The organism is Algibacter agarivorans (assembly GCF_039543245.1).
In the GTDB taxonomy this organism is placed as follows: domain Bacteria; phylum Bacteroidota; class Bacteroidia; order Flavobacteriales; family Flavobacteriaceae; genus Algibacter_G; species Algibacter_G agarivorans.
Map to the genome: position 1 here is coordinate 1 of NZ_BAABJJ010000030.1, position 57,671 is coordinate 57,671.

Consider the following 57,671-nt stretch of genomic DNA (forward strand, 5'->3'; position numbering starts at 1 on the left):
AAAAGCAATGAAATAAATCAGTAAAATGGTTAGATTTAGTGTGTCCAAAATTTATTTAGGACAGGATTGGTTATTAATTGTAATTGCTTTTATAGCTGTAACTACAGTTTTGGGTCACTTACAGATAGATCGTAGTTATTATAAAGGGAGAGAAGTAAGTTTTAATTTTAGTGAGTATAGTTACTCTGTTTCGGCAAAGTGGAAAATAAATCCTGAAAGTGCAGACAAAGATGTTTATGTTTTGGGAGATATAAAAACAGGTTCTTTATACTTTAATTATGTAAAATATGTTGCTGTATTGCTTGTTATGTTTTTATCATTTAAAGAGTTTCAAAAAATAATGACTTCAGTAAAGGAAGTTAAAACCTTTGAGCAAGACACCATTAGGTCTTTTAGGAGCATTGGGAAATATATTTTCATTTATTTTTTATTAACTAGTTATCATTCTATGACTTTTAAGTTAGGTGGTTATAGTGGCACTTCTATTTCTCTTTCACCTCTAATTTTTGTTTTATTAGCATTTATAATGGCAGAAATTTTTAAAGAAGGAAGACTGTTGAAGGAAGAAAACGATTTAACGATATAGCCTATGCCAATTGTTGTAAATCTGGATATCATGCTTGCCAAACGCAATATGAAAAGCAAAGAGTTGGCTGAAATTATTGGTATAACAACAGCTAATCTTTCCATTTTAAAGTCTGGAAAAGCTAAGGCAGTTCGGTTTTCAACGTTAGAGGCTATCTGTAAAGCATTGGATTGTCAGCCTGCGGATATTTTAGAGTATATTGAAGATTAAAATTGTATTTTTGATGCACATTTTAATCTTACAATATTTGCTATGAAAACATGTTTTTTTCTTTTAGTATTCCTAATATCTTCAATAATTTTTTCTCAAAATAATCATATTGTAACTACTGAAGATGGGAGGCGCGTTTTGTTAAAAGCCGATTTTACATGGGAGTATATTGATGTTGATAGCACTTCAACAACTAGTATTACAAATCCAAGTAAAAGTACAAGCTGTAATTTAGCTAAAGATTTTGAGGAGCCTAAATTGGATAATAAAATACAAGCACAATTAAAAAGAGGAAGAGCAACCATAAGTCATGTAAAAAAGAAAGTGGCTAAAGATTATAATTGTAGTGTAGATGATGTTTTGTTGTTATCTGTTTCAGAAACCAAAAAAAATGGCAATTACAATTTTTGTGCTAATGGGACTAAGGTAGCCTATAAACGTATTGGTAATTCTATTGTGAAAAAAGTGAAGTTGTTTTAATACTAGATGTATTTAACATTCTTTTTGTTGACCTTTCAGTATCTTTACTTTTATGTACGCCTTAGTAGATTGTAATAATTTTTATGCGTCTTGCGAACGCGCTTTTAACCCAAACTTACGCCATAAATCCATTGCTGTTTTAAGTAATAATGATGGCTGTGTGATTTCGCGAAGTGATGAGGCCAAAGCGTTAAACCTTCCTATGGGCGCGCCCATTTTTAAATGGGAATCCTTTTGTATAGCAAATAATATTCTGGTGTTTTCATCTAACTATCCGCTTTATGGAGATATGAGTAGTCGGGTAATGACTATTTTAAAACAGTTTACACCAGATATTGAGATTTATAGTATTGACGAATCATTTTTGGAATTTAAAGGTTTTGAAAATTATGATTTTGAAGATTATGGAAACCAAATCCGGATGCGTATTTTAAAGTGGACAGGCATTCCAACTTGTGTGGGTATTGCGCCAACAAAAGCATTGAGTAAAGTAGCTAACAAAATAGCTCGTAAATTTCCAGAGGAAACAAATGGCGTTTATGTGATTGATTCTGAAGATAAAAGAATTAAAGCCTTAAAATGGATAAAGTTAGAAGATGTTTGGGGCATTGGTAGAAGCATTCAAAAACGGTTAAAAGCGAAAGGGTGTAAAACAGCTTTCGATTTCACAGAACTTCCAAATGATTGGGTACGTAGAAATTTTTCAATTACTGAATGGAAACTAAAAAAAGACTTGGAAGGTGTTTCTAAAATAAAGTTAGACGAAATAAAAACAAAGCGTGCCATAGCGACTACAAGAAGTTTTGAGTATACCTATTCAGATATCGATAATATAAAAGAGCGCATTTCAACCTTTGCTACAAGCTGCGCCGAAAAACTACGAAAACAAGGCTCTAGTTGCCATATGATTTATGTGGTTTTAAGTAGCGATAGGCATAAAAAAGATTTAGAACAGCATAGAGCAAGTAGAGTTGTAAGTTTGTCTTATCCAACAGATTCTAGCTTGATTATTAGCAAAGAAGCAGTTCGTGCTGTTGTCCAGATTTTCAAAAAAGGCATAAAATACAAACGTGCGGGTGTTATTGTTATGGGGTTGGTGCCAACAAATAATCATCAATTACAGATGTTTGAACACGAAAACCCTAAGCACAAACCTTTAATGCATACTATTGATAGGTTAAATGAGAAATATGCCAATTACAAAGTGAAATTAGGTAACCAAGATTTAAAGCGCACCTGGAAAATGCGTCAAGAACGATTGTCGCCACGATACACCACAAACATTAATGATATTATAGTCGTTAAATAAAACAAGAATCTCATAAATTTTAAATGAGAGACGATATTACCACCAAACCAAAAACATTTTTTTTAGTACACCGTTATTAAACTTTATCCAGCATAAAGGAGAGAATTTCTGTTCAAAATAATCTTTTGTAATCGTTTTATATATATGGAAATCCAACCAATTCACATGCGTATGCGGAAGTATCAACCAGTCTTTTTTATTTGGAATATAAAACTTACAGTCGTTAAATTGGTCTAGCTCATTTTGGTTGAGGTAAAACCCAATCACACAATCTGTATTTAAGGTTTTTAGTTTAATGTTTTGGTTGGAAAAAGGTAAAAACAGTTGTGCTTTAAAATACACTTGTTGAGACATGTCTTCAACTTTTAAATCAAGTTCCTCTAAATAGGGTTTACAAGCATTAGAGTAGAGAAGTGGTAATTGTTTTTCTTTTAATTTGGTAAGCTTTTCTTTTAATGAATCTTTTCTGTTTGGGCCAATAAAATGGTCGATTTCAGAATTGCCAACAGAGGCATCATACAGATAAAACTTATAAATAATTTCAAGATGGATGGGTTTCCCGTTTCTAAGTAATAAACAGTCCAATTCACCTAAAGTAATGCTACCATCTTGAATTTGGATATTTTCACTTAAAACAGAAATATTGTTTTGTTGTCCTAATTCAAAAGAGACGAAACGTTCAACATACTTTCCAAGACGTAAATTTTCATCTAAAGCAATCTCTATTTTATTAGATTTGGAGTTAATTTCAAATGAAGGAAGATTAAAAATAGCTCCATTTATCCATAAACATGGTGTTTGTAAAAAGCCTTCGTATCTTTTTTGGAGCATAAAATTTTATTCTTAAATTATAGTTAACTATTGCTGTTTTAGGGGAAAACTGTAAAAAGTATCATAATTGTAAAAAATAGGTTTACCATTTCTCATTGCAGGCGTGACAACTGTTCCTAATAATTTTAGTATTCTACTTAATTCTTGATCAATGTCTTTTGGGTTCTTGTATCCAACAGGGTTATTCATGTAGGTCTTAAATTTAAACGCTTCTTCATTTATATTATAAATTTTTCCATTTGTATCTATTGAAAAGCTGATAAAAAGCTTAAGTGATTTCATCTTTTTTCGTTTTGTTTCACTGAAAATTGACATAGAAAAATTCTTGATAATATGATTTTTTAACTCCTTGTAAAAACAACTGGTTAAATTATTATAAAATTTTATTGAAGTACAGTTTTTAAAAATGGGAGGAGTATCGCATATAGCAATTCTACTAGCGTTTATGATAGTTCTATTCTTTTCTCTCGAAAATAGTTGAACTGAGTATATGCCAAGTTTATTTGAGTCATTTAAACCTAATTTTTCAACAGGATAATTTTTTAAAACCTCCATTATATTTTTGTTTAATTCTCTGTTTCCAGCATATATTGTCATGTTAGTAGGTCTGTTTTTGTCAGAGATTTTAAATCTTAATCTAATTGTTTTTTCATTTGATTTTTGCTTATCAGAAAACTTTATTCTACTTAAGTACTTCGTGCCAAGATTTGTAATAAGATACTGTGATAAATGACTGTTTGGACTAGGTTTTGAAATAGATTGAAAAGATTCTAGCTCTGTTGCGAAATCTGCATCAAATTGTGAAAAGCTATTTAAGCTGATAAGTATAGTAAATAAAATAAATATTCGTTGTCTCATTATCCCGTTATTAATTAGTCCTGTAATTCTCCAATTTCCTAGGGCCTTCAAGTAACACCCTACAATTTGTAATGTTTCATCTTGACGAGTAGCAATTTGCTATTTTATCAATGAAATTTTGCTGTTTTCAATTTCCGTACCCGTAATGCTTCTAGGGTGTACACAGCTTCCATCATTAAAAAAGGCAATATCTCTAAGTTCTGGAAAATGCGGTCGGTACGTATGTCCAATAATAGTCATTAAATTGTTGTTTTTGGAAATCCATTTTTTTTGTTCTGCGTTCAACCTTTATCAGTTCTTTATAGTTTTTTGCAGGACTGGTTGGGTCTGCAATTCCCATAACGTTTAAGGGTTTCCAAAGCACACGCACCATAAACCGGCTCCATTTCCAAAAAAGATAATTCCACCAATCGGCTTGATGTCCGTGGGTTAAGAATATTTCTTGCTCCGTCATACAGTGTTTTAAAATTATGCCTTCATGATATTCAATATTTATAAAATAACTCCACATCTTTACCAACTTCAGGGTCAAAATATGTTGATAAATGTTTTTTTACATAATCTGGGTTTGTGTAAACCATATCATGTCTTGTCTGTTATCCACATGGAACAACTTCATATATACATTTTTATGAGCATTCCAGATAGAATCAAACGATAGGTTTTTCCAAAGTTCATCGCCATCACCAATTTCGCAATACTGAAAGTTTTTAGCATAATAATGCTTTAATGCATGAAAGTAGATGTTTCGGTTATTGGCAAAATCATCAGCGAAACTGTTGTCTCCACGATGGCAGTCGCTAAATAGTATAAACTTGCTGTCATCGTCAAAATCGATAACTTTCGCTTTTTTATAGGCTTTATCTAATCTTTTTTTGGAGGAAAACATTCGGTGTTACTTTAAGCGAATATAAAAATAATTACTCATTAGTAAACCCTATTTTTTCTAAAGCAGCGGGTAGCATTCTGCTAACAAATTGAGTATAAGCCAACGTAGATGGATGTAAACCATCAGATGCCACCAAATCAGGTTGGTCTAAACCCTGTCGTGTGATATCGGTAATATATATGTAAGTAATGCTGTTTTGATTGCAATAATTCTCAATGAAACTGTTGTATTTATCAATGTCTTTGGAAATTAAATCGTTTCCATTTCCAAAAGGGGTAAAGGCATAATCTGGAATGGAAACCACAATCACATTTTTAAGGTTGCCTTTAGCAAAAGCTATAGCTTTGCTTACCAATTCAGGAAACTCTTTTTCAAACACATCAAAAGAAACACTTTGGTATTGGTTGTTTACACCAATGAGTAAGGTGACTAAATTGTAGTCTTCCGAAATAGGTTGTTTATCAATGGCATCTTTAAGAACACCCGTAGTCCATCCGGTTCGGGCAACTACTTTTAACTCCACATCTGGGTTGCCAATTTTTTCTATGATGCTATCCTTTAATTGCTCTGGAAATCTACAGGTTTCACATACACTTTCGCCAATGGTGTAACTATCACCAAGAGAAAGGATTTTTAAGAAGCTCCCGTTTGGAGTTGTGGAATCATCGCCATCGGTGTTACCTTTGATTTCCATGTCTTCTGCATCATTATCCATTTGGGAATTGGATGAGCATCCAAAACATAAAAAAAAGCCTAAACTAAGATATAGCAAAGTGAATTTCAATTTCATTTTTTATTTTAAAGATACGGTTTTATTGATAAATCCAACAATGGTTTCTTTAAACGTATTTTCAATCTCAATATACTATGCGGTGCTTGCCTCAAATATATGAGTATGTCTTATAATTAGAATTAAGTAACCTTATTGGGTTATTTAAACATAGGCGTTATAGTAAAAGTATATTTCATAGGTTCAGGGAATATAAGATAAGGCTGGTAGGGTAACATGCTCCAACTTGTATCTCCTCCAACACCCATTTGGCGATAGTCTATATTTAAATTAACATGCTCTTTTGGCTTCAAATCAGTAGTATGTCGGTTATTTTCACTCAATTCAAAGTCCTCATTATTAAAATGATTTACATTGAAATTGAGAAAGCTTTCACTTGAAAATTTTAAACCTACATTATCATTATTAGTGACTGTAAGCCACCTGACTTCTGTTCGGTAGCCATTTTCTTGAGGCCTGATATATGGGACGTAAAAATCTTTAGCTTTCGCATTGTAAACACCTACAAAAGCAGATTGATTTCTATCTGAATAATTTTCATGCGGTCCTCTTCCGTAATAACTTATGTTATCCATGCTCTTTAATACCTTCATATTCATGCCCATTCTGGGAATAAGCCCTACATCAGAATTGAGTCGTTCAAAAACATATTGTACTTTAACGTTACCTGATATATCTATGGTATAGTTCACGAAAAAGTTAGCCATTTCCTTGTTCTGTTTATGGATTTGAACCATTACTTTATTGTTTTCAAGCGTTGTCCATGCTATGGATTCGGTTTTTAGGCTGGATTCGATATGCTTCCACATTGCAGACTTTTTATGGATAGATGCTCCCTTATCATTATCTGTAGTCGCTCTCCATGTATTTAAAACCAAAGGAGAAACAAGCCAATTGGTTTTGTCTACTTTGTAAGCTGTTATTGCCCCTTTATCTTTATCAAAAGTTACCTCTATTCGCTTGCCGCAAAAAACAGTAATCTCATTACCTGACTCATTGACTTTAGGTTTTTCTGAAGAAATTACAGGATTTGTAACCAATCTTGATTCGGGTAGCTTCAACTGCTCTTTCGCTACTTCATGATTTACTGGCAATAAGGCGCTAGCCGTTTTTCTTTTGAAATAGAAATTGATGTGATATTCATTTCCATATTTGATTTCAGGGAAATTTTCTTTTAAACTGATTGTTGTTCTTGTGAGTGGATTTCCACTTATTTGGGTGGTGCCTGCTTCAATTTTAATTCCGTTTTCTAGCACTTCCCATTCTAAAAGAAATTCAGATAAATCTGTAAAGCAGTATTCATTAAATACTTCAAAAGTTAAATTTTCCCAATCCAGCGGTTTTACATGTATGCTTTGGTATTGCTTTTTGACTTCCCATAGTGCAGGTTGTATTGTCCGGTCAGGAAAAACAATGCCGTTCAAACAAAAGGCTCCAGAGTGTTGGGTGTTTTCTGGTTCAAAATCACCACCATAACCCCAATATTTTTCTCCATCTTCATTAGTTTTGGTTATCCCCTGATCTACCCAATCCCAAATAAAACCTCCTTGAACTCTAGGTTCGCTTCTAACAAAATCCCACAATTCTTTTAGGTTTCCTGTGCTATTACCCATAGAATGGGCATATTCTACCCAGATAAACGGACGGTTAGGATTGTTTCTTAAGTGTTCTTCCTTAATATCTTGTATGGGGGCATACATATACCCTATAATATCTGTATGCCTAATGTGGTCATAATCTGGGTCAACTTCAGCTCTATCATAGGAAACTAGACGAGTATTATCTTTTTCCTTCAACCATTTGTAGCCATCAATAAAAGGAAGTCCGGTTCCTGTTTCGTTGCCCATGGACCAGATGATTACCGATGGATGATTCTTGTCTCTGTCAAACAGGCGTTTAATCCGATCAACAATAGCATTATAGTAATGAGGGTCTCTCGCAACTTCGTTAACTATCCAACCATAACCATGCGCTTCCACATTGGCTTCATCAATAACGTAGAGCCCATATTGGTTACAAAGCTTGTACCAATAAGGATCGTTAGGATAGTGTGACGTTCTTACGGCATTTATATTAAAGGCCTTCATCAATTCTATATCCTTTAACATCATTTCTTTAGACATTACATGACCGGTGATGGGATCGTGCTCATGCCTATTTACACCTTTAAATAAAATTGCTTTTCCATTAACTAAAAGCTGACCGTTTTTAAGTTCAATGGTTCTGAATCCAACATCATGAGCGGTGCATTCCAATAGGTTATTTTGCTCATCTTTTAGGCTAATAAGAAGTTTGTACAAATTGGGATGTTCTGCAGACCATGGTTTTATATTGGGTATTTTGGTTGAAAATTGTAATGATTCTGTGTTAATTCCAGCAATCTCACCTACTTGGTTTTCTTCGAACACTACATTACCGCCATCCAAAAGTTTAACCGTAACTTTAAATTTTCTTTTCTCTGTTTGATTTTTTAAATCTACTTTTAGATGCAAAAGCCCGTTACTAAATGTGGTGTCCAAGGTTGTTTTTGCGAAAAAATCCTGCAACATCAGTTTTGGTCGTGCATGTAGAAAAACATCTCTTTCGATACCGCCCAAGCGCCAAAAATCAATGTCTTCAATATAACTTGCATCGGTAAATTGATACACTTCTAGAGCAACTTCATTTTCGCCTGATTTTAAATATTTAGTTATATTGAATTCAGAAGGCAACTTACTTCCTTGGCTGTAGCCTACCTTAGTGCCATTTATCCATAAATAGAAGGCACTCCTTACTGCTCCAAAATGAATATAAATTTCTTGATCTTTCCATGACGAATCAATATTAAAAGTTCTTTTATATTGTCCTATAGGGTTATAGTCGTGTGGAACGTATGGCTTATTCTTAGGAAAGGGATAGGTAATGTTTGCATAATGTGGGTACCCATATCCATGCATCTGCCAATTAGAAGGCACGGGGATTGTATCTGCTAATTTCTTATCTAATAGGAAAAAATCTAAATCTCTGGATTCTGGGTTTTTACTCCAGTTGAATTGCCAATCCCCATTGAGGTATTTGAAATTAGGAGAATTCAAATTATCATCTAAAGCATTGGTTTCAGATGTATATGAAATAAAATAGGTATGAGCTTTTTCTTTGTTAATACCAATGATTTCTGGATTTTCCCAGTCAGGATTTTGAGCATTGATACTAGTTGAACAGATAATGAAAGAAAGAATGGAAAATAATCCTTGCTTGGTTGTTTTTATCATTTTAAAGAGGTTAACAATTAAAATCGAAATTTATTAAAAAAGAAATATACCATTAAATACTTTCGAAACATGAACTTAATTCGAGATTAATTTTTCAAGCCTTTTTACCTTTAATAAATACGATTTGCCATGATGTAAAAAGTTCGTTCAAAAGGAGATTATAATTTACTTATATATTTGTCAAATTGTGAGTAGTAATTCCTGAATTTTAACTACGGATTAGTGGACCATAAAGCAGCACTTTTAAGCAATGCTCTTCTTGGAAGTTTTAAACCTGCAACTATTAATTCTGCAAAATCTTCTGGTTGAAGAACGCTTTCTTGAGAACCTTTAGTGGCTATTCCAGCATTAATTGACATGTCCGATTCAAATGTGCTAGGGGTATAGGTAGAAACTCTAATATTGTCTTTACGAACTTCTTTCATTAGTGATTCTGACATTCCCATGACAGCAAATTTTGAAGCTGAATAAGCTGAAGTGCTGGCGTTTCCATTCAAGCCCGCCGTAGAAGAAATGTTTATGATATCACCTTCATCTAGCTTCAATAAATGTGGTAAAACTTCTTTAGTCACATAATACATGCCCATTAAATTAGTTTGAATGATATTAGTCCATACAGAAATGGCCATGTCTTTAAATAATCCAAATCCGCCGATTCCTGCATTATTCACCAAAATATCTATACCTCCTAAGGTGTCTATAATACTTTTAATACTGCTTTTTACTTCTTCATAATTCCCCACATCAAAAACCGAATAGATAGCCTTAACTCCAAAGGCTTCTAATTCAGAAACAGTTTCTTTTAAAATGCTTTCAGTTCTTCCTGTAATAGCTACATCGATGCCTTCTTTAGCAAATGCAATTGCAGTAGCTTTTCCTAATCCTCTACCACCTCCAGTTATGATTGCTTTTTTGTTTTTTAAATGTTCCATTTTTTATATTTTAAATTACATTTTATTTAAATTCTAGGAAGCTCTAAAAATTAGCCTCAATCAAAACACCTGGAATAACCGCATTATCAATTTTACCAGAACCGCCGGGGCGGATATCATATTGAACTGCAGGTTGTAGCCCAAAATAGTTTGTGATTTGAAAACGATAGCCCAACTCCAATACTATTTCTGGTGATAGTTCATTCCCTTGTAAGATAGCCCACTCATCACTAAAACTACCAATAGTTGCAAAGAATAATATTCTATCATTCGCTCTAGATTTGACTAATCCTTTCCAGTTGAGACCTAAGCTACTTTGAAAAGGCACTTTAGCGACCTCTCCATTGGCCGAATAGGCCATAGTAAGAAATGACCTTAAGCCATCTATCAATTCCACATCAATATGTCCATAGAAACGCATAAAGTGGTTGGTTTCATCGTTAGAATCAAAATTAGCAAAACTGCCGAATGCTTGATGTGTCCCTATATAAACTCTGGCATTTTGATTTGCAATTTTTCCGAACCAATCGTATTGAAAAAATATTGATAAATCATCCGAACTTCTAAAAGCAAAGTCTAACCCGTGCTTTGTGTCGTCAAATATGCCTTTGCCCAATTGATAAACACCCAATTGGAATTGATGCTTGGAACTGGGTTTGTATTTGAGTCTCGCTCCCCATGTTGGAAAAGGGAATGTGCTCATTAAACCGTCTAACAATAGGGTTCTTATAACGCCATTTACAGTATTGTTAAGCGAATAATAATATAGTGTAGAACCAGAAAAATCATCAGCTGCCGTTGTACGCCCCACTTTGAAGGAGACCTGTTTCCCAAAGTCTTTTTCAATACTTAAATCATAAAAAAATGTGTTTTGCCCGCCAACAAAATTCAATGGCTCAAAAACGGAGCCCACCTCATTCGAGAGTCCACGTCCATGACGATTTATCATTGAAATTTTTGCACGGGTACCTTTCCATCCCAGCATTTTTTCAAAATCAAATTTAAATCCTGCATAAAGTTGCCCAGAGTACCTGCTGGTTTGGTCTAACCCTCCCGAAACATTAGAAGCGGCAATAGAGGCATATGAAACAAATGGGTCGATGCCATTTTTTGACCAAATCCCACTCTGGATGCTATCCGTTTCCTGTACTTGTGCCATTAGAGTAAGAGAAGAAAGAACAAAGAAGAATACTATTAATTTCTTCATTTAATATCAAATTGAGTTTATAGGTTTATAGACAATTTCAAGAATCAGTATGAAGCACCGAAAAAAGTTTTAGCACTATTTCTCTGATTCTTGAAGTCTACAAACTAACATCTAAGTAGTTGATGTTATTATGGTTTTAGGTCTAAATACGTAAATACGAACCTTTCATTTTATTCTTTTGTCCAGTAATCTAATACTAAAACGTCAGCAATAATAGGTATGATTTTTTCTACCATGCCTAAGTGTGCTTTGTGAAATAGATAAACTTCTCTAGCGTGTTCATTGTTAAAGGTTAAAGTGAAGCAATGGGTTAAACCTTTGGTATGACCTTCGGTACTATCATTTAGTCCCCATTCAAGGTTTGCAATTTCTGGAATTTCATTTTTAAGATTTACAAAAGCCTCAACAGCATTATTAACCTGCTCTTGTGTGGCGTCTTCTTTATATGTTAAGTTAACAAAGTGTCTTAAAACTTTGCCATCTCTATTGATTTTTGGCCCAAGTTTATAGCTAACTATCTTTCTTAAATCATTCCGAAAAGAACCTGCAATCAGGAAGTTGTCTTCGCCTATTTTATGAGACCTTAAACCGTAATAAATAGAGTATCCTGTTTCTAAGTAGTTTATCGGACTAAGTATACCTTCTTTATTTAATTTAAGTAGTTGAATACTTTCGTCGTCTCTTGTGCCTACTGCCAATACGGCTTCGTTATTATCAGTTGAAACAACTTCAATTCTTGTTTGCCCTTGTAGTTTTGTGTTTTCATCATCCTTTAAAACGGAATGAGGAATTAAAGCTCCTTTTTTATTTACTTTAAAAACACTTACACCGTCACCATGATATACAAAATCAGGTCTTTTTATAAAACCTCCTCTTTTGTAATATTTATGATGTCTGTGACCAACGATTACATAATTATTATCACCTAAAGTTACACCAGTTACTGGATATGCGCCAGTTAAATATCTGTCTGTGGTATTGTCGCTTATGTTATTGATGTTTTTGAATGTACCATTTTCATAAACCCTAAAACTACTAACGCCATTATCTTGAAATCCGCCTGTGTATAAAAAGGTTTTTCCTTTAATTTTATGGACAAACATCCCTATGATACCATCGGTATGAATGGTTTCGTCATCTTTCATAGACTGCACATGGGTTAGTTTTCCATCGTTTTCAATTTTAAAAGAACTTAGTCCTGGTGTTTCTTCTAAACCTCCAACAAAAAGATAGGACGATGTTTTCATGTGAACAACTTGCAGTGTAATGGCAGTTCCGAGGTGCGTTTTGTCTGTATCTTCAACCAAAGCAACGCGTTCTAGGGAACCATTGTCTAAAATTTTAAAGGTTTCAATAACATTGCCATGTTTGTTTGCTATAAATAGAAAGTCTGTGCCGTTAATATTATCGGCAACCATGCCTCTTGAAGGGCCTTTTTTCATATGAAGTTCATGATTGCTTATTGGGGTAAGGATACCTTGTTTATCTAAACTATAAACATTAACATTCCCAATACCACCAGCAAATACATAATGAGAACCGTCTTTTTCATAACTCGTTATAGAAACGGTGTTGGTTCCAGATATGTTTTTGAAATCTTGCCTGTAAAGCATTAAGTCATCGGAAACTTGAGCTAAACAAATTTGCGATATAAGTAATGTTATTGCGAGAATTCCTTTTTTTATAGTATTCATAATTTTAGTCTTTTTCAAGTTTAATTAATCTATAATTGCTTTTGCACCAGCAGTAGCTATAGCTCTATCTTGATCTATGGTTCCGCCACTTACGCCTATAGCACCAATAATTTTGCCATCTTTGTTTTTTATTGGCAATCCGCCAGGGAAAGATACAAGACCACCATTGGTCAATTCAATATTATAAATAATGCCTCCGGGTTGGGTTAATTCTCCCAATTTTCCTGTGTCAATATTAAAATAGCGTGCTGTTTTTGCTTTTTTAATGGCGACATCAATACTACCAAGGAAAGATTCGTCCATGCGTATAAATGCTTTTAGGTTAGCGCCAGCATCCACTATGGCAATATTTACTAAAACGTCTGATTTTTCAGCGTTCTTTTTTGCTTCCAAAAGAATTTTTAGTGCTTCCTCATGGGTTAAATCATTGGTTATTTGAGCTTCAACGGAATACGTCATTAAAGTTAATAGAAAAACCAGAACTGTTGTAATCTTTAATTTAGATTTCATCATTTTTATTAGAATTTGTAGGCACAAAGGTCTTAAATGAAGAGGGTAGAAAAATTGAACAAGTTCAACAAGCCGAAAATTATTCGGTTTTAGTGTTTTTTCTTTTGATTTTACTCAAAAATTCATGTGTGATTCCTAAATAGCTAGAAATTTGTCTGTCGGTAAGTTTTGATGCTATTTCTGGATAGGTTTGTATAAAATGATGATAGCGTTCTTCTGCCGTAAGACTATGGTTTCTAATCAATCTGCGTTGCCATGCCACAAGTGCTTTTTGACTCATAATGCGGAACAATTTTTCAACTACAGGTAACGAATTATACAATTCCATTTTGTCCACTTTTTTAATTAAAAGGACCTTACTATCTTCTAAAGCTTGAATATTTAAATCGGACGGGTGCTGATTCATAAAGCTATCAATATCGATCAACCACCAATCTTTTGTGGCAAAATAAAGGGTGTTTTCGTTTCCTTTTTTATCTGTTGTAAAAATTCTAAAACAGCCTTCTAAAACAAATCCTTCATATTTATAAATACTTCCTTGGGTTAATAAAAAACTTCTTTTTTCAATAACCTTAGGTTCAAAGTAATTACAAATACGCTCTACTTCTGTATCAGAAAGCTGTACATGTTTTTTTATGTTTTTTATGAGTAAATCGTGTAGCATTTGTATCAAAAAATGGTTTTGCAATTTACTAAATCATCTCATAAAATTTGTTTAATTCATGTTTAATTAATGAAGCGCATATTGCACTCCAAATGTTAAGTTGTAATTCTGTTTTAGTTGAATACCATTTAAATCTTGGTAAAGAGGTGTTGTGATTTCAGTTGCAAATCGTAAGCCTTTTTAACCGTCATGAGTAACTAGATAATTTAGCCCGAATCCAGAATTTGCTGTATCAGCGGTTGTTACCATCATTGGGTTTGATACCGAACTCGCGCCATCAATTGACTTCAAACGCAAAGCCAAGTTCCCTAAAAATCACCAAGAAGAAAGCAAACTCAAAGCATTAATTACCAAAGAGCGCGCTACTAGGTTAGAGGGTGGTTTTTGAAAAGAAAAAGAGCATTATCACCTTAAAAAGATAAAAGCCAAAACTAAAGCTACTGAAAAACTATGGATCTTTTTTGGTATACATACCGCTAATGCTTTGGAAATATGTAGACGAATACAAAACAATCAAAACCAAATAGCAGCACAGATTTAGATGATTAAAAACTTCATGGGATAAGTATGCCATCTTCTTAGTGAAAAATCATTTTTTGACTCAATAACTTAAAAAAGAAAATCCAAAACTTAAAAATGAATTAAATCTTGGATTTTTTTATCGATTATTTTATATCCTCTAAATTGAGGTCTTTTTCAGTGCCCTCTTTTCAGACAGCCTCTTTTTTATTTTCTTTTTATTGTATTTGGAACTGGGAATAGTTTTTTTAATTACAAAAATTTTTAAACAGCCACAATCCCTTTAATATGTGGATGCGGATTATAGTCTACCAAAGTAAAATCTTCAAAGTCAAAATCGAAAATATCTTTGATTTTAGGATTTAGTATCATTTTTGGCAATGGTCTAATATCTCTTGATAATTGTAATTCTAATTGTTCGAAGTGGTTACTATAAATATGAGCATCTCCAAAGGTGTGAATAAATTCCCCAGCTTCATAACCACAAACTTGTGCCATCATCATGGTGAACAAAGCATAGGATGCTATATTAAAAGGAACACCTAAAAAGATGTCAGCACTTCGTTGGTATAATTGACAAGATAATTTGCCATCTGCAACATAAAACTGAAAAAAAGCGTGACAAGGTGGTAAAGCCGCTTTACCGTTAGCTACATTTTCGCTAAATGATTTTGATGTATCTGGTAATACCGAAGGGTTCCATGCAGAAACTAGCATACGGCGGCTATTTGGATTGTTTTTTAATGCGTGAATAACCTCTTTGATTTGGTCAATGTCATCATTATTCCAGTTGCGCCATTGGTGTCCGTAAACAGGTCCTAAATCACCATTTTCATCCGCCCATTCGTTCCAAATACGTACGCCGTTTTCGGTAAGATATTTTGTGTTAGTGTCACCTTTTAAAAACCAAAGTAATTCATAGACAATAGATTTTAAGTGAAGTTTTTTTGTAGTAACCATAGGGAAACCTTCACTTAAATCAAATCGCATTTGGTGTCCGAAAACACTTTTTGTGCCAGTGCCTGTACGGTCTTCTTTTTCGTTCCCGTTTTCTAAAACGTGTTTTACTAGGTCGTGATATTGTTTCATAGCTTTTCCCACGAAAGTGGGAATCTCATTAAGTTAAACTTGATTTTATTGTCGAAATCGAATGTCTAGTAATAGCTGTTTCGAATGCGCTCAACATGATATAAATTTATCAGCGAATAAAAATAAAAAATAAGAGTTGAATTGGTTCAATGTAATTCTAAATAATATCAAAAGTTATTAACTAATAGAGCTAGATTTTTGGTAATGTAGTTTAGAAGAGGTGTTAAGTGCTTCCCGATTATAAGATTCCTGCCTTCGCAGGAATTATTTATCCTATTATCATGCCAGCAATAGTAGCTGAAATTAATGAAGCAATAGTTCCACCAATCAAGGCTTTCATTCCAAATTTAGAAAGTGTTTTACGTTGCCCTGGTGCTAGAGAGCCAATACCACCAATTTGAATACCAATGGAAGCAAAATTTGCAAATCCACATAACATATAAGTGGCCATGATTATAGATTTTTCAAAATTAAGGTGTGTAGCGTTAGCAATATTTTTTAAATCTCTTAACTGGATATAACCTATAAATTCGCTGGCTGCTAATTTGATTCCTAAAAGTTGTCCCATAAGCGCCATGTCTTCTTTAGCAACACCAATAAGCCACATAAGTGGGGCAAAGGCATAACCTAAAATTAACTCAAGAGATAAACTGTTGTACGATGTATTGCCAGCTATCCAGTTATTTAAGCCTGAATAATATCCTATTTTAAATAAACCATAATTAATCATAGCAATAAAAGCGATAAACACCAAAAGCATTGCGCCAACATTAACGGCTAATTTTAAACCTTCGGTAGTTCCGTTAGCAATGGCGTCAAGAATGTTGGATCCTATTTTGTCTTGTGAGACAGAAACATCTGTATTCACGTCTTCAGTTTGTGGATATAATATTTTTGAAATGACTATGGCTCCAGGTGCAGCCATAACCGATGCTGCTAAAAGATGTTTGGCGTAAAATAATCTTAAAACTGGGTCGTCTCCGCCAAGAAACCCAATATAAGCTGCTAATACAGCGCCTGCAACGGTTGCCATGCCACCAATCATAACCAAAAGCATTTCAGATTTATTCATTTTCTCTAAATACGCCTTTATTAAAAGAGGTGCTTCGGTTTGACCTAAAAAGATGTTTCCTGCAACGCTTAAACTTTCTGCTCCAGATATTTTTAATGCTTTTGAAAGTAGCCAAGCCATAGCTTTAACTACTTTTTGAATGATGCCTAAGTAAAATAATACCGATGTTAACGCAGAAAAGAATATTATGGCTGGTAGTACTTGAAAGGCAAAAATAAACCCGAAGGTATCCATATCTACAACCAAACCTTCAAATAAAAACTTGCTTCCAGCTCTGGTAAATTCTAGCACCTGAACAAACATGCCGCCAATAAATTCAAAAATGATTTTTATAAATTCAACTTTTAGAACACCGATAGCTATAAGTAGTTGAAAGGCTAATCCAATACCAACGATTTTCCAATCTATGGCTTTTCTGTTACTACTAAAAAGAAAGGCGACAAAAATTAAAGTTATCATTCCTAGTACCCCACGCCATAAACTGTTTATGGAAAATCCTTGACTTGGAATTATGGATCCCTTTGTTTCGTTTAAATCGGAAATTTCAGAAGCGTTAGAGCTTTCGGTTTCTGAAAAATTAATGGTAGTTGAATCTATTAATATGGTTTCTGTTTGAGAAACATTTTCAATATGCCCAAATGGTTTTGTTTCGTTTAAATCTTGTGCTATGCTAGTTGAAGTGAAAAATAAAAATATAGCAACAAAAGATAAAAACAGCTTGCTCATAAATTTAATAATAGGTGTTATTCCCGCTTTGAGATTTCATCACGTATATGTGCTGCTTTTTCGTAATCTTCGTTAGTAACGGCTTCTTCAAGTAAAGTTTGAAGCTCTTCAATAGTTTTTCCTTTAAAATTTTCGCGAGGTTCGTTTACTTCTAGTTCATTTGCAACTAACTCGTCCATTAAAATACTATCTTGACTTTCTTCGTCTTCATCTTCTTTTTTAGGGTTCACTTTTAAATAAATACCGGCTTTATCAAGAATGTTTTTGTAAGTAAATATTGGTGCTTGGAAACGAAGTGCTAAGGCTATAGCATCACTAGTCCTGGCGTCAATAATTTCTTCGATTTTATCGCGCTCGCAAATTAGGCTTGAATAGAATACGCCATCAACCAGCTTGTGAATAATCACTTGTTTGACAACAATATCAAATCTGTCTGCGAAATTTTTGAATAAATCGTGTGTTAATGGTCTAGGTGGACTAATTTCTTTTTCTAAAGCAATGGCAATAGATTGAGCTTCAAAAGCACCAATAACGATTGGAAGCTTACGGTCGCCGTCTACTTCGTTTAAAATCAAGGCGTATGCGCCATTTTGGGTTTGGCTATACGATATGCCTTTTATATTTAATCTTACTAAACTCATAATTTATAAAAACGCAAAGAACTGCTTAAATTAGAACTTTACCAAACTGCTTTAAACAGATTTGAGAACAAAATGCTAATTTAAGTAGTTCTTAAAGACTGTACAATTTATAAAAAAATATTTATTGTTGTGCTTTAAAAGCTTTTAATTTTTCGATGAGTTCAGGAACTACTTGAAAAGCATCGCCGACCACACCATAATCAGCAGCTTTAAAGAAAGGGGCTTCTGGGTCTGTATTAATAACGACTTTTACTTTTGAAGCGTTTATTCCTGCTAAATGTTGAATGGCGCCAGAAATACCAATGGCAATATATAGATTTGATGCTACAGGTTTGCCTGTTTGTCCAACATGTTCATTATGAGGCCTCCATCCCAAATCCGAGACGGGCTTAGAGCATGCGGTTGCCGCACCTAATACATCAGCTAATGCTTCAATCATGCCCCAATTTTCAGGGCCTTTTAATCCTCGACCAGCAGAAACTACAATTTCAGCATCTGCAATGGTTACTTTATCTGTAGCTTTATCTACGGACTCTACTGTAACTCCTAATTCTGGAATGGAAGGTGAAAAGTCTTCCGCTGATGCGCTACCATTATTTTCAACCAATCCGAAAGAATTATTAGAAACGCCAATAATTTTTACATCGGTATTTATTTGGGTCATTTCAAAAGCCTTATTAGTAAATGCGGTACGTTTTACTGTAAACGGACTTGTGCTTGAAGGCGCTTCAACTACATTAGAAGCATAGCCTGCATTCAAATTAATAGCTAAAAGAGGTGCTAAATATTTACTATCTGCACTTGAACTGACTATAACAACTTTGGCGCTTTCATGTTCTGCAGCTTGTTTAATTACTGTAGCATAAGCATTTGCATTGAATTTGTCTAATTGATCATTTTTTACGCTTAATACTTTATCTACACCATAATTGCTTAAAGTGGATGTGTCATCTATATTTATAGCAATGGCGGTAACCGTTGTTCCTAATTGATTGGCAACTGCTTTGGCATAAGAGGCAACTTCAAAAGCTGTTTTTTTAAAGGTTCCTTGTTCTGATTCTGTATATACTAAAACTGACATAAAAATTTTTTAAATTTTTTCCTGAACTTGTTTCAGGAACTTATTAATGTTTTCTAGTTGTTTGATAATATCCTGAAATAAATTCAGGATGATTTAGCCTAAATCTAAATTACCTTAGCCTCGTTATGAAGCAAGCTTATTAATTCATCTAAATTATCTGGAGATACTAAAGTAACTGCGCCTTTTAGAGCAGGTTTTTCAAATGAAACTGAAGTTGTTTTGGCATCTGTATCAATGGGTTCAACAACCGTTAGTGGTTTTTTACGAGCCATCATAATACCTCTCATATTAGGAATGCGTAAATCGCTTTCTGCAACTAGACCTTTTTGTCCACCAATAACTAATGGTAATGATGTAGAAACAGTTTCTTTACCACCATCAATTTCTCTTACTGCTTTTGCCGAAGTGCCATCAACCTCAAGACCTATACAGTTGTTTATAAAGTTGGCATTGGTTAAGCCAGCAATCATACCTGGAACCATACCACCATTATAGTCAATAGATTCACGACCTGCAATGACCAAATCGTAACCCCCATCTTTAATAACATGAGCAAGTTGTTTTGCTACCGAAAAACCATCCGTAGGAGTTGTGTTTACACGAATAGCAGCGTCTGCGCCAATAGCCAAAGCTTTACGCATTGTAGGTTCAGTTTCTGCGCCACCAACATTTACTACGGTAACATGAGCACCTTGTTTTTCTTTAAACCACATGGCACGTGTTAAGCCAAATTCATCATTTGGGTTTATAACAAACTGCACACCGTTAGTATCAAATTTAGTATTATCATCACTAAAATTAATTTTTGAAGTAGTGTCTGGCACGTGACTTATACACACTAATATTTTCATTTTTTTATGTATTAAAAGGTCTTGTTTTTTTCAGGGTACGAAGTTAATTATTTTATTCTGAATATTTACTATGCATGCATAGTAAATATTCAGAATCTTTGTTTTCAGTTTAATTTATTAGCTATTTAACTATTGTTTTAAGAATTTGAAAACTTTAGTTTGATTTGATGAAGGGTTATAGGTTTTTATAAAATAGATTCCACTTGTAAGGGTGTTAATGGTAATGTTGTTATCCTTTAAAATTTTTTTGGTGTGCAAGGTTTTTCCATTAATAGATGTGATTTCAACATAAAATTCTTTGTTTTGAATATTTTTAACTTGAAGGTAAGGACTGTTTTTTGTTTGGTAGAATTTTAAATCATTTAAAAATACATCTTCTGTGGATAATATCCTTTCTTCAAAAGTAATGAAGTCATGAGAGAATGTTGGGTATGGTCTGCCTAATTTTATTAGATTACTATCCATGTCAATGGAAAAGTCAATACCCCAATCACTATAGCCATAAATGCATAAAATGTTAAAAAAATCATTAAAAAATAATTCAGAATTATCGCAGGATTCATTTTGAGTAACTGTTTCAAGTGTGGTTTTCCAAATTTGAAGTTTATCATTTTCCAAAGCACCTTTAAACTCGATTTCAAAAGAATTTCCACAAGGTGTTAAATTTTTACTTGTCATTTTTAATATGTCATTACTTTGGTCGAATGTGAAAGAAACTATTAAGTTTAAATTAATTTCTATTATTTGTTCTGTAATTGCACAGTCTCGACTGGCTTCAGGGATATCACTACAATACTTTGAATAACGAAATTGTTTTCCATCTAAAAAGTTAATTAAGTCTGAACTTAGTGGGGTGCTAGAATAGCTAAATGATTCAATTATGCTTATTGGAACATTTGTATTTAAATCATTAATTAGATCTTTGTTTTGAAAGGCTATGGTATAATGTTTAAACAATTCTCCATTAGGGTTAGAATTAGGTGAGTATTGATAGAATTCATATATCAAGTAATTTGAAAAAATATCAGTTATATATTGCTCAGTGTGAGTTAAAGTTATGGTGCCGTCTCCATTATCACTAACAATTGGAACATTATTTGGGTTTTCTATTTTTATACTAGCTGTTATTTTAGGACACAAAATAGTCTGTTGAGCAAACCCAAAACAAGAAATCAATAAAAATAAAAGAATAATAAAGTAGTTATGTTTCATGTTTCAATTAAAAAAATAAATGTACGAAAAAATAACAAATATTTATCTGTTTACACATTAAATTTTTATCAAATTTGTGGCAAATAATTACTATTTTTGCAGTTCTAAAAATAAATTTAATGAAGACAATTCAATTTAGAGAAGCTATTTGCGAAGCGATGAGCGAAGAAATGCGCAGAGATGAAAGCGTGTATTTAATGGGCGAGGAAGTAGCAGAGTATAATGGTGCTTATAAAGCATCAAAAGGGATGTTAGATGAATTTGGTGCTAAACGTGTTATAGATACGCCAATTGCAGAACTTGGTTTTGCTGGTATAGCTATTGGTTCTACCATGACGGGAAACAGACCTATTGTTGAGTATATGACCTTTAACTTCTCTCTTGTTGGAATTGACCAAATTATAAACAACGCTGCAAAAATCAGACAAATGTCTGGTGGACAGTTTAAATGCCCGATTGTATTTCGTGGCCCTACGGGTTCTGCAGGTCAATTAGGAGCTACACACTCACAAGCTTTTGAAAATTGGTTTGCCAACACACCTGGTTTAAAGGTAGTGGTGCCTTCAAATCCCTATGATGCAAAAGGTTTGTTAAAAGCGGCAATTCGCGATGATGATCCGGTTATCTTTATGGAAAGCGAGCAAATGTATGGTGATAAAGGCGAAGTGCCAGAAGGCGAGTATATTGTTCCAATAGGCGTAGCTGAAATTAAACGAGAAGGTACAGATGTAACCATCGTATCTTTTGGGAAAATCATTAAAGAAGCTTATAAAGCTGCAGACGAATTAGAGAAAGAAGGTATTTCATGTGAAATTATCGATTTACGTACTGTTCGTCCTTTAGATAGAAAAGCTATTGTAGAATCGGTTAAAAAAACCAATAGATTAGTAGTTTTAGAAGAAGCATGGCCTTTTGGAAATGTAGCTACAGAAATCACTTATTTAGTGCAATCTGAAGCATTTGATTATTTAGATGCGCCAGTTGTAAAAATAAATACAGCTGATACACCTGCACCATATTCGCCAGTTTTATTGGCTGAATGGTTGCCAGATTATACAGAGGTGATTAAAGCTGTAAAAAAAGTGATGTATAAATAAAACAATATTATTTACGTTATATAAACTTCATTAACATGTTTGTTGATGAAGTTTTTTTGTATTATGAGATTAAGACTACTTATTCCCCTATTCTTCCTCGGGATTTTTTCAACTTTAGCGCAAACCAAAGTTAGTGGCTATGTGTTTGATGAGTTTAGCGAACCTGTTTCTTTTGCTACTGTTTTATTCAAAGGGTCTACACAGGGTACAATTACTGATGAAAACGGAAAGTTTTATTTGGAATCTGATGAAACCTGGGGAGATTTAACAGTATCTTTTATTGGTTATGAAACTTTAAGTATTCCGCTAAATAAAAAAGTAAATTATAATTTAAAGTTTACACTTAAAGAAGAGGCTGCCCAATTGGATGCGGTGGTTATCCTATCCGGTAAGCAATCAAAAAAGAATAACCCTGCAATAGATTTACTCAGAAAAATTTGGGCGAATAAACGCAGTAATGGTTTAAAACAATTTAATCAATACGAATACGATAAATACGAAAAAGTAGAGTTTGATATCAATACCATTGATAGTGCACTTATAAAAAGTAAGCTTTTTAGAGGTATGGAATTCGTATTCAATGAAGTGGATACCTCAAGAGTTACAGGGAAAACGTATTTGCCCATGTTTATTAACGAAGCCGTTTCAAAGGTTTATGGCGATAATGTAAACAATAAAAACAAAGAGGTTTTAAAAGGAAATAAAAACTCTGGATTTAGTGATAATCAGGTGGTTATTGATTTTGTAGATGATTTGTACTCCGATTTTAATGTTTACGATAACTACTTAAAATTCTTTGATAAAAGCTTTGTAAGTCCGTTGTCTAAAACAGGAATTAATACTTATAATTACGTGTTGTCCGATAGTGCGTTTATAGACAATAAATGGTGTTTTAATGTTATTTATTACCCAAGACGTAAAAACGAGTTGACCTTTAAGGGCGATTTTTGGGTTGCGGATACAACCTACGCTATTAAAGAAATAAACCTCCAAGCATCTAAAAGTGCCAATATAAACTGGGTAAAGGAAATCTACATAGAGCAAGAGTTCGAAGTTTTAAATGATTCTTTATTTCTTGTGAAACGTGATTATATGATGTCCGATTTCGCGTTAAGCAAAAAAGAAAAATCTAGGGGTGTTTATGGAAAACGAACCACGCTGTATAATAATTATGAATTCGATATAGAAAAAGATAAGAAATTCTATGAAAATGAAGTTTATAATTATGACAAAGATGTCTATGATAGAGGTGATACATTTTGGAGTGATAATCGGTTAGAAGCTTTAAATAAAGACGAGCAAGGCGTTTATAAAATGCTGGACACTTTAAAAACGGTAAAGAAGTTTAAGCGTCTTTATAATTTAGGAAGTATTTTATCATCGGGCTATATTGAGTTTAATACCTTACCATTAGATTATGGTCCTATTTTTTCAACCTTTGGATTTAATGAAGTCGAAGGGTTGCGTTTACGTGCTGGTGGACGTACCTATTTTGGAAGAAATGACTTGTGGCGATTAGAAGGATTTATGGCTTATGGCTTTAAAGACGATAAGTTTAAATATGGCATTTCTGGTAAGTGGTTACTTGATAAAAAGAGTCGCTTAATTGTTTCAGGTGGAAATAGGAGGGATGTAGAACAAATAGGAGCTAGTTTAACCAATTCTTCGGATGTTTTAGGAAGAAGTTTTGCATCTTCTTCTGTCGTAGGGACAAGTACTAACGATAAATTAACCTCTATAAACTTAACCAGTTTAGCTATTGAAGCTGAACCTTTACGAAATGTTATTTTAAGATTAGGCGGAAACTATCGTACTTTAGAATCTGCATCGCCAACCTTTAGTTTGGATTATATAGATACGGATTCGCCAACTGGGTTTTCTTCGGAAATTAAACAGTTTGAAACAACAGCATCCTTGTCGTATTTTCCAAAACGAAAAATGACAGGTTTTGGTGTAGAGCGCAGAACAGCAAATGATGATTTTGCACGCCTTTTTGCGCAAGTTACACGTGGTGATAAAAGTGTGTTTGATAGCGATTTTGATTATACTAAAGTTCAGTTTTCATACGTGCAACCATGGCAAATGGGAGGTTTTGGACGGTTAACGGCTAGTGTTGAGGCTGGTAAAACCTTTGGGGAAGTCCCTTTAGGGTTACTGAGTGTCATTCCGGGAAATCAATCGTACTTTTCAATTTACAACACGTTTTCTCAGTTGGATTTTTACGAGTTTGTGTCTGACACCTACACGTCTTTCCATTTTGAGCATAATTTTAACGGACGCTTATTTTCAAGAATTCCGTTTTTGCGAAAATTAAATCTTCGCGAAATTTTAAGCATAAGAGGTGCTTGGGGTGAAATTTCAGATGAAAACTTGAAACTTAACAATACTAGTTTGCCAAATGCTATTCCATTAGTTGCGCCTTCAAATGAACCTTATTATGAGTATGGTTTTGGTGTTGGTAATATTTTTAAAGTATTTAGAATAGACTTTAATTTTAGGGGGAATTACAAAGATAAAATGGAATATCCTGATGCTAGAAAGTTTGGTGTAACGGGGAGTTTTGGTTTTTATTTTTAGGGTTTTAACTAGGGTTAGTCTCGTATCTTAATGATAATAGTTATTTTCTAATTGCAATCTTCATTTTTAATACAGATGAATTTCGGTTAGATTAGTTCTACTGTTAGATAATTAAACTAGGATGTTCTTAAAAAAAGAGATAATTGCTTTTGCGTTAAGTTGAAAAAAAAGCCTCGTGATGGAATTTACGAGGCTTTTTTTAATTTAATAGGTTTTATTTTATGCCAATACTTATCGTTTTAGATTCAAAACCTTCTGCTTTAGCAGTCACTTTAACGGTGCCTTTATTTTTGGTAGACTGAATGATTGCTAAACTTCTACCTTTAGCGGTGGTAATTGTTTTTGATTGAAAATCTTGAATGTTATCTCTTGCTCCATTATCAACACCCAACCAGGTTATATCGCCTTCAATAGAAAATTCAATTTGAGCATTCTCAGTTTTTACTTCGTAACCATTTTTATCAATTAACTGAACTTCTAAGTGTGCCACATCATAACCATCAGCACTAAGCGTTTCTTTATCAGATGTGAATTGTATTCCCACTGCTTTTGATGTCGTTTTTAGTTCTGCAATAACTTCTTGCCCATCAAATCCAGCTTTTGCTGTTAGTGTACCAGCTTCAAAAGGAATGGTCCAACGGAATAAGCGATCTGGACTTTCAGTCATGCTTCGTCTTCCTAATGATTTTTCGTTTAGTAGAAGTTCAACAATGGTATGGTTTGAGCACACTTCAACAACGACTTGTTCTCCTTTTTCATAATTCCAATGCATATTAGAATCTCTCCAGTTATAAGCGCCTGCGTTTTCTGGTAATTGTTGGCCAGAGACACCTTTGGCTTTAAAACCGGATTCAGCAATAGGTAAAGTACCAATGGAAATATGAGGTTTATTGACCCAAATACTTTTAAAATAGTTCCAACCTTGATATTCAAATCCAGCTAAATCTAATAAATCGCCCCAGCCACTTTTTGAAGGCCAGTCACCATGTCTTTCTCCCATGTAATCAATACCAGTCCACATGAAAATACTAAATACACCAGGATTTTCTATAACTTGTTTCCAATCATCCCAAGTTCCTGGGTTTTCATTGATAGTAATTTGTTTGTCAGGGAAATTTTTAAGCGCCCATGGAATATCTTTATTGCGGTAGCTAAATCCAGCAATATCAACAGCATCAGCATATCCACTAACCATACTAGTTTGCGGCACCACAAAATTAGCTGTTATGGGTCTTGTGGTATCCAAAGCCCTTGTCCATTCGCTTAATTTTTTTGCGGTTTCGGCTAGAATATATTCTCCTTTTTCAATATTGTCGTAGCGGGTTTTCATTTCTTCAGCAGAAAACATAGGAGCGCTTCCCCAATATTTTCCTGAATTTTGAGGCTCATCTGGATTTTCCCAAAACCCTGTAACAAATCTATAATGAAGATAAGTCCATTCAATTTCATTTCCTATACTCCATTGAAATACACTTGGGTGGTTTCTGTCTCTTAGCATGGTGCGTGTTAAATCACTTTTATTCCACGTTCTAAAATGTTCTACATAGCCTTTTGTGATGTAGTCATCATGACGGTCATGATAATTGTTACGTTTATCTTTAGCATAATCAAATTCATCAAAAAACTCATTCTGCACTAAAATACCCATTTCATCGCATAAATCTAAAAACTCCTTAGAATATGGATTGTGTGCTGTACGAATAGCATTAACACCACAGTCTTTAAGTTTTTGAATACGTCTTTTCCATACACCTTTTGGTACTGCAGCTCCTACTAAACCTGCATCATGATGTAAACACACCCCTTTTACATCGGTAACTTTACCGTTTAATTTAAAGCCAAATTCTCTATTAAATTCTAAACTTCTAATTCCAAAAGGCGTTGCGTATTCATCTAATAAGTTTCCGTTTTTTGAAATCGTGGTTACAGCTTTGTAGATGTTCGGGTTTTCAGTATCCCACAGATTTGGCGATGCCACTTCTAAAGACTGAACTACCGTTTTTTCTGTGCCAGCTGACTGAGATACTTCTTCTGAATGCTCTGCTACTTGTTGCCCTTTATTATCAAATATTTTTGTTGAAAGAGTGAACGATTGATCTTCCTCAAACTCATTATTAATTTTAACTTCTAGGTTTACTTTAGCGGCTTCTTTACTAATTTTAGGTGTTGTGAGGTATGTGCCCCAAATAGGGATATGAAGTTTGTTTAAAGTAACTAATTTTACATTTCTGTAAATTCCGCTGCCTGTGTACCATCTGCTATCAGCGTATCTTGAATGATCAACATGAACGGTTAATATATTGTCTTCTGACCCCTCTTTTAGGTGTTCGGTTAAATTAAAATGCACTGGCGAATATCCATAAGGGTTTTCTCCTAGTAATGTGCCATTTAACCAAAATGTGGCATTGTTGTAAACCCCATCAAATAAGACATATATACTCTTGTCTTTTTTATTATTAGGTGTTTTAAAATGTTTTTGGTAAACTCCAACACCTCCAGGTAAATATCCTGTTGCGCCTTCATAGATAGAATCAAAGGACATTTCTACGCTCCAGTCGTGTGGTAATCTAACCTCTCTCCAGTCTGTGTCTTTCATAGGAAGTGAAGAAGGTTTGACGGTGTCTTTTTGTAGAGTAAATCTCCAATCGAAATTAAAATCAATTTGTCTGGAAAAATGTTGTTTTTCTTTTGATTGGCATGCAAGAAGTGTAATTGCTACAATCATAAAAAATAAAATGGATGGCTTAAAATACTTTGGCTTCATGTCAGTTTGTAAAAGTTTTAGCTTAATTTAGAATACTTAGTTGTTTTATAAAGAATGGTCTAGTTAGTTTATCATTTGAATAATGAATAACCTTTTAAAATCTAAAAATAAAATAAAACTATGTTTTGAACAGGAAATAAATGTTTTATTTCTGTAATATATGGTCATGTCAAGTTTGTTTCTAGTTAATAATTTACTTTTTGAAAAGAGACTATAATAAATCTTAGACAAAGCAAAAAAAAGCCTTGTAATTTACTACAAGGCTTTTTGATATTAGTTTATCAGAGTATTATAATCCAAAAGCTTCTTTCACTTTATCAACGTAATCCAATTTCTCCCAAGTGAACAACTCAACATCAAGCGTAACGTTTTCGCCATTAGGCTGAGAAAAAGTTTTAGTAACGGTTTCATTTTTACGTCCCATGTGCCCATAAGCGGCTGTTTCGCTATACATTGGCGAGCGCAATTTTAAACGCTCTTCAATAGCAAAAGGGCGCATATCAAAAATCTCAGTTACTTTTTTAGCAATTTCGCCATCGGTCATATTAAAAGTACATGTGCCGTAAGTATCAACAAAAATCCCCATAGGTTCAACCACGCCAATAGCATAACTTACTTGTACTAAAATCTCATCTGCAACACCCGCGGCAACCAAGTTTTTAGCAATATGGCGCGTTGCATAGGCAGCGCTTCTATCAACTTTACTTGGGTCTTTTCCAGAAAATGCACCTCCACCATGAGCGCCTTTACCGCCGTAAGTATCTACAATGATTTTACGCCCTGTTAATCCGGTATCTCCGTGAGGACCACCAATAACAAACTTTCCAGTTGGATTTATATGATATTTAATATCATCATTAAATAATTTTTGAATAGCTTCAGGAAGATTTGCAACCACTCTTGGTATTAAAATATCTACAATATCTTTTCTGATTTTTGCAAGCATGGTATCATCATCAGCAAAATCGTCGTGTTGTGTTGATACAACAATCGCATCGATACGCTGAGGAATATTATCATCGCTGTATTCAATAGTTACCTGGCTTTTAGAATCTGGTCTTAAGTAATTGATGTCTTTACTTTCACGACGTAATTCAGCAAGTTCTTTTAAAATTCTATGCGATAAGTCTAAAGCCAAAGGCATAAAATTTTCTGTTTCGTTAGTGGCATAACCAAACATCATACCTTGGTCGCCAGCACCTTGTTGTTCTTTGCTTCCTCGGTCCACACCTTGATTGATGTCTTCAGATTGTTCATGGATGGCTGAAAGCACACCACATGAATTCCCATCAAACATATATTCCCCTTTGGTATAGCCAATTTTGTTTATAGTATCTCTTGCAATTTTTTGTACATCTAAATACGTTGTAGATTTAACTTCGCCAGCAAGCATGACTTGGCCAGTAGTTACTAAGGTTTCACAAGCTACTTTAGATTCTTTGTCAAAAGCTAAAAAGTTATCAATTAATGCATCACTAATTTGGTCTGCTACCTTGTCCGGGTGTCCTTCAGAAACACTTTCCGAAGTGAATAAGTATGCCATAGTTTTTATTTTATGGTAAGATTTGACGATAACGTCGAAGGGAGTTTGCACTGCCTTTAGCATTTTTACTTCATGCTGAACTTGTTTCAGTATCTTTTGAAGATAACGAGATTAAGTTTGGCAAGAAAGAGGTTGCAATCAGTCAAATCTTTCCTCTATTATTTGTGTTGGCAAAAGTAAAAAAATAAAAGAATATCTAGGATTATTTTTGATTTTTTAAACAAATAATTGGCTGTTAAAATTTATTCATGAATATTTGCATTATTAATATGAAAAAACAAATTTTAAATAGCATTTCTATTAGTGACATTGTAGTTATTTCACAACGATAAGGAAGGGTATATTGAAACGGAAAATAAATTTTAATAGCCTCCCTTTAACTGAAGGCTTTTTTTGTGCATTATTTTTCAATTTTGAACATCATAAAAATAATGTTTTAAGAGTCTGTTGTATAGTGTTTTAGGTTGATTTTGTTGGTGCTGGATTTAACCGTTAAAAACAGCAAAAAATAGATTTAAAAATGTAATAATTTATTTTCGTAATCTTTTTAGGAGGTTTGTCAATTTTTCAAACAAAATCTTAAATCATAAGAAAATATTTATCAATAGGGAATATAAGCGAAATTTTTTGCAGTAAATATGAAAGAACTTAATAAACATAGTAAAAGGCTAACTCAGGATGAATCCCAACCAGCATCCCAAGCCATGTTGTACGCCGTAGGATTGTCTGATGAAGATATGCAAAAAGCTCAGGTAGGTATTGCAAGTACAGGATATGATGGAAACCCTTGTAATATGCATTTAAATAATTTGGCTGCTGAGGTTAAAATTGAATGTAAAATCGCGAATTTAGTGGGTTTAGGATTTAATACCATTGGTGTTAGTGATGGTATCTCCATGGGGACTTCTGGTATGAATTATTCTTTAGCGTCTCGTGATATTATTGCAGACTCTATCGAAACGGTTATGAACGCCCAGAGTTATGACGCCCTTGTTTCTGTTGTTGGTTGCGATAAAAACATGCCAGGAGCAGTCATTGCTATGTTACGTTTAAATCGCCCGTCAATAATGATGTATGGTGGTACTATAGCATCTGGAAAATACAAAGGAAGAAAGTTAAATATTGTTTCAGCTTTTGAGGCCTTAGGTCAAAAAGTGGCTGGTGAAATTGATGAAGCAGAATATAAGGAGATTATAAAAAGAGCCATTCCAGGAGCTGGGGCTTGTGGAGGTATGTATACCGCAAATACTATGGCTTCGGCTATAGAATGCATGGGTTTTGCATTGCCATATAATTCATCTATACCTGCTGAAAACCCTAATAAATTATCAGAAAGCGAAAGAACAGCTAGAGCGATAAAAAACCTTTTAGAATTAGATTTAAAACCATTAGATATTATTTCTAAAAAATCTATAGAAAATGCTATTGCACTTGTAAATGCTTTAGGAGGGTCTACAAATGCGGTATTGCATTTCTTGGCAATTGCCCATGCTGCGGATATTGAGTTTACATTAGAGGATTTTCAGCGTGTTAGTGATAGAACACCTTTAATAGCTGATTTAAAACCTAGTGGAAAATATTTAATGGAAGATGTTCATGGCATTGGAGGAACGCCAGCAGTGATGAAGTATCTACTAGATAATGACTATTTACATGGCGATTGTTTAACGGTAACAGGAAAAACATTAGCAGAAAATTTAGCAGATGTTGAGCCACTTACTTTTGAAGATGATCAAGATGTTATTTATCCAAAAGATAAAGCTTTAAAATCTTCAGGAAATCTACAAATCCTTTATGGCAATCTCGCAGAAGAAGGCGCGGTAGCAAAAATTTCTGGAAATGAAGGCTTGTTGTTTGAAGGGAAAGCTGTGGTTTATGATGGTGAGCAAGCTGCAAATACTGGGATATCAAATGGTGAAGTAGAAAGAGGTGATGTTGTCGTCATCCGTTATGTAGGTCCAAAAGGAGGCCCAGGAATGCCAGAAATGTTAAAACCAACGTCACTTATTATGGGAGCAGGTTTAGGCAAATCCGTTGCATTAATTACAGATGGTCGTTTTTCTGGAGGAACACACGGCTTTGTTGTAGGGCATATTACCCCAGAAGCTCAAGAAGGTGGTGTCATTGGATTATTAAAAACGGGCGATAAAATTAGAATCAGTGCTGAAGATAATTCAATTAACGTATTACTTTCTGATGAAACAATAGCAGAAAGAAAAGCGCAATGGGTTCAACCTGAATTAAAACATAAAAAAGGCATATTATATAAATATGCAAAATCGGTAGCATCAGCGTCAAAAGGATGTGTGACTGATGCGTAATAAATTGTCATTCCTGCTCAGGCAGGAATCTCATCATAAAATGTTGAGAATATGAAAACACAAACATTAAACACTAAAACACAAGTGGCAGAAAAAACACAACGTATAACTGGTAGCGAAGCTATAGTAAGAAGTTTGATGGCTGAAGGCGTTGATATTCTTTATGGATATCCTGGAGGTGCTATTATGCCTGTTTATGATGAATTATTCAAATTTCAAGATCAAATTCATCACGTATTAACACGTCACGAACAAGGTGCTGCACATGCGGCTCAAGGTTATGCACGTATATCTGGTAAAGTAGGAGTCGCTATGGCAACTTCAGGGCCAGGTGCAACTAATTTAATTACTGGAATTGCAGATGCTCAAATAGATTCTACACCTTTAGTGTGTATTACTGGACAAGTATTTTCTCATTTATTGGGAAGTGATGCATTTCAAGAAACCGACATTGTTGGTATATCTACGCCGGTAACAAAATGGAATTGTCAAGTTACTAAGGCAGAAGATATTCCGGCTGCCATCGCAAAAGCTTTTTATATAGCTAAAAGCGGGCGCCCAGGACCTGTATTAGTTGATATTACTAAAGACGCTCAAGTTTCTGAGTTAGATTTTAAATATGAAAAATGTAAAGGTGTAAGAAGTTATATTCCTGTACCTAAAACAAAACCAGAATCTATTGCTGCTGCTGCAAAATTAATTAATAACGCTAAAAAACCCATGATTGTTTGGGGACAAGGTGTTATTTTGGGTCAGGCAGAAGCAGAACTTAAGGCCGTAATAGAAAAAGCAGGTATTCCTTCTGCATGGACTATTCTTGGGGCTTCGGCATTGCCAACCTCACATCCTTTAAATATTGGTATGGTTGGGATGCATGGTAATTATGCTCCAAATAAATTAACTAACGAATGTGATGTGTTAATTGCGATAGGAATGCGTTTTGATGACCGTGTTACTGGTAGTTTAGATACCTACGCTAAACAAGCAAAAATCATTCATTTTGATATTGACCCTGCGGAAATTGATAAAAATGTAAAAACCGATGTTGCTGTTTTAGGGAATTCTAAAGAAAGCTTAGCTATGCTTTTTGATGCTCTAAATATAAATTCACATGAATCTTGGTTACAGGAATTTAAAGATTTATACGCTATTGAATATGAAAATGTAATTAATGGCGATCTCAATCCAACGAAAGAAGGATTAACCATGGGTGAGGTATTAAAGCAAATTAATATTGAAAGTGAAGGTAATGCAGCAATTGTTTCAGATGTTGGACAACATCAAATGATTGCATGTAGATATGCGGAATTTAATCAAACCAAAAGCAATATTACTTCTGGTGGATTAGGTACTATGGGCTTTGCGCTTCCCGCAGCAATTGGAGCTAAAATGGCTGCGCCAGAACGTGAAGTGGTAGCTATTATTGGTGATGGCGGTTTTCAAATGAATATTCAAGAATTAGGGACTATTTTTCAGCAGAAAACTGCCGTAAAAGTTGTCGTTTTGAACAATGAGTTTTTAGGTATGGTACGCCAATGGCAACAGTTGTTTTTTGATAAGCGTTATGCGTCTACAGAAATGACAAATCCTAATTTTGTAGCTATTGCTGAAGGTTATTACATAAAAGCAAAGAAAGTTACAAAACGTGAAGAATTAGCTGAAGCTGTAAAAGAAATGATTCAATCAAAAGAATCGTATTTCTTAGAAGTTTGTGTAGAAAAAGAAGATAACGTGTTCCCAATGATTCCTTCAGGGGCATCGGTTTCAGATGTAAGATTAAGTTAAGAGTATAGACATGGAAGACATAAAATCATTCACGATATCAATATATACCGAAAATAACATCGGTTTATTAAATCGGATATCCGCTATTTTTCAGCGTAGACATATCAATATTGAAAGTTTAACAACATCACAATCAGAGATTGATGGTGTAAACCGTTTTGTGATTGTAGTAAACATGACCGAAACAAATGCAGGTAAGATTGTTAAGCAGATAGAAAAACAAGTAGAAACAATTAGAGCTTACTATCATACAGAAGAAGAAACTATATTTACGGAGTCTTGTATGTTTAAAATAAAATCTGAACTATTATTTGATGAACCTCAAATTCAAAATATAATAAAAGAGAGTTATGCAAGAATTGTAACTGTAAACAAAGACTTTTTTGTGCTTGAAAAATCAGGTAGAAGAAATGAAATTGAATCTTTGAGGCGAGATTTAAATATTTTTGGTATCATGCAATTTGTGCGTTCAGGTAGAATTGCAGTAACAAAAGATGAAATGAAAATAACCGAATTGCTAACGGCATTCAATAATCAATAATAACAATTACATTAAAATGGGAAATTATTTTAACACACTCTCTTTAAGAGATAAATTAAATCAATTATCGAAGTGTAGATTTATGGACGCTTCTGAGTTTGCGGACGGAGTAAATGCTTTAAAAGGAAAGAAAATAGTTATCGTAGGATGCGGTGCTCAAGGATTAAACCAAGGATTAAACATGAGAGATTCTGGATTAGATATCTCTTATGCGTTACGTGATGCTGCTATTGCTGAAAAACGTCAATCTTTTATAAACGCATCAGAAAACGGATTTACAGTTGGTACTTACCAAGAGTTAATTCCAACAGCAGATTTAGTATTAAATTTAACACCAGATAAGCAACATACAAGTGTGGTGAAAGCGGTAATGCCTTTAATGAAAAAAGGAGCAACCTTGTCATATTCTCATGGTTTTAACATTGTTGAAGAAGGTACGCAAGTACGTGAAGATCTTACTGTAATTATGGTAGCACCAAAGTGTCCAGGAACTGAGGTTCGTGAAGAATATAAGCGTGGTTTTGGTGTGCCAACATTAATTGCTGTGCATGAAGAGAATGATCCAGAAGGAAAAGGTTGGGCACAAGCTAAAGCTTATGCGGTTGCAACTGGTGGAGATAGAGCGGGTGTTTTGGCGTCATCTTTTATCGCCGAGGTAAAATCGGATTTAATGGGAGAGCAAACCATTCTTTGTGGGTTGTTGCAAACAGGTTCTATCCTTTGTTTTGATAAAATGGTTGAAGAAGGAATCGATGCGGGTTATGCTTCAAAATTAATTCAATATGGTTGGGAAACTGTAACAGAAGGTCTTAAATATGGTGGTGTTACCAACATGATGGATAGATTATCTAACCCAGCAAAAATTAAAGCTTTTGAATTATCAGAAGAATTAAAAGATATTATGCGTCCGTTATTTCAAAAGCATATGGATGATATTATTGAAGGTCATTTTTCTGCTGGAATGATGGCAGATTGGGCTAACGACGATAAGAATTTATTAACATGGAGAGCTGCAACTGCTGAAACTAATTTTGAAAAAACACCAGCTGGTGATGTTGAAATTTCAGAACAAGAATACTACGATAATGGTGTTTTAATGGTAGCTATGGTAAGAGCAGGAGTCGAATTAGCTTTTGAAGCTATGACAGATTCTGGAATAATTGATGCTTCTGCATATTACGAATCTTTACATGAAACCCCACTTATTGCAAACACGATTGCAAGACGTAAATTATACGAAATGAATAGTGTGATTTCTGATACAGCTGAGTACGGATGTTATTTATTCGATCATGCTTGTAAGCCTTTATTAGCAGATTTTATGAAAAATATCAAAACAGATGTTATTGGAAAGCCTTTTGCTAAAGATAATGGAGAAGGTGTTGATAATGCTAAATTGATAGAAGTTAATGCAGCATTAAGAAATCATCCCGTTGAAAAAGTAGGTGAATTTTTAAGATCATCTATGACGGCTATGAAGCCAATAGTATAGTAGTAAGAACACAACTAAACTAAACTATATATTCAGAAAACCTGTCAGATGTTATCATTTTGACAGGTTTTTTTTGCCGTAAATTGTAACTTGCATTGAAGTTTAAATGAGTTCATAAATAAATCAAACAGAATGAATAAGGAAAAACAAACATATTTTCCTAGTTTAGAAAACGTAAAAGCGGCGGCTGAAACAATCAAAAAGGTTTCGTTAGTAACACCTTTAAGCCAAAGTTTAAGGTATTCAAAACAATTTGATGCAAATATCCTTTTAAAACGTGAAGATTTACAACAGGTGCGTTCCTATAAAATAAGAGGTGCTTATAATAAAATAAGTTCATTAACTTCTACGCAATCTAAAAATGGTGTGGTCTGTGCCAGTGCTGGAAATCATGCGCAGGGCGTTGCTTTATCTTGTAAATTATTAGAGATTAAAGGTACTATTTATATGCCAGCTCCAACCCCAAACCAAAAGGTGGAGCAGGTTAAAATGTTTGGAGAAGATTTTATAGAAATTAGGCTAGTTGGTGATACGTTTGATGATTCATATCATGCCGCCATGTTGGAATGTAAGTCTTTAGGTAAAACATTCATCCATCCTTTTAATGATGAAAAAGTTATTGAAGGGCAAGCAACTATTGCTTTAGAGATTTTAGAGCAAGCAACAGAACCTATTGATTATGTGTTTATAGCCGTAGGTGGCGGCGGTTTAGCTGCGGGTTTGTCAACGGTCTTTAAAGCATTGTCTCCAAATACAAAAATTATTGGTGTTGAACCAGAAGGCGCACCATCCATGACCGTCTCCATAAAAAACGATAAGAACACAACATTAGATCAAATTGAAAAGTTTGTTGATGGCGCTGCAGTTAAACGTGTTGGCGATTTAACTTTTCCAATATGCAAGCAGAATCTTGATGCGATGATTACTGTTCCAGAAGGGAAAGTTTGTCAAACCATTTTGGATCTGTATAACAGAGATGCTATTGTAGTAGAACCTGCCGGCGCATTGAGTATTTCAGCATTGGATTTTTATGCTGAAGCTATTAAAGGAAAAAACGTAGTTTGTGTGGTTAGCGGAAGTAATAATGATATTACAAGAACATCTGAGATAAAAGAGCGTGCTTTGTTATATGCCAATTTAAAACATTATTTTATTATAAAATTTCCGCAACGTGCTGGAGCTTTAAAAGAATTTGTAGTGGATATTTTGGGTAAGAATGATGATATTACGTACTTTCAATATGCAAAAAAAACAAATCGAGAAAATGGTTCGGCTGTAGTAGGTGTTCAATTGAAATCTGCCTCAGATTTAGAACCCTTAATCACTAAAATGAAAGCTCAAAATTTTTATGGTGATTACCTAAATGATAAACCAGATCTATTTCAGTTTTTGGTGTAAATTTCTTCTTTTTTATTTCTTCAAAAGAGAAAAATTCCGAAATCGTTTGCGTTATGAAACTATTACTTATTTGAATTTCAGTGAGTAATTCCCAGTTATTTTCAGTTAATTTGGTAATGTTAGTTTAATCAAAATAGAATAAAGAAATTTAAGATTTTAGACTTAACATTAACTCAGAACTATGAAACAGCCTTTTACAGAAATTCCAGAAGCTTATAAAATTGAATCTCTTTTACACCAAAAAACATATCTCGTAAATGGCGAGCTTAAAAATTGGGAAGGAGATATTGCTGAAGTGTATTCAACTATTTCATCAACTTCAAACTATAAGCAAACACTTTTAGGGACGATTCCTCAACTTGGCGAAAAGGAAGCTATAGAAGTTCTTGATTCAGCAATTTTAGCTTATGATAAAGGTAAAGGACTATGGTCAACAATGAAAGTTGGCGATAGAATTGCTTGTATGGAAACGTTTGTTGAGCAGATGAAAACGAAGCGTGAGGAAGTTGTAAAACTACTCATGTGGGAAATAGGAAAAAATCTCCTAGATTCTGAGAAAGAATTTGATAGAACCGTCGATTACATTTACGATACCATTGAAGCTTACAAGCAAATAGATAGAGACTCGGCAAAATTCGAAAAAAACGCTGGAGTTTATGCACACATTCGTCGCGGACCTTTAGGAGTGGTTTTATGTTTAGGTCCTTATAATTACCCATTAAATGAAACGTTTACCTTGTTGATTCCAGCGTTAATCATGGGGAATCCAGTGATTTTCAAACCAGCAAAACTTGGCGTTTTATTAATATCTCCTTTGTTGGAAGCCTTTCAAAGCAGTTTTCCAGAAGGTGTAGTAAATATTGTTTACGGTCGTGGGCGTGTTTTAGCAACCCCAATTATGCAATCTGGAAAAATTGACGTGTTGGCTTTAATTGGTAATAGTAAATCTGCTAATGCTTTACAATCTCAACATCCCAAGGGAAATAGACTTAGAATGGTTTTAGGCTTAGAGGCTAAAAATCCAGCTATAGTATTACCAGATGCCGATTTGGATTCGGCGGTTGATGAATGTATTGCAGGAACCTTGTCTTTTAACGGGCAACGTTGTACAGCATTAAAAGTATTGTATGTTCATGAATCTGTAGTTGAAGAATTTAACAGACGATTTGCTTTCAAAGTAGATCAACTTAAATTTGGAAACCCTTGGGAAGAAGGTGCTAAATTAACACCCCTTCCAGAAGAAGATAAGCCAGCATATATTCAAGAATTGATTGATGATGCTAAAGAAAAAGGAGCAAGTATTTTAAATAAAAAGGGAGGTGAAACTTCTGAAAATTTTATATTCCCAGCAGTTTTGTATCCAGTAACTAAGGATATGCGCGTTTTTAGAGAAGAACAATTTGGACCCGTCGTGCCAGTGGTGTCTTTTTCAGATATCGAAGAGCCATTGGATGACATGGCAGAATCGAATTATGGGCAACAGGTAAGTTTGTTTGGTCAAAACATTCACACCTTATCGCCGTTAATAGATACACTGGTTAATTTGGTTTGTCGTGTTAATTTAAATAGTTCTTGCCAACGTGGTCCAGATGTTTATCCATTTACAGGAAGAAAGGATTCTGCATTTGGTACATTAAGCGTTCATGATGCTTTACGTTCTTTTTCAATTAGAACTTTTGTAGCTTCAAAAGATAATACCTATAATAATGCCATATTGGAAGAATTATTAGAAAAGAAAACCTCAAATTTCATCAGTACAGATTATATTTTGTAGTCAATATTGATTATTTTACAAAAAAAAGAGTAGATATGAAGATTCTTAAAATTATAGTAGCAGCCATGTTTTCAATAACGATTTTTAGCTGCGGAGGAAAGGAAGAAAAGAAAAAAGAAGGATTTAGTTATGAAAAGAAATCCGAGGTTTCAGAAAAAGTAGAAAGTAATCCTAATGACGTTGTAATTACAGGTAATGACGCCATGCAATTCAACAAAAAAGAAATTAAAGTTAAAGCTGGAGAGAAAGTAAAAATCACATTGAAACACATTGGTAAAATGGATAAAAATGTGATGGGGCATAATTTCGTTTTACTCAAACAAGGTGTGAGTCTAACTGCTTTTGGAAATAAGGCTGCTACAGCAAGTGCTAACGAGTATATTCCTGAAGGTTCTGAGGATGTTATTGCACATACAAAGCTAATCGGAGGTGGTGAAACTGCTGTTATTGAGTTCGATGCTCCTATAGCTGGAACTTACCAATTTTTGTGTAGCTTCCCAGGGCATTATGCTATAATGAAAGGAAAGTTTATAGTTGAGTAAATTACAGTTCTAGAATTTCGATGTTTTTAAATTCCACGGGGTGACTTTCACTTTGTAATGAAATGAATCCGCTCTTCAATGGAAGGTCTTCTTTAGACTTCCATAAATCTTGATTGTAATCTACTTTACCTCCAAAATGGGGTTTTGTATAACGCAATACTTCTTCTCCATTTATAAAGTGTTTTATAATAGAATCATTTCTAACTTCAATCTCAATATTTACCCATTGTTCTCCATGAAAGGTTTTAGAAGATGAAGTTATACAATGGTCTGTTTTAAGTTCTCCATCCATTTCTACATGTGTTCCTGGGGTGCATAAATTTGCTGTTGCTCGCTCATCGGTACCGTTTCCTCCTAATAATTGCACTTCTATGGAAACTGGAAATTTTTGGTCTAAGCCTATGTTTTTTGGGTCTTCACAATGAATCATAATACCGCTGTTGCGATTAGCCCAACCAGCACCATCCGAAAGTTGCTTACCAGTAAACCTATAGTCCATTCTAAATTTATAATTCGAAAATGAGTTTTTATAATAAATATGACCGAATGAGTTGTTGAAAACGTCATCATATTCATGATAACTTACTTTCATAACGCCATCTTCAACTATAAATGTGTTTTTGTAATTATCTCCAACAGGGTGACCTTTTATTTTTACTATCCAATCATCTAAGTCCTTTCCATTAAATAATTTTACCCATTTTTCTTTTGTGTTATTTTCTGAATTTTCAGATTTATTTTTACAAGAATATAATAAGGTTATCGTAATTGCAATAAGGGCAAGTTTGTTAAAAAATCTCATATAATTATTTTTATAATGACCAAACTCTTCCGTTAGGAAGGTCTTCAATAGGAATACAACCAATTTGAGTACCAGGAACTGGGTCATAGTTTAATACCTCTTCACCAACTTTTTCCGAAGTAAAATATCCAAATAATGTATATCTTTTTACAGATAATAAAAACTGATATAATACATAGTTATCCATTTGTAAAGCTGTAATTTTTTCAATTGGAAGTTTTTGTTCTGCTAAAATAGCTTCTGTAGCATCGTCAGAAATCTTAAAATAAAAGGCAAGTAGTGTTTCAAATTGTTCTTTTTTGCCTTTTATTACTTCAGAATTAAACTGAGATTTAAATTTCTTAGCAAATACTGAAGCGCCTAGTTTAAATATATCTTGATTCATTTTTATTTCTATATCATGATACATTATATCTAAAAATTGAGGGACATTAACATCTAAGGCACCAGGTGTGTCAGAAACAGGTATAATAATATCTGCTAAATGTGTTACGATATATTTTTCATCTGAAGATAAAAATAAAGGAGACCATGTATTGGTTTCCGCAGTACAAGAATACAACATATTAAAAATAGTTGGCGCTGCAACAGTATAGCCCAAACTCATACTTAAATTCTTTAAAGCGCTTCTTCTGTTCATAATCTTAAGCGTTTTTATTCTTTTTAAATTCAGCCGCCGCATGGTTCGCTGCTCTAGCTGTTAAAGCCATATAGGTTAATGACGGATTCTGGCAAGCAGATGAAGTCATGCAAGAACCATCGGTAACATAAACATTAGGCACTGTGTGTATTTGGTTGTGCTTATTTAATACAGATGTTTTAGGGCTATGCCCCATTCTTGCAGCACCCATTTCGTGTATGGCAATACCGGGTGTGCTTTTAGCATTAAAGCCTACAACATTTTTAAACCCAGCTGCTTTAAGCATAGCAATAGCTTGCCTTTCCATGTCTTCTTTCATTTTTAATTCATTTTCTCTAAACGTAACGTTAAAGTCTACAGTTGGTAATCCCCATTCGTCTAATTTGTCATAGTTTAAAGTAATTTTATTATCATGATAAGGTAAGCATTCTCCAAATCCACCCATTCCTATTCTCCAATGTCCAGGTTTCATTAGTTCATCTTTTAGGTCTTTACCATAATTAAGTTCGCCTATATTTCGTTTCCAATTGGTTCTACTTGCACTACCTTGATAGCCATAGCCGCGTAAAAAATCTTTATGCTTCGTTTTTGTGTTTAAATTTCTAAAACGAGGAATATAAAAGCCATTGGGTCGTCTTCCTTTATAATAAAGGTTTTCAAAACCTTCTACTTCTGCAGAAGCGCCAGATTTTGAAGTGTGATCCATGATGTTATGTCCTAATTCGCCACTATCATTTCCTAATCCGTTTGGAAATCGCTCAGATTTAGATTGCATTAAAATACTTGCAGTTCCTATGGTTGAGGCACAACCAAAAATGATAGATGCTTTAAAGAATATTTTTTCTCTGGTTTCCGCATCAATAACATTTACTCCTGAAGCGAGACCTTTTTTCTCGTCATAGACTATTTCGTAAGCAATGGAGTTGTGTCTAAGATGCATATTTCCTGTGCGTTCGGCTGCTGGTAATGTGGATGAATTGCTGCTAAAATACCCGCCAAATGGACAGCCTCTTACACATCTGTTTCTAAATTGGCAATTAGAGCGCCCCTCATGCATGGTGTTTCCTGTTTTATGGGCTGTTCTGCCAATAGTTAATAAACGGTCATCGAAGTTCTCCTTTAATTTCTTTTGCAGCTCCAGTTCTACGCAATTCAAATCCATAGGTTCAGATAATTTTCCATCTGGTAAATGCGGAAGTCCTAAATTTTGACCAGAAACACCTATAAATTCTTCTACTCTATCGTACCAAGGTGCGATATCCTTATAGCGAATTGGCCAATCAATACCATGTCCATCTTTTTTATTGGCTTCAAAATCCATGTCGCTCAATCGATAGGATTGTCTTGCCCACATGAGTGATCGTCCGCCTACATGGTAGCCTCTAATCCAATCAAAAGGTTTTACTTCATTGTAAGGATGCTTTAAATCATTTACAAACCAGTGCTTGCTATATGGGCCTAATATATAGGACTTATTCTGTTTTTTTTGGTTTTCAACATCTTCTGGATTTTTTGTGCCTCTATGCTTCAAATCCCAAGGATCTAAATGCATTGTTGGGTAGTCTTCGATGTGTTTTACTAAGCGCCCTCTGTCAAGAACTAAGGTTTTTAATCCATTTTCACACAGTTCTTTAGCTGCCCATCCACCACTTATCCCAGTGCCTATAACAATAGCATCGTAAACTGTTGGGTACTCGGTAATTTCTTCTTTAATCATGCTTAATATTTAATAAATAGTAAAGTAAAAATGGCGATAAATTTGATTAACCTACAATCTCTATCCTTAAAACAGAGAAATTAATAATTTAATTCTTAATTATTCGAAAATTAACTAATTTGCGTGGTATTCATGTTTAAATTATTTCAGTGAAAATAAACACACAAAAAATTCAACCCTATGAAGCCGACGGTGTTGTGTATCATGCCGATACATGTTTGCCTTTAATTGATGCTTATAAGAGGAAAAAATTAAAATTTAAAGCACTTGCGCGACATACGTATCCTGGGGATAGGTTAGACGAAAATACATTAGGGCTTAATAGTATTGGTTATTGGGACGCTAACGAGCCGCAAGATTGGGGTTTGGATTGGCATAGGAACGAAGGTATAGAATTTCATTTTTTAGAATCAGGCTCTATGCCTTATGCGCAGGAAAATAAAGAGGTCATGTTAATGCCAAACCATTTAACAATTACGCGTCCTTGGGAGGCGCATAAGGTAGGGGATCCGCATATTGGTATGGGGAAATTCTATTGGGTGATTATAGATTTAGGAGTTCGAAGGCCTCATCAGGAATGGGTTTGGCCTGATTGGATTACATTAACACCAAAAGATTTAACAAGGCTTACAACTATTTTAAGACAAAATGAAAAGTCTGTTTGGAAAACCGATCAGCGTGTTAGGGATTGTTTTCTTCGTATTAATAAAGCAATTAATACAGATAAAAAAGGGAGTAATGCTTCAAGAATAAGATTGTTAGTTAATTATTTGCTGATTCTGCTATTGGATTTAATGAATACCGACGATATTATTTTAAATGAGTCATTAACAGATAGTTCAAGAAGTGTGAAATATTTTTTAAATGAATTAGAAAAGAATCTTTCTGAAAACTGGACAATTGAGCTTATGGCTGAATCGGCAGGGGTTGGAATAACTCGATTCACTCATCATTGTAAACGATTAACTAATTTAACGCCAATGCGTTACTTGGCTATGAGGCGCTTAGAGCTGTCAAAAAGTATGCTTCAGAAAAATTTAAATTTAAGCATTACAGAAGTGGCTTATTCATGTGGTTTTGCAACGAGTCAATATTTTTCAACAGTATTTAAAAAACATGAAAAATGTTCGCCAAACGAATTTAGAACGAGATTTCAGATTCGTGAAAATATAAGTGCTTACCCTGAAGTATAATATTTGGTTTGTTTAAATTCTTTCACTGAATAAAAATAAACAACACATATGTTTTATTTATATATTTTCACATATTAACTAATTTACCAATCAACTAGTATGAACCAACAAGATTTTATTTCAATAACAAAAAAATTTGTAACAGTTTTAGTTTTGCTCTCCTTGATTGCTTGTAAGAATGCAGAAAACAAAAAATCATCATTAAATAAAAATGCTGAGGATTCTCCAATGTTTTTTAAAATGTCTTTAGCGCAGTGGTCATTGCATAAGGCTATCTTGGAAGATGGGATGAATCCATTCGATTTTGCCAAAGAAGCAAGTGCATTGGATATTCATGCGATTGAATATGTTAGTCAACTTTATAAAAAAGAAGTGAGCCGGTTAGGGCTGGATGCTGTTATATATAGACTGAATGAGGAAAGTAAGAAGTATGGAGTGAAGAACTTACTCATCATGGTAGATGGTGAGGGAGATTTAGCCAATACTGATGAAAACAAATTGCATGAGGCTATTGAAAACCATAAAAAATGGGTTGATGCAGCGAAGGTTTTAGGTTGTCATTCTATTAGAGTAAATGCTCATGGTCAAGGTACAGATGTGGAGGTTATGGCAAATGCTGTTATAGGTTTGGCAAAGTTATCCGAATATGCAAAAACTAAAGGTATTAATATCTTGGTAGAAAACCATGGAGGATATACTTCTAATGGGGATTGGTTGGCCACCGTTATTCAAAAAGTGAATATGTCAAATTGCGGAACTTTACCTGATTTTGGTAATTTTTGTCTAAAAGGATCTCAGTCAATAAATAGTGAAAATTGTGAAAACGCATATGATATATACAAAGGAGTTAAAGAGTTAATGCCATATGCTAAAGCGGTAAGTGCAAAGTCTTATGATTTTGATGAAAATGGAAATCAGCCTAAAATTGATTACACTAAGATTTTACAAGTAGTAAAAAACGCTGGTTATTCTGGTTATATAGGAATTGAATACGAAGGAAGTAATTTGAGTGAAAAAGATGGAATTATTGCTACTAAAAAATTACTTGAAAAAGCATCTAAAGAGGTCAAATAATAATTGATTAAACCAAACTAAATATTTATTATGGAAAACATAAACAAAAACAGACTCTTTCTTGCTAGTTGTTTAGCGCTTATTACCACAGCAATGACCTTTGCAATTCGTGCGCGTTTGGAAACCGTTTTCGGTCCAGAAGGTGTTGGTTTAACCTTAGAGCAAATTGGTTATGCTTTCACGCCAGCTTTTTTTGGGTTTACATTGGCCATGATTTTTGGAGGGCCCTTAGTGGATTTTCTAGGGATTAAAAAAATTACTTGGATAGCCTTTGTAACGCATGCCATTGGTATTGTATGGACGATAATGGCCGACTCTATGAGTTCCCTTTTTCTTGCAACTTTATTTGTTGGTATAGGAAACGGTATGGTTGAAGCTGCATTGAATCCTATGATTGCATCCATGTACACCAACGAAAAAACAAAAATGCTTAATAGGTTTCATGTTTGGTTTCCTGGAGGTATTGTAATTGGCTCGCTTGTAGGGTGGCTAGTAATGGATGTTTTAGGGTTAAGTTGGCAAATTATGGTAGCCACTTTGTTTATCCCATTAATTATTTATGGCGGTTTATTTTATGGTCAAAATTTTCCAGTAACAGAGCGTGTTCAGATGGGGATTAGTAATAAAAAAATGTTCTCAAGTATTGGTAAACCATTATTTCTATTTATGATGTTCTGTATGTTTTTAACAGCTGCTTCAGAATTAGGAACTACACAACGGATTGAATCACTTTTAAAAGAATCGGTTGCTGTGCCGCTCTTGGTTTTGGCATTTATAAACGGCATAATGGCATTAGGACGACTATTTGCTGGACCTGTAGTTCATAAACTCAAACCAGCAGGCATGTTATTGTATTCGGCAATATTCACTTTTATTGGATTATGGTTGCTCACAGTAACTAGTGGTGGAATGACTTTTGTTGCAGCCGCAGTTTTTGCAATTGGAGTTACATTCTTTTGGCCAACCATGTTAGGTTTTGTTGCGGAATATCTTCCAGAAACGGGTGCTTTAGGCTTGTCTATTATGGGAGGTGCTGGCATGTTCTCGGTATCATTGGTATTACCAATTATGGGTAAATTAATGGATGATGCTAATGCTGCTGAAGCTTTAAGGACTATGTCTGTTCTTCCGGCAATACTCATTGTTGCTTTTATTGGACTTAATATATACATGAAAAAAAGAAATAAAACAGAACAAGCATAATTAAAATATGTCTAGAAAATTAAGAATGGGAATGATTGGTGGAGGAACTGGTTCTTTCATTGGCGATGTACATAGAAAAGCAGCTTCTATTGATGGTATGATAGAATTGGTATGCGGCGCTTTTAGTAGTAGTGCCGAAAAATCAATGACATCAGGAAAAGCATTATATCTTCCAGAAGAAAGATGTTACGGGAGTTTTGAAGACATGATTTCGAAAGAAAAAGAACGTCCTGAAAGTGAACGAATGGATTTTGTGGCAATCGTAACACCTAATCATATGCATTTTTCACCTGCAAAACTAGCGTTAGAAAGTGGATTTCATGTGGTTTGCGATAAACCAATGACACTTACTTTAGATGAAGCTGTTGAATTAGAAAAAATAGTTGCCAAAAGCGGAAAACTTTTTGCTTTAACCCATAATTATACGGGACATCCTTTAGTGAAACAAGCTAAAGCTATGGTAGCTAATGGCGATTTAGGTACCATTAGAAAAATACAAGTTCAATATTTACAAGGTTGGTTATCGACTGCTGTTGAAAAGACAGGGCAGAAACAAGCCTCGTGGAGAGTAGATCCTAAGAGGTCTGGAATTGGAGGGGCTTTAGGTGATATTGGAACACATGCTGAAAATTTAGTAGAGTATATCACGGGTTTAAGAATTAATGAATTAGCTGCTGATTTAGGGCGGTTTGGTGAAGGTAGAATTCTTGATGATGATGGTAATTTATTACTCCGCATGGAAAATGGGGCTAAAGGCACGATGTCTATTTCTCAAATAGCTTTAGGTGAAGAAAATAATTTAGCTATAAAAGTCTATGGAGAAAAAGGAAGTTTGGAATGGCATCAAGAAAATCCAAATCAATTAATTACACATTGGCTTGAACAGCCTGTGAAGGTTTTTACACCAAATGGGAATGATTTATATGATGAAGCCTTAAGCGTTTCACGTATCCCAGCAGGGCATCCAGAAGGGTATTTAGAAGCTTTTGCAACCATTTATAAAAATTTCGCAACGCATGTTATGGCAACTTTAGAAGAAAAAATAATAGAAAAACCAGATTATCCAACTGCCAAAGATGGTGTTCGTGGTATGAAATTTATTTACGCCGCTGTAGAAAGTGATAAGAATAATGCTAGTTGGACCAAAATGAAGGAGTTTTAAAAATAATTGTTGGCGGATAATGCGTTAGGGATTGCAGAGGAAAGCCCACAGCCCGACGCAGGAGGTGTGAGGACTTGTAACGGAAAGCCCGACCCTTGTGGGAACGCCAAAAAAATAATACAGAAATATGAAAACAATAAAAGGACCAGCAGTATTTTTAGCGCAATTTGCGGGAAGTGAAGCACCATTTAATAATTTAGACGGTATGTGTAAATGGGCAGCCGATTTAGGCTATAAAGGCATTCAGATACCAACATGGGAATCTAATTTAATTGATGTTGAAAAAGCTGCAGAGAGTCAAACCTATTGTGATGAGCTAAAAGGAAAAGTAAATTCTTATGGATTAGAAATTACTGAATTGTCAACGCATTTACAAGGGCAATTGGTAGCGGTAAATCCAGCATACGATACCATGTTTGATGGGTTTGCGCCAGAGCAAGTAAGAGGCAATCCAAAAGCAAGAACAGATTGGGCTATAGATTTTGTTAAAAAATCTGGCACAGCTAGTGGTCGATTGGGGTTGAAGTCGCACGCCTCATTTTCAGGAGCATTATTATGGCACACGGTTTATCCTTGGCCACAACGACCAAATGGTTTGGTGGAATTAGGTTTTGAAGAATTAGCAAATCGATGGTTACCTATTTTAAATCATTTTGATGAACATGGTGTTGATATTTGTTATGAATTACATCCAGGTGAAGATTTGCATGATGGTGTTACATTCGAACGTTTTTTAGAAGCTACAAATAATCATACACGTGCTAATATCCTTTATGATCCTAGTCATTTTGTGTTGCAGCAATTAGATTATTTAACTTTTATAGATTACTACCACGAGCGTATTAAGGCGTTCCATGTGAAGGATGCAGAGTTTAATCCAACAGGTAAGCAAGGGGTGTATGGCGGTTATTCTGATTGGAAAGATCGCGCAGGACGCTTCCGTTCTCTAGGTGACGGACAGGTAGATTTTAAAGGTATTTTTTCAAAATTAACTAAATTTGATTGCGATGTTTGGGCAGTGATGGAATGGGAGTGTTGTATAAAATCATCAGAACAAGGAGCACGAGAAGGAGCGCCCTTTATTCAAAAACATATTATAGAAGCTGCAGCTCGTAGATTTGATGATTTTGCAGGTGGAGCGACAGATAAAGCTCAGTTAAATAAAATATTAGGACTATAAAAAGGTTTTTAAATGAATGTATTGAATAAGGTTAAACATATTGGTTTCTTAGCTGTATGTCTTTGTTTTTTAGTAAGTTCTGCTTGCGGCAAAACAAAAAATGAAAAAATGAAAGTGTTAATTATTGATGGGCAAAATAATCATAAGGTTTGGCCTAAGTCAACCATAATGATGAAACAATATTTAGAGGAAACAGGCATATTTCAAGTAGATATTGCTAGAACTCAATTCCTTTACCAAAGTGAACTATTTAAAGATTGGCTAGGGTATGCCAATACTCCTGAAGGTATTGAAGGCAAGCCAAAAACAGATCCAAATTTTAAACCTGATTTTTTCAAATATGACGTTGTTGTATCTAACTTTGGATGGAAAGCTGCTCCCTGGCCTAATGAAACGAAAGTTAATTTTGAGAAATATTTAAAAAGTGGAGGGGGTTTTGTTAGCGTTCATGCAGCAGATAATTGTTTTCCTGAATGGCCAGCCTATAATAAAGCTATTGGTATTGGAGGATGGGATAGAAATGAGAAATCTGGTCCGTATTTATATATTGATGAAAATAATCAAGTTAAAAAGGATTACAGGCCTGGGATAGGAGGTGATCATGCTAAGCGAGAAGAGTTTCTCATTACAACCTATAATCAAGAGCATCCAATAACTAAGGGGATGCCTTTGCACTGGATGCATACAGTAGATGAATGTTATACGTATTTAAGAGGGCCGGCTGAAAATGTTACTATCTTAGCGACGGCAGTTTCTACGTTAAAAGATCCTAGTCTAAAACAAAAAGAGCCTATGGTTATGACAATAGATTATGGTAAAGGCAGAGTTTTTCATACCACACTTGGTCATGATACAACATCATTTGAATGTGTTGGTTTTATTACGCTTTTAAAACGAGGTGTTGAATGGGCCGCAACAGGAGAGGTAAACCAGACAGAAATTTCGGAGGATTTCCCCTCAGCTAATAAGGTTTCTGTGAGAAACTTTAATTACAAGAAATAAAATTTCTTAAGTGCATCCTAAATATAATCATTCTTGATTTGTTAAATACCATAGTTGGTGGTTTTGTATCTTGTTGGGTCAGTAATAGTTGTTAAAAATTGTTTTTAACTTTTTAAAAAACGTATGCAAAACTGATTTTTTTAAAACAAAATGCTGAAAAAATAGAGATATCTGTAATTTTTATAAAAAAGCAAATAGTTTTTATAGTTACTATGAAATAAAACTTTAGTTTTACGCTATGAATACATTAAAAAATAAAATACGTTGTACTATACCCGGTTTTCCCGTGCGCAATCGCCGCCGCCGTTTCTAATCTCAGATTTAGGCAAAAACCAATACGTAATTTTAATTTTTTTTCACATTGTATCATTTTTTATCCATAACATATCAAAATTTAGTAAGTCTTTTAATTAATATTTACGCTATGCGCCGTATTTTTGCTCGTCGCCCGTAAGGGTATGTCGTAATTTATTGAATTAGGTGAGTCCAGTTCAGCATTAAGAAAGAATTATAGAAACAATTTGATATTCAATACAGATTAAAAAATGAAGGTTGTCATAGCCGATACATCACATGTAAAATTCGCTGAAGCCATTTGCGAAACCATTGAGGCGTCTGCTCAAGTTAGAGGCACGGGCATCGCTAAGCGAACTCCTGAGTATATTGCCACTAAAATGGAAAATGGAAATGCTGTTATTGCTTTTGATGGCGATAAATTTGCAGGGTTTTGCTATATAGAAAAGTGGGGTCACGGTAAATATGTTGCCAATTCAGGTTTAATAGTTCATCCGGATTATAGAGGTAAAGGACTTGCTAAAAAAATTAAGCATAAAGTTTTTGAGCATTCTAGAAATAAATTTCCAGATGCCAAAGTGTTTAGTATTACAACAGGTTTTGCGGTTATGAAAATGAATACCGATTTAGGTTATAAACCTGTACCGTTTTCGGAATTAACAGACGATCCTACATTTTGGGATGGTTGTCAGACCTGTAAAAACTATGATGTTTTAACACGTACCAATCGTAAAATGTGCTTATGTACGGGCATGTTGTACGATTCGAAAGTGATAGAGTCAGAAGCTAAAATAAGAATAAAGGAAAAGGTTTTTAAGAGGTTAAAGCATATTAAGGAAACTATGTTTCTAAAAAAATATAAAAACAATAAATAGATTTCCGCCTTTGCGGAAATGAAAAAACAGTTCTCAATGAAAAAATTAGTAATAGCGTATAGTGGTGGTTTAGATACTTCATATTGCGCAGTGAGTTTGTCAAAGGAGTATGATGTACATGCGGTAAGCGTGAATACAGGTGGTTTTACGAAAGAAGAAATTAGCCATATTGAAAGTAACGCCTATAAAATGGGTGTTTCAACCTATAAAAATATTGATGCCGTTGCTACGTTTTACCAAAAAGTAGTGAAGTATTTAATATTTGGAAATGTGTTGAAAAACAATACCTATCCTCTTTCTGTAAGTGCTGAACGAATTATTCAAGCCATTGAAATTGTTGAATACGCAAAAAGTATCGATGCAGAATATATTGCTCATGGTAGTACCGGGGCAGGAAACGACCAAGTGCGTTTCGATATGATTTTTCAAACATTGGCACCAAACATTAAAATTATTACGCCAATTAGAGATGGAAAATTAACAAGACAAGAAGAGATTGATTACCTAAAAGAAAACGGTATTGATATGTCTTGGGAGAAGTCAAAATACTCAATCAACAAAGGGCTATGGGGAACAAGCGTTGGAGGTATAGAAACTTTAGAATCGGAAAAGCCATTACCAGATGAAGCCTACCCATCGCAATTAAAACATGCTGAAGACGAAAAAGTAAAATTAACTTTTTTAAAAGGTGAATTGGTTGCTGTAAATGGTATAGAAAACGACCCTGAAATTAATATTGAGGTTTTAAATAATTTAGCTTCGCCTTATGCTATAGGCAGAGATATTCATGTTGGTGATACCATTGTTGGGATCAAAGGACGTGTTGGTTTTGAAGCGGCAGCAGCATTAATTACCATTAAAGCACATCATTTATTGGAAAAGCATACACTCACAAAATGGCAATTACAGCACAAAGAATATTTGTCTAGTTTCTATGGTATGCATTTGCATGAAGGGCAGTATTTAGATCCTGTAATGCGTAATATCGAGGCCTTTTTACAAAGTAGTCAAGAGATGGTAACAGGAGATGTAACCGTAACTTTAAAGCCATATCATTTTTCATTGGATGGTATTGTTTCAAAACATGATTTAATGAGCGCTAAGTTTGGAAGTTATGGTGAAGAAAATAAAGCATGGACTGCTGATGATGCTAAAGGGTTTATCAAAATTCTAGGAAATCAAAACAAAATATATCAACAGGTAAACTCCAAATAGTTGTATTGCGACCTACGAGGTTATAAAAACCTTGTAGGTCTAAAAAAAGAAGTGTCAAAATGAAAAAAATTAAAGCAGGAATTATAGGAGGTGCTGGTTATACGGCAGGTGAATTAATTAGATTATTAATTAATCATCTGGAAACTGAGATTGATTTTGTGTTTAGTACAAGTAACGCTGGAAACAAGATTAGCAAAGTGCACCAAGATTTAGTAGGAACTTTAGATTTAGAATTTACAGATACCGTTAACCCAAATATTGATGTCTTGTTTTTATGTTTAGGACATGGGAATTCAGTTAAGTTTTTATCTGCTAATACCTTTTCTGAAAACACAAAAATTATCGATTTAGGAAACGATTTTAGATTAGAAGCTGATAAAGTTTTTAATGGAAAAACATTTGTTTATGGTTTGCCAGAATTGCAAAGAGAAGACATAAAGGTAGCAAAGTATATTGCAAATCCAGGGTGTTTTGCAACAGCTATTCAGTTAGGGTTATTGCCTTTAGCAGATAAAGGTTTGTTGAAGAACGATGTGCATATAAATGCGGTTACTGGAGCTACAGGTGCAGGAACATCATTGTCGGCAACGACACATTATACTTGGAGAGATAACAACTTTTCGTACTATAAGCCATTTACGCATCAGCATTTAGGAGAAATAAATCAATCGGTAAATCAATTGCAAAACAATTTTTCGTCAGAAATTGTTTTTATGCCAAATAGAGGGAATTTTTCAAGAGGTATTTTTGCAACCATTTATACTGATTTTGAAGGTTCATTAGAAGAAGCAAAAGCTATTTACAAAACGTTTTATAAGGATGCTGAATTTACTTTTGTGTCAGATGATTTTTTACATATGAAACAGGTTGTGAATACTAATAAATGTTTAGTGCATTTACATAAACATAATGGTAAATTGCTTATTACAAGCATTATAGATAATCTTTTAAAAGGAGCATCAGGTCAAGCGGTTCAAAACATGAATTTAATGTTTGGATTGGAAGAAACAACTGGGGTACAATTAAAAGGAACATATTTTTAATCCACCTAGTCTAAGCCCCGCCTAGCCTCCCCGAAGGGGAGGAATGGATTGCGGAAGTTTATGTCCAGAGACCTGAGAGGTTTCAAAAACCTTGAAGGTCTGAAGCTTAGTTTGAGTATGAGTTCCCCGCCTTTGGAGGGGTTAGGGGAGGATTTAGAGCAAGAGTGGCGCGTTAGGGATTGCAGCGGCATCCTTTTTTTGCTGCCATAAATGGCAAAAAAAGATATAGCGGAAAGCCCGACCCTTGTGGTAACGCCAAAAAAAATAAAATAGATTCCCTCCTTCGAGGGAATGAAAAAAGTACAATTATGAAAATAGCCATTATAGGAACAGGAAATTTAGGAAGTTCAATTGCCAAAGGGCTTATTGGTAACAAGTCGTTTTCGTCATTATATTTGAGTGATAAAAACACGTCGGCCGTAAAAGCTTTTGAAGATGAAGATTATGTAACGATTACTAGCGATAATGTTTTAGCTGTAGAGTCATCGGATATTGTGATTTTTGCTTTGCAACCAAGACATATTGATACGGTTTTGGAAAGTGTTTCTTCACATATTACAAATAATCATGTTGTTATGTCGGTGGCTGCTGGTTTTGAAATTTCTAAGATTGAGAGTATTGTTGGTAGTGATAAGAATGTAATTCGTGTGATGCCGAATACAGCGATTTCAATTGGTAAATCTATGACTTGCTTAGCTGCAAATGATAAAGGACAAGATAAAATAGAATTAGCAAAAAATATTTTTAATCAATTGGGTACTACCATGGTTATCCCTGAAGAGCAAATACAAGCCGCAACGGTAATTTGTGCCAGTGGTATTGCCTTTTGGATGCGTTTGGTTCGAGCTACAACACAAGGTGCTATTCAATTAGGTTTCGAGGCACATGAAGCACATGAATTAGCATTGCAGACCTGTTACGGTGCGGCTAGTTTGTTAAAAGAATCTGGTAGACATCCTGAAGAAGAGATTGATCGCGTAACCACTCCTAGTGGTTGCACTATTGAAGGTTTAAATGAAATGGAACATCAGGGTTTAAGTTCATCGCTCATAAAAGGAATTAATGCTTCGTTCGAAAAAATTAACCAATTAAAAAAGAGTTAAAATGCCATTATTTAATGTTTATCCACTGTACGATGTTACTCCAGTTTCCGGGAAGGGCGTTTATATTTATGATGATAAAGGAACTGAATATTTAGACCTTTATGGTGGGCATGCTGTAATTTCCATTGGGCACGCACATCCAAAATATGTTGAAGCCATTACAAATCAAGTGGCGTCGTTAGGGTTTTATTCGAATGCGATTCAAAATCCATTACAGGTAGAATTAGCAAATAAAATTGAACAGCTTTCTGGTTGTAAAGATTACGAATTGTTTTTATGTAATTCGGGTGCTGAAGCAAATGAAAACGCGTTGAAATTAGCGTCTTTTAAAACAGAAAAAACACGCGTTGTGGCATTTAATAATGGATTTCACGGTAGAACTTCGGCAGCAGTAGCAGCAACGGATAACAAGAATATTATTGCACCAATTAACGCACAACAGAAAGTAACGATTTTAGCTTTAAATGATATTGAAGGCGTTAAAAAAGAGTTAGAAAAAGGCGATGTTTGTGCCGTTATTCTGGAGTTTATTCAAGGTGTTGGTGGTTTAGACCAAGGCTCAGCGGAGTTTTTCGAACAAGTAGATATGCTTTGCAAGGCTAATAACACGATGTTTATTGCCGATGAAGTACAGTCGGGTTATGGGAGATCGGGCAAGTTTTTTGCGTTTCAACATTATAATGTTACTCCAGATATTATTTCTATTGCAAAAGGCATGGGTAATGGTTTTCCGATTGGAGGTATTTTAATTCATCCAGATATTGAAGCGAAGTTTGGTATGTTGGGGACTACTTTTGGTGGAAACCATTTAGCATGTGCCGCTGGATTATCGGTTTTAAATGTGATTGAAGATCAACAGTTGATGGACAACGTTAATGTAATGTCTGAGTACTTTACTAAGATTGCCGAAACCATTCCACAGATAAAAAATATTAAAGGTAAGGGGTTAATGATAGGTTTAGAATTTGATTTTGAAGTTGGTGACCTTAGAAAAAAACTAATTTACGATTATCATATTTTTACGGGTGGCGCATCCAATAAAAAATTATTGAGAATATTACCGCCGTTAACCGTTAGAAAGGAACATTTAGATATGTTTTTTGAAGCCTTAATTGAATCATTGGCCGAAGTTGAAATAAGCGTTGAATAAAAAAGTAGTTTGTTATTTCGACGTCCCGATAGCTGTCGGGAGTAAAAATACATAAGAATTTCAGGAAAGGGAGCTAAACTGAAGACTGAGAAACTGCTAACTGAAGACTAAAATTATGAATACATTATTATCCATAGAAACAAGAAACAATGTTTTACTTAAAATGGCTACGCTTTTAGAACAAGAACGCGAAGCGATTATAAGTATAAATAAAACAGATTTAGAGGCTTATAATGGCGATGATATTTCCATGTACGACCGTTTAAAAGTGGACGATTCTAAAGTGGACGAGATGATTGCATCTGTAACACATTTAGCATCACAAGACGACCCAGTTGGTGTGGAGCGTTTTAGTTTTAAGCACGATAATGGCATGCAGGTTTATAACAAAACAGCATCATTTGGAACAGTGATGATTATTTACGAATCGCGTCCTGATGTAACCGTTGAAGCTGCTGGAATTGCTTTTAAATCGGGAAATAAAATCTTGCTGAAAGGCGGGAAAGAATCCCTAAAATCGAACTTAAAAATTGTTGAATTGTGGCATCAAGCTTTGAAAGAACAAGATGCTTCTACAGATTGGGTAGAATATCTGCAATTTAACAGAACAGAAACGCAAGCATTTTTAGAAAAACCAACACAAAAGGTCGATTTAATTGTTCCAAGAGGCGGCGAACGTTTAATTGCCTTTGTTAAGCAACATGCAACCTGTCCGGTAATTATTAGTGGTCGCGGAAATAACTTTGTATATGTGCACGAAGCTGCCGATTTGGATATTGCAGTAGATGTGATTATGAACGGAAAGTCGAAAATATCAGCATGTAATGCAGTAGACAAGGTTTTAATTGATGAGAATCTTCCAAATAAAGATGAATTTGTTAAAACATTAATTTCAAAACTAAAGACATTAAAAATTGAAGTTCTTGGGGACGACGCTATTTCAAGAAATAATGATGTTGAAGTTCTTAAATCAAATGATATTTGGTATCAAGAGTTTTTAGATTATAAGATTCTTATTGGAGAAATTCCTTCTAATCAAGATACTATTGCTATGATAAATAAGTACTCTGGAGGCCATTCGTCAGTTATTATAACAACTAATGATGATGAAGCTAAGTTGTTCATGGAAAATGTAGATACAGCTGCGGTCTATCATAATGCATCAACTCGTTTTACGGATGGTGGACAATTAGGATTGGGTGGCGAATTAGCCATTAGTACAGATAAATTACACCAACGTGGACCCATAGGATTACAGCATTTAGTAACTAATAAATGGTATGTTCATGGAAATGGACAAATACGATAAGCATGCAAGTCCACCTGCTTGCCGGTAGGCAGGTAATGGGCATTTAAGAAATAAGCCAGTATTCGTCTATAATAACAAAAGACTAATTAGAGCTAGTGAAGTTTTATATAAATGAAGAAAAAACGCATATTATTAAAAATTGGGTCTAACACACTTACTAAAGAAACTGACAATATTTCTAGAGGTAAGATTGAGGATATTGCTAATCAAATAGCAAAACTTCAAGATACCTGTGAGTTTATTATTGTGAGTTCCGGTGCTATTGCTGTGGCAAAACAGTTTGTGAAATTGGAAAGTCAACGTAAAGAACTTTTTGTAAAACAAGCTTTAGCATCAATTGGGCAACCTCACCTCATTAGAATTTATCAAGAGATTTTTCGAGAATATGGATTATTAAGCTCGCAGTGTTTATTGTCTTATTCCGATTTTGAAAAGGAAGAAAGTAGAACCAATATCATGAATACCATTAAGGTGTTGGTAAACAATAATTACATCCCTATTATTAATGAAAATGATACGGTAGCTACCGATGAGATTCAATTTGGTGATAATGATAAATTAGCTGCTTTAACAGCATCTTTATTAGGGGTTGATTTGCTTGTTATAGCAACAAATACCAATGGTATTTATACAAAAGCATCTATTGATGATGATACGCCAAAGACTATTGAGGATGTGTTAAATTTTGATGAGTTAAGATTGCAAGTTGTTAGCTCCAAATCATCTCATGGTAGTGGCGGAATGGCTTCGAAGATTGAAGCGGCATCTTTGGCAAAAAGCGCAAATATAGAAACATGGATTGTAAACGGATTAGAAGATGATTTTATAATCAATGCTATGGAAAAGAAAGTACCGTTTACTAAAATAAAATAACCTGTAAGGTTTTAAAAACCTTGTTGGATTAGTAAAAAAATAATTAAGCATGAAACATTATACATCCATAAACGATATAGATAACATCAATACTTGGATTGAAGAAGCAAAACAATTAAAAGCTAATCCGCTTGAACATATTGTATTAGGGAAAAATAAAACCTTAGGGTTGTTGTTTTTTAATTCAAGTCTACGTACGCGTTTAAGTACACAAAAGGCAGCATTAAATTTGGGAATGAATCCTATTGTAATGAATGTGTCTGGTGATGCTTGGGGTATTGAGTTTGGAGACGGAACGGTTATGAATGGAAATACCGCAGAGCACATTAAAGAAGCTGCAGCAGTGGTATCTCAATATTGTGATATTATTGCGGTTAGAGCATTCCCTTCATTAACTGATAAAGCAAAAGATGAGAGCGAACAGGTTTTAAATTCATTTAAAAAATTCGCTTCTGTGCCTATTGTAAACATGGAGAGCGCTACAGGGCATCCATTACAAGGATTGACTGATGCGATTACTATTTCTGAACACGCTAAGGTTAAAAAACCAAAAGTAGTATTAAGTTGGGCGCCACATATAAAAGCGTTGCCACATGCAGT

Annotated in this window: 47 protein-coding genes and 1 pseudogene (1 of these 48 running past the window's edge); 27 read left to right on the forward strand and 21 right to left on the reverse strand. The window is 34.3% G+C overall.

Annotated features, from left to right (window positions below):
* Positions 1-25 precede the first annotated feature (25 nt).
* The 4 genes from ABD935_RS10155 to ABD935_RS10170 are packed head-to-tail and all read left to right on the forward strand — an operon-like array spanning position 26 to position 2,585.
* A complete protein-coding gene (locus ABD935_RS10155) occupies positions 26-586 on the forward strand; it encodes a DUF2975 domain-containing protein (RefSeq protein WP_345191902.1) in 561 nt (186 codons plus the stop codon).
* Between the two features lie 3 nt (positions 587-589).
* Entirely contained in the window at positions 590-796 is a 207-nt protein-coding gene (locus ABD935_RS10160; RefSeq protein WP_345191903.1) for a helix-turn-helix domain-containing protein, read from the forward strand.
* Between the two features lie 42 nt (positions 797-838).
* The gene (locus ABD935_RS10165) at positions 839-1,276 is read left to right on the forward strand and encodes a DUF3157 family protein (protein ID WP_345191904.1); all 438 of its coding nucleotides are present in this window, start codon (positions 839-841) and stop codon (positions 1,274-1,276) included.
* 52 nt (positions 1,277-1,328) lie between these two features.
* Entirely contained in the window at positions 1,329-2,585 is a 1,257-nt protein-coding gene (locus ABD935_RS10170; protein ID WP_345191906.1) for a Y-family DNA polymerase, read from the forward strand.
* A gap of 36 nt (positions 2,586-2,621) precedes the next feature.
* Here the strand turns inward: ABD935_RS10170 and ABD935_RS10175 are convergent, their stop codons facing one another.
* The 16 genes and pseudogenes from ABD935_RS10175 to ABD935_RS10250 all read right to left on the reverse strand — a co-directional run bounded on the left by ABD935_RS10175 (position 2,622) and on the right by ABD935_RS10250 (position 21,402).
* Positions 2,622-3,416, reverse strand: coding sequence for a DUF1853 family protein (locus ABD935_RS10175; protein WP_345191907.1), 795 nt, complete (start codon positions 3,414-3,416; stop codon positions 2,622-2,624).
* Positions 3,417-3,443: 27 nt separating this feature from the next.
* Positions 3,444-4,274 carry a hypothetical protein gene (locus ABD935_RS10180; protein WP_345191908.1) on the reverse strand — a complete coding sequence of 277 codons (831 nt, stop codon included), beginning with the start codon at positions 4,272-4,274 and terminating at the stop codon, positions 3,444-3,446.
* A 10-nt stretch (positions 4,275-4,284) separates the two neighbouring features.
* A pseudogene (locus tag ABD935_RS10185) lies at positions 4,285-5,163 on the reverse strand (metallophosphoesterase family protein).
* Between the two features lie 31 nt (positions 5,164-5,194).
* Positions 5,195-5,953 (reverse strand): SGNH/GDSL hydrolase family protein, encoded by a 759-nt coding sequence (locus ABD935_RS10190; protein WP_345191909.1) that lies wholly within the window; start codon positions 5,951-5,953, stop codon positions 5,195-5,197.
* Between the two features lie 140 nt (positions 5,954-6,093).
* Complete coding sequence (lacZ, locus tag ABD935_RS10195; protein WP_345191910.1) at positions 6,094-9,204, reverse strand: beta-galactosidase, LacZ type; 3,111 nt, start codon at positions 9,202-9,204, stop codon at positions 6,094-6,096.
* A 212-nt stretch (positions 9,205-9,416) separates the two neighbouring features.
* On the reverse strand, positions 9,417-10,136 hold the full coding sequence (locus tag ABD935_RS10200) for a 3-ketoacyl-ACP reductase (protein ID WP_345191911.1): 720 nt from the start codon (positions 10,134-10,136) through the stop codon (positions 9,417-9,419).
* A gap of 43 nt (positions 10,137-10,179) precedes the next feature.
* Positions 10,180-11,343 carry a carbohydrate porin gene (locus ABD935_RS10205; protein ID WP_345191912.1) on the reverse strand — a complete coding sequence of 388 codons (1,164 nt, stop codon included), beginning with the start codon at positions 11,341-11,343 and terminating at the stop codon, positions 10,180-10,182.
* Positions 11,344-11,513: 170 nt separating this feature from the next.
* On the reverse strand, positions 11,514-13,037 hold the full coding sequence (locus ABD935_RS10210) for a Dabb family protein (RefSeq protein WP_345191913.1): 1,524 nt from the start codon (positions 13,035-13,037) through the stop codon (positions 11,514-11,516).
* Between the two features lie 24 nt (positions 13,038-13,061).
* The gene (locus tag ABD935_RS10215; protein ID WP_425550215.1) at positions 13,062-13,496 is read right to left on the reverse strand and encodes a GlcG/HbpS family heme-binding protein; all 435 of its coding nucleotides are present in this window, start codon (positions 13,494-13,496) and stop codon (positions 13,062-13,064) included.
* Between the two features lie 130 nt (positions 13,497-13,626).
* Positions 13,627-14,211 (reverse strand): Crp/Fnr family transcriptional regulator, encoded by a 585-nt coding sequence (locus tag ABD935_RS10220; protein ID WP_345191915.1) that lies wholly within the window; start codon positions 14,209-14,211, stop codon positions 13,627-13,629.
* Between the two features lie 783 nt (positions 14,212-14,994).
* Positions 14,995-15,819 (reverse strand): thymidylate synthase, encoded by an 825-nt coding sequence (locus ABD935_RS10225; protein ID WP_345191916.1) that lies wholly within the window; start codon positions 15,817-15,819, stop codon positions 14,995-14,997.
* 268 nt (positions 15,820-16,087) lie between these two features.
* Complete coding sequence (locus ABD935_RS10230; protein ID WP_345191918.1) at positions 16,088-17,617, reverse strand: NupC/NupG family nucleoside CNT transporter; 1,530 nt, start codon at positions 17,615-17,617, stop codon at positions 16,088-16,090.
* A 17-nt stretch (positions 17,618-17,634) separates the two neighbouring features.
* Positions 17,635-18,258: a bifunctional nuclease family protein gene (locus tag ABD935_RS10235; protein WP_345191919.1), complete on the reverse strand. Its 624-nt coding sequence runs from the start codon at positions 18,256-18,258 to the stop codon at positions 17,635-17,637.
* 121 nt (positions 18,259-18,379) lie between these two features.
* The gene (locus ABD935_RS10240; RefSeq protein WP_345191920.1) at positions 18,380-19,339 is read right to left on the reverse strand and encodes an electron transfer flavoprotein subunit alpha/FixB family protein; all 960 of its coding nucleotides are present in this window, start codon (positions 19,337-19,339) and stop codon (positions 18,380-18,382) included.
* A 104-nt stretch (positions 19,340-19,443) separates the two neighbouring features.
* Positions 19,444-20,190 carry an electron transfer flavoprotein subunit beta/FixA family protein gene (locus ABD935_RS10245; RefSeq protein WP_345191921.1) on the reverse strand — a complete coding sequence of 249 codons (747 nt, stop codon included), beginning with the start codon at positions 20,188-20,190 and terminating at the stop codon, positions 19,444-19,446.
* 129 nt (positions 20,191-20,319) lie between these two features.
* Positions 20,320-21,402 carry a T9SS type A sorting domain-containing protein gene (locus tag ABD935_RS10250; protein WP_345191922.1) on the reverse strand — a complete coding sequence of 361 codons (1,083 nt, stop codon included), beginning with the start codon at positions 21,400-21,402 and terminating at the stop codon, positions 20,320-20,322.
* Positions 21,403-21,521: 119 nt separating this feature from the next.
* Between ABD935_RS10250 and ABD935_RS10255 the strand changes: the two genes are divergently transcribed.
* Both ABD935_RS10255 and ABD935_RS10260 read left to right on the forward strand, forming a co-directional pair.
* A complete protein-coding gene (locus ABD935_RS10255) occupies positions 21,522-22,499 on the forward strand; it encodes a pyruvate dehydrogenase complex E1 component subunit beta (protein ID WP_345191923.1) in 978 nt (325 codons plus the stop codon).
* Positions 22,500-22,562: 63 nt separating this feature from the next.
* Complete coding sequence (locus ABD935_RS10260; RefSeq protein WP_345191924.1) at positions 22,563-25,076, forward strand: DUF5686 and carboxypeptidase-like regulatory domain-containing protein; 2,514 nt, start codon at positions 22,563-22,565, stop codon at positions 25,074-25,076.
* Between the two features lie 214 nt (positions 25,077-25,290).
* On the opposite strand, the gene ABD935_RS10265 is transcribed toward ABD935_RS10260, so the two are convergent.
* Both ABD935_RS10265 and metK read right to left on the reverse strand, forming a co-directional pair.
* Positions 25,291-27,840, reverse strand: coding sequence for a glycoside hydrolase family 2 TIM barrel-domain containing protein (locus ABD935_RS10265; protein WP_345191926.1), 2,550 nt, complete (start codon positions 27,838-27,840; stop codon positions 25,291-25,293).
* 289 nt (positions 27,841-28,129) lie between these two features.
* Positions 28,130-29,383, reverse strand: a complete 1,254-nt coding sequence (metK, locus tag ABD935_RS10270) for a methionine adenosyltransferase (RefSeq protein ID WP_345191927.1) — start codon at positions 29,381-29,383, stop codon at positions 28,130-28,132.
* A 638-nt stretch (positions 29,384-30,021) separates the two neighbouring features.
* On the opposite strand from metK, the gene ilvD reads away from it, so the two are divergent.
* From ilvD to azu, 7 genes are all read left to right on the forward strand, one after another.
* Positions 30,022-31,704, forward strand: a complete 1,683-nt coding sequence (gene ilvD, locus ABD935_RS10275; protein ID WP_345191929.1) for a dihydroxy-acid dehydratase — start codon at positions 30,022-30,024, stop codon at positions 31,702-31,704.
* A gap of 51 nt (positions 31,705-31,755) precedes the next feature.
* Positions 31,756-33,489 carry a biosynthetic-type acetolactate synthase large subunit gene (gene ilvB, locus ABD935_RS10280; protein ID WP_345191931.1) on the forward strand — a complete coding sequence of 578 codons (1,734 nt, stop codon included), beginning with the start codon at positions 31,756-31,758 and terminating at the stop codon, positions 33,487-33,489.
* A gap of 10 nt (positions 33,490-33,499) precedes the next feature.
* On the forward strand, positions 33,500-34,030 hold the full coding sequence (gene ilvN, locus ABD935_RS10285) for an acetolactate synthase small subunit (protein WP_345191932.1): 531 nt from the start codon (positions 33,500-33,502) through the stop codon (positions 34,028-34,030).
* 16 nt (positions 34,031-34,046) lie between these two features.
* Positions 34,047-35,522 (forward strand): ketol-acid reductoisomerase, encoded by a 1,476-nt coding sequence (gene ilvC, locus ABD935_RS10290; protein ID WP_345191933.1) that lies wholly within the window; start codon positions 34,047-34,049, stop codon positions 35,520-35,522.
* A gap of 132 nt (positions 35,523-35,654) precedes the next feature.
* Positions 35,655-36,920 carry a threonine ammonia-lyase IlvA gene (ilvA, locus tag ABD935_RS10295; RefSeq protein WP_345191935.1) on the forward strand — a complete coding sequence of 422 codons (1,266 nt, stop codon included), beginning with the start codon at positions 35,655-35,657 and terminating at the stop codon, positions 36,918-36,920.
* Positions 36,921-37,101: 181 nt separating this feature from the next.
* A complete protein-coding gene (locus ABD935_RS10300; protein WP_345191936.1) occupies positions 37,102-38,694 on the forward strand; it encodes an NADP-dependent glyceraldehyde-3-phosphate dehydrogenase in 1,593 nt (530 codons plus the stop codon).
* 35 nt (positions 38,695-38,729) lie between these two features.
* Positions 38,730-39,236, forward strand: a complete 507-nt coding sequence (gene azu / locus ABD935_RS10305) for an azurin (RefSeq protein ID WP_345191937.1) — start codon at positions 38,730-38,732, stop codon at positions 39,234-39,236.
* 1 nt (position 39,237) lies between these two features.
* Here azu and ABD935_RS10310 read toward each other — a convergent pair whose 3' ends face one another.
* Genes ABD935_RS10310 through ABD935_RS10320 form a run of 3 tightly spaced genes read right to left on the reverse strand, consistent with a single transcriptional unit; the run spans position 39,238 to position 42,395 of the window.
* The gene (locus ABD935_RS10310; RefSeq protein ID WP_345191938.1) at positions 39,238-40,038 is read right to left on the reverse strand and encodes a 3-keto-disaccharide hydrolase; all 801 of its coding nucleotides are present in this window, start codon (positions 40,036-40,038) and stop codon (positions 39,238-39,240) included.
* Positions 40,039-40,048: 10 nt separating this feature from the next.
* Positions 40,049-40,678, reverse strand: coding sequence for a gluconate 2-dehydrogenase subunit 3 family protein (locus ABD935_RS10315; RefSeq protein WP_345191940.1), 630 nt, complete (start codon positions 40,676-40,678; stop codon positions 40,049-40,051).
* Positions 40,679-40,682: 4 nt separating this feature from the next.
* Entirely contained in the window at positions 40,683-42,395 is a 1,713-nt protein-coding gene (locus tag ABD935_RS10320) for a GMC oxidoreductase (protein WP_345191941.1), read from the reverse strand.
* Positions 42,396-42,544: 149 nt separating this feature from the next.
* On the opposite strand from ABD935_RS10320, the gene ABD935_RS10325 reads away from it, so the two are divergent.
* The 14 genes from ABD935_RS10325 to ABD935_RS10390 all read left to right on the forward strand — a co-directional run.
* The gene (locus ABD935_RS10325) at positions 42,545-43,588 is read left to right on the forward strand and encodes a helix-turn-helix transcriptional regulator (RefSeq protein WP_345191943.1); all 1,044 of its coding nucleotides are present in this window, start codon (positions 42,545-42,547) and stop codon (positions 43,586-43,588) included.
* Positions 43,589-43,687: 99 nt separating this feature from the next.
* Positions 43,688-44,662 carry a sugar phosphate isomerase/epimerase family protein gene (locus tag ABD935_RS10330; protein WP_345191944.1) on the forward strand — a complete coding sequence of 325 codons (975 nt, stop codon included), beginning with the start codon at positions 43,688-43,690 and terminating at the stop codon, positions 44,660-44,662.
* 30 nt (positions 44,663-44,692) lie between these two features.
* Complete coding sequence (locus ABD935_RS10335; RefSeq protein WP_345191945.1) at positions 44,693-45,865, forward strand: MFS transporter; 1,173 nt, start codon at positions 44,693-44,695, stop codon at positions 45,863-45,865.
* A 7-nt stretch (positions 45,866-45,872) separates the two neighbouring features.
* Positions 45,873-47,027, forward strand: a complete 1,155-nt coding sequence (locus tag ABD935_RS10340) for a Gfo/Idh/MocA family protein (RefSeq protein ID WP_345191946.1) — start codon at positions 45,873-45,875, stop codon at positions 47,025-47,027.
* Between the two features lie 127 nt (positions 47,028-47,154).
* The gene (locus ABD935_RS10345; RefSeq protein WP_345191947.1) at positions 47,155-48,207 is read left to right on the forward strand and encodes a sugar phosphate isomerase/epimerase family protein; all 1,053 of its coding nucleotides are present in this window, start codon (positions 47,155-47,157) and stop codon (positions 48,205-48,207) included.
* 108 nt (positions 48,208-48,315) lie between these two features.
* Positions 48,316-49,209: a ThuA domain-containing protein gene (locus tag ABD935_RS10350; protein ID WP_345191948.1), complete on the forward strand. Its 894-nt coding sequence runs from the start codon at positions 48,316-48,318 to the stop codon at positions 49,207-49,209.
* A gap of 545 nt (positions 49,210-49,754) precedes the next feature.
* On the forward strand, positions 49,755-50,378 hold the full coding sequence (locus ABD935_RS10355; RefSeq protein ID WP_345191949.1) for a GNAT family N-acetyltransferase: 624 nt from the start codon (positions 49,755-49,757) through the stop codon (positions 50,376-50,378).
* A gap of 36 nt (positions 50,379-50,414) precedes the next feature.
* Positions 50,415-51,593: an argininosuccinate synthase gene (locus ABD935_RS10360; RefSeq protein WP_345191951.1), complete on the forward strand. Its 1,179-nt coding sequence runs from the start codon at positions 50,415-50,417 to the stop codon at positions 51,591-51,593.
* A gap of 59 nt (positions 51,594-51,652) precedes the next feature.
* Entirely contained in the window at positions 51,653-52,636 is a 984-nt protein-coding gene (gene argC, locus ABD935_RS10365) for an N-acetyl-gamma-glutamyl-phosphate reductase (protein ID WP_345191952.1), read from the forward strand.
* A gap of 308 nt (positions 52,637-52,944) precedes the next feature.
* Complete coding sequence (gene proC / locus ABD935_RS10370; protein ID WP_345191953.1) at positions 52,945-53,739, forward strand: pyrroline-5-carboxylate reductase; 795 nt, start codon at positions 52,945-52,947, stop codon at positions 53,737-53,739.
* Between the two features lies 1 nt (position 53,740).
* The gene (locus tag ABD935_RS10375) at positions 53,741-54,889 is read left to right on the forward strand and encodes an aspartate aminotransferase family protein (protein WP_345191954.1); all 1,149 of its coding nucleotides are present in this window, start codon (positions 53,741-53,743) and stop codon (positions 54,887-54,889) included.
* Between the two features lie 115 nt (positions 54,890-55,004).
* A complete protein-coding gene (locus tag ABD935_RS10380) occupies positions 55,005-56,198 on the forward strand; it encodes a glutamate-5-semialdehyde dehydrogenase (RefSeq protein WP_345191955.1) in 1,194 nt (397 codons plus the stop codon).
* A 111-nt stretch (positions 56,199-56,309) separates the two neighbouring features.
* A complete protein-coding gene (gene proB / locus ABD935_RS10385) occupies positions 56,310-57,071 on the forward strand; it encodes a glutamate 5-kinase (RefSeq protein ID WP_345191957.1) in 762 nt (253 codons plus the stop codon).
* 49 nt (positions 57,072-57,120) lie between these two features.
* A protein-coding gene (locus ABD935_RS10390; protein ID WP_345191959.1) for an N-acetylornithine carbamoyltransferase crosses the window boundary here: on the forward strand, positions 57,121-57,671 show its 5' portion. Its footprint extends 391 nt past the window's final position; only the first 551 of its 942 coding nucleotides appear in the window; the start codon lies at positions 57,121-57,123; its stop codon lies beyond the right edge, outside the window.

Excerpts from the sequence above, each read along its gene's own strand:
- ABD935_RS10235 (WP_345191919.1), bottom strand. The coding sequence starts at position 18,258 with ATGAGTTTAGTAAGATTAAATATAAAAGGCATATCGTATAGCCAAACC.
- ilvC (WP_345191933.1), top strand. The coding sequence starts at position 34,047 with ATGGGAAATTATTTTAACACACTCTCTTTAAGAGATAAATTAAATCAA.
- ABD935_RS10320 (WP_345191941.1), bottom strand. The coding sequence starts at position 42,395 with ATGATTAAAGAAGAAATTACCGAGTACCCAACAGTTTACGATGCTATT.
- ABD935_RS10260 (WP_345191924.1), top strand. The coding sequence starts at position 22,563 with ATGAGATTAAGACTACTTATTCCCCTATTCTTCCTCGGGATTTTTTCA.
- ABD935_RS10380 (WP_345191955.1), top strand. The coding sequence starts at position 55,005 with ATGAATACATTATTATCCATAGAAACAAGAAACAATGTTTTACTTAAA.
- ABD935_RS10345 (WP_345191947.1), top strand. The coding sequence starts at position 47,155 with ATGAAAACAATAAAAGGACCAGCAGTATTTTTAGCGCAATTTGCGGGA.
- lacZ (WP_345191910.1), bottom strand. The coding sequence starts at position 9,204 with ATGATAAAAACAACCAAGCAAGGATTATTTTCCATTCTTTCTTTCATT.
- ABD935_RS10215 (WP_425550215.1), bottom strand. The coding sequence starts at position 13,496 with ATGACGTATTCCGTTGAAGCTCAAATAACCAATGATTTAACCCATGAG.
- proB (WP_345191957.1), top strand. The coding sequence starts at position 56,310 with ATGAAGAAAAAACGCATATTATTAAAAATTGGGTCTAACACACTTACT.
- ABD935_RS10310 (WP_345191938.1), bottom strand. The coding sequence starts at position 40,038 with ATGAGATTTTTTAACAAACTTGCCCTTATTGCAATTACGATAACCTTA.
- ABD935_RS10155 (WP_345191902.1), top strand. The coding sequence starts at position 26 with ATGGTTAGATTTAGTGTGTCCAAAATTTATTTAGGACAGGATTGGTTA.
- ABD935_RS10375 (WP_345191954.1), top strand. The coding sequence starts at position 53,741 with ATGCCATTATTTAATGTTTATCCACTGTACGATGTTACTCCAGTTTCC.
- ABD935_RS10240 (WP_345191920.1), bottom strand. The coding sequence starts at position 19,339 with ATGTCAGTTTTAGTATATACAGAATCAGAACAAGGAACCTTTAAAAAA.
- ilvN (WP_345191932.1), top strand. The coding sequence starts at position 33,500 with ATGGAAGACATAAAATCATTCACGATATCAATATATACCGAAAATAAC.
- ABD935_RS10300 (WP_345191936.1), top strand. The coding sequence starts at position 37,102 with ATGAAACAGCCTTTTACAGAAATTCCAGAAGCTTATAAAATTGAATCT.
- ABD935_RS10355 (WP_345191949.1), top strand. The coding sequence starts at position 49,755 with ATGAAGGTTGTCATAGCCGATACATCACATGTAAAATTCGCTGAAGCC.
- ABD935_RS10250 (WP_345191922.1), bottom strand. The coding sequence starts at position 21,402 with ATGAAACATAACTACTTTATTATTCTTTTATTTTTATTGATTTCTTGT.
- ABD935_RS10205 (WP_345191912.1), bottom strand. The coding sequence starts at position 11,343 with ATGAAGAAATTAATAGTATTCTTCTTTGTTCTTTCTTCTCTTACTCTA.
- ilvB (WP_345191931.1), top strand. The coding sequence starts at position 31,756 with ATGAAAACACAAACATTAAACACTAAAACACAAGTGGCAGAAAAAACA.
- ilvA (WP_345191935.1), top strand. The coding sequence starts at position 35,655 with ATGAATAAGGAAAAACAAACATATTTTCCTAGTTTAGAAAACGTAAAA.
- ABD935_RS10220 (WP_345191915.1), bottom strand. The coding sequence starts at position 14,211 with ATGCTACACGATTTACTCATAAAAAACATAAAAAAACATGTACAGCTT.
- ABD935_RS10225 (WP_345191916.1), bottom strand. The coding sequence starts at position 15,819 with ATGAAACAATATCACGACCTAGTAAAACACGTTTTAGAAAACGGGAAC.
- ABD935_RS10175 (WP_345191907.1), bottom strand. The coding sequence starts at position 3,416 with ATGCTCCAAAAAAGATACGAAGGCTTTTTACAAACACCATGTTTATGG.
- ABD935_RS10255 (WP_345191923.1), top strand. The coding sequence starts at position 21,522 with ATGAAGACAATTCAATTTAGAGAAGCTATTTGCGAAGCGATGAGCGAA.
- ABD935_RS10160 (WP_345191903.1), top strand. The coding sequence starts at position 590 with ATGCCAATTGTTGTAAATCTGGATATCATGCTTGCCAAACGCAATATG.
- ABD935_RS10165 (WP_345191904.1), top strand. The coding sequence starts at position 839 with ATGAAAACATGTTTTTTTCTTTTAGTATTCCTAATATCTTCAATAATT.
- ABD935_RS10315 (WP_345191940.1), bottom strand. The coding sequence starts at position 40,678 with ATGAACAGAAGAAGCGCTTTAAAGAATTTAAGTATGAGTTTGGGCTAT.
- ABD935_RS10210 (WP_345191913.1), bottom strand. The coding sequence starts at position 13,037 with ATGAATACTATAAAAAAAGGAATTCTCGCAATAACATTACTTATATCG.
- ABD935_RS10350 (WP_345191948.1), top strand. The coding sequence starts at position 48,316 with ATGAAAGTGTTAATTATTGATGGGCAAAATAATCATAAGGTTTGGCCT.
- argC (WP_345191952.1), top strand. The coding sequence starts at position 51,653 with ATGAAAAAAATTAAAGCAGGAATTATAGGAGGTGCTGGTTATACGGCA.
- ABD935_RS10340 (WP_345191946.1), top strand. The coding sequence starts at position 45,873 with ATGTCTAGAAAATTAAGAATGGGAATGATTGGTGGAGGAACTGGTTCT.
- metK (WP_345191927.1), bottom strand. The coding sequence starts at position 29,383 with ATGGCATACTTATTCACTTCGGAAAGTGTTTCTGAAGGACACCCGGAC.
- ilvD (WP_345191929.1), top strand. The coding sequence starts at position 30,022 with ATGAAAGAACTTAATAAACATAGTAAAAGGCTAACTCAGGATGAATCC.
- ABD935_RS10170 (WP_345191906.1), top strand. The coding sequence starts at position 1,329 with ATGTACGCCTTAGTAGATTGTAATAATTTTTATGCGTCTTGCGAACGC.
- ABD935_RS10335 (WP_345191945.1), top strand. The coding sequence starts at position 44,693 with ATGGAAAACATAAACAAAAACAGACTCTTTCTTGCTAGTTGTTTAGCG.
- ABD935_RS10190 (WP_345191909.1), bottom strand. The coding sequence starts at position 5,953 with ATGAAATTGAAATTCACTTTGCTATATCTTAGTTTAGGCTTTTTTTTA.
- ABD935_RS10265 (WP_345191926.1), bottom strand. The coding sequence starts at position 27,840 with ATGAAGCCAAAGTATTTTAAGCCATCCATTTTATTTTTTATGATTGTA.
- ABD935_RS10180 (WP_345191908.1), bottom strand. The coding sequence starts at position 4,274 with ATGAGACAACGAATATTTATTTTATTTACTATACTTATCAGCTTAAAT.
- azu (WP_345191937.1), top strand. The coding sequence starts at position 38,730 with ATGAAGATTCTTAAAATTATAGTAGCAGCCATGTTTTCAATAACGATT.
- proC (WP_345191953.1), top strand. The coding sequence starts at position 52,945 with ATGAAAATAGCCATTATAGGAACAGGAAATTTAGGAAGTTCAATTGCC.
- ABD935_RS10200 (WP_345191911.1), bottom strand. The coding sequence starts at position 10,136 with ATGGAACATTTAAAAAACAAAAAAGCAATCATAACTGGAGGTGGTAGA.
- ABD935_RS10245 (WP_345191921.1), bottom strand. The coding sequence starts at position 20,190 with ATGAAAATATTAGTGTGTATAAGTCACGTGCCAGACACTACTTCAAAA.
- ABD935_RS10230 (WP_345191918.1), bottom strand. The coding sequence starts at position 17,617 with ATGAGCAAGCTGTTTTTATCTTTTGTTGCTATATTTTTATTTTTCACT.
- ABD935_RS10360 (WP_345191951.1), top strand. The coding sequence starts at position 50,415 with ATGAAAAAATTAGTAATAGCGTATAGTGGTGGTTTAGATACTTCATAT.
- ABD935_RS10330 (WP_345191944.1), top strand. The coding sequence starts at position 43,688 with ATGAACCAACAAGATTTTATTTCAATAACAAAAAAATTTGTAACAGTT.